The sequence below is a fragment of the Polaromonas sp. genome (assembly GCF_029945895.1).
Classification (GTDB): Bacteria; Pseudomonadota; Gammaproteobacteria; order Burkholderiales; family Burkholderiaceae_C; genus Polaromonas.
The window spans coordinates 1-56043 of record NZ_JAQSDL010000076.1 but is presented as its reverse complement, the minus strand read 5'-3'; the positions used below and the strand labels follow the sequence as shown (position 1 = coordinate 56043).

Annotated in this window: 51 protein-coding genes (1 of these 51 only partly in view); 22 read left to right on the top strand and 29 right to left on the bottom strand. The window is 64.4% G+C overall.

Translation table 11 applies throughout. The features are described from left to right. The 3 genes from PSV33_RS08720 to PSV33_RS08710 all read right to left on the bottom strand — a co-directional run. Positions 1-41: the start of a TIGR03862 family flavoprotein gene (locus tag PSV33_RS08720; protein WP_300560926.1), read on the bottom strand. Its footprint begins 1258 nt before the window's first position; the window shows 41 of its 1299 coding nt (coding positions 1-41); it begins with the start codon at positions 39-41; its stop codon lies off the left edge, out of view. Positions 42-288: 247 nt separating this feature from the next. After that, positions 289-3573: an exodeoxyribonuclease V subunit beta gene (locus tag PSV33_RS08715; protein WP_300560675.1), complete on the bottom strand. Its 3285-nt coding sequence runs from the start codon at positions 3571-3573 to the stop codon at positions 289-291. A gap of 141 nt (positions 3574-3714) precedes the next feature. Beyond that, the gene (locus PSV33_RS08710; RefSeq protein ID WP_300560673.1) at positions 3715-6279 is read right to left on the bottom strand and encodes a PD-(D/E)XK nuclease family protein; all 2565 of its coding nucleotides are present in this window, start codon (positions 6277-6279) and stop codon (positions 3715-3717) included. Positions 6280-6492: 213 nt separating this feature from the next. Between PSV33_RS08710 and trxA the strand changes: the two genes are divergently transcribed. The 6 genes from trxA to PSV33_RS08680 all read left to right on the top strand — a co-directional run bounded on the left by trxA (position 6493) and on the right by PSV33_RS08680 (position 12461). Beyond that, complete coding sequence (gene trxA / locus PSV33_RS08705) at positions 6493-6825, top strand: thioredoxin TrxA (RefSeq protein WP_077594529.1); 333 nt, start codon at positions 6493-6495, stop codon at positions 6823-6825. Between the two features lie 269 nt (positions 6826-7094). Further along, the gene (gene rho / locus PSV33_RS08700) at positions 7095-8357 is read left to right on the top strand and encodes a transcription termination factor Rho (protein WP_096662678.1); all 1263 of its coding nucleotides are present in this window, start codon (positions 7095-7097) and stop codon (positions 8355-8357) included. 218 nt (positions 8358-8575) lie between these two features. Next, the gene (locus PSV33_RS08695) at positions 8576-8857 is read left to right on the top strand and encodes a type B 50S ribosomal protein L31 (protein ID WP_096695864.1); all 282 of its coding nucleotides are present in this window, start codon (positions 8576-8578) and stop codon (positions 8855-8857) included. Between the two features lie 96 nt (positions 8858-8953). After that, positions 8954-10717: a hypothetical protein gene (locus PSV33_RS08690; RefSeq protein WP_300560671.1), complete on the top strand. Its 1764-nt coding sequence runs from the start codon at positions 8954-8956 to the stop codon at positions 10715-10717. A 152-nt stretch (positions 10718-10869) separates the two neighbouring features. Beyond that, a complete protein-coding gene (locus tag PSV33_RS08685) occupies positions 10870-11544 on the top strand; it encodes a GNAT family N-acetyltransferase (RefSeq protein ID WP_300560669.1) in 675 nt (224 codons plus the stop codon). Continuing rightward, on the top strand, positions 11541-12461 hold the full coding sequence (locus PSV33_RS08680; protein WP_300560668.1) for a carbon-nitrogen hydrolase family protein: 921 nt from the start codon (positions 11541-11543) through the stop codon (positions 12459-12461). The genes PSV33_RS08685 and PSV33_RS08680 overlap by 4 nt, the downstream gene beginning before the upstream one ends. Before the next feature lie 33 nt (positions 12462-12494). Here the strand turns inward: PSV33_RS08680 and phoR are convergent, their stop codons facing one another. The 7 genes from phoR to pstS all read right to left on the bottom strand — a co-directional run bounded on the left by phoR (position 12495) and on the right by pstS (position 19136). Beyond that, the gene (gene phoR / locus PSV33_RS08675; RefSeq protein ID WP_300560666.1) at positions 12495-13835 is read right to left on the bottom strand and encodes a phosphate regulon sensor histidine kinase PhoR; all 1341 of its coding nucleotides are present in this window, start codon (positions 13833-13835) and stop codon (positions 12495-12497) included. A gap of 28 nt (positions 13836-13863) precedes the next feature. Next, positions 13864-14562, bottom strand: a complete 699-nt coding sequence (phoB, locus tag PSV33_RS08670; protein ID WP_300560665.1) for a phosphate regulon transcriptional regulator PhoB — start codon at positions 14560-14562, stop codon at positions 13864-13866. A 16-nt stretch (positions 14563-14578) separates the two neighbouring features. Further along, positions 14579-15280 carry a phosphate signaling complex protein PhoU gene (gene phoU / locus PSV33_RS08665; protein WP_300560663.1) on the bottom strand — a complete coding sequence of 234 codons (702 nt, stop codon included), beginning with the start codon at positions 15278-15280 and terminating at the stop codon, positions 14579-14581. Positions 15281-15282: 2 nt separating this feature from the next. Next, on the bottom strand, positions 15283-16068 hold the full coding sequence (gene pstB / locus PSV33_RS08660) for a phosphate ABC transporter ATP-binding protein PstB (protein ID WP_300560661.1): 786 nt from the start codon (positions 16066-16068) through the stop codon (positions 15283-15285). Between the two features lie 54 nt (positions 16069-16122). Continuing rightward, the gene (pstA, locus tag PSV33_RS08655; RefSeq protein WP_300560660.1) at positions 16123-16977 is read right to left on the bottom strand and encodes a phosphate ABC transporter permease PstA; all 855 of its coding nucleotides are present in this window, start codon (positions 16975-16977) and stop codon (positions 16123-16125) included. 34 nt (positions 16978-17011) lie between these two features. Next, a complete protein-coding gene (gene pstC, locus PSV33_RS08650) occupies positions 17012-17992 on the bottom strand; it encodes a phosphate ABC transporter permease subunit PstC (RefSeq protein ID WP_300560658.1) in 981 nt (326 codons plus the stop codon). A 112-nt stretch (positions 17993-18104) separates the two neighbouring features. Beyond that, positions 18105-19136 carry a phosphate ABC transporter substrate-binding protein PstS gene (pstS, locus tag PSV33_RS08645; protein ID WP_300560656.1) on the bottom strand — a complete coding sequence of 344 codons (1032 nt, stop codon included), beginning with the start codon at positions 19134-19136 and terminating at the stop codon, positions 18105-18107. Positions 19137-19451: 315 nt separating this feature from the next. Here pstS and ppx point away from each other — a divergent pair, with 315 nt between their 5' ends. Then, complete coding sequence (gene ppx / locus PSV33_RS08640) at positions 19452-20942, top strand: exopolyphosphatase (RefSeq protein ID WP_300560654.1); 1491 nt, start codon at positions 19452-19454, stop codon at positions 20940-20942. A gap of 167 nt (positions 20943-21109) precedes the next feature. Here the strand turns inward: ppx and PSV33_RS08635 are convergent, their stop codons facing one another. From PSV33_RS08635 to PSV33_RS08595, 9 genes are all read right to left on the bottom strand, one after another. Next, a complete protein-coding gene (locus PSV33_RS08635; protein WP_300560652.1) occupies positions 21110-21580 on the bottom strand; it encodes a histidine phosphatase family protein in 471 nt (156 codons plus the stop codon). A 5-nt stretch (positions 21581-21585) separates the two neighbouring features. Next, positions 21586-23700: a polyphosphate kinase 1 gene (gene ppk1, locus PSV33_RS08630; RefSeq protein WP_300560924.1), complete on the bottom strand. Its 2115-nt coding sequence runs from the start codon at positions 23698-23700 to the stop codon at positions 21586-21588. Positions 23701-23788: 88 nt separating this feature from the next. Further along, positions 23789-24856 carry a glycosyltransferase family 1 protein gene (locus PSV33_RS08625; protein WP_300560651.1) on the bottom strand — a complete coding sequence of 356 codons (1068 nt, stop codon included), beginning with the start codon at positions 24854-24856 and terminating at the stop codon, positions 23789-23791. After that, the gene (locus PSV33_RS08620; RefSeq protein ID WP_300560649.1) at positions 24853-25713 is read right to left on the bottom strand and encodes a UDP-2,3-diacylglucosamine diphosphatase; all 861 of its coding nucleotides are present in this window, start codon (positions 25711-25713) and stop codon (positions 24853-24855) included. Before PSV33_RS08620 ends, PSV33_RS08625 begins: the two co-directional genes overlap by 4 nt. After that, positions 25713-26567, bottom strand: a complete 855-nt coding sequence (locus PSV33_RS08615; protein ID WP_300560648.1) for a GNAT family N-acyltransferase — start codon at positions 26565-26567, stop codon at positions 25713-25715. Before PSV33_RS08615 ends, PSV33_RS08620 begins: the two co-directional genes overlap by 1 nt. A 114-nt stretch (positions 26568-26681) precedes the next feature. After that, on the bottom strand, positions 26682-28634 hold the full coding sequence (locus PSV33_RS08610) for a PhoX family phosphatase (protein ID WP_300560647.1): 1953 nt from the start codon (positions 28632-28634) through the stop codon (positions 26682-26684). Between the two features lie 234 nt (positions 28635-28868). Then, positions 28869-29687, bottom strand: a complete 819-nt coding sequence (locus PSV33_RS08605) for an iron dicitrate transport regulator FecR (protein ID WP_300560645.1) — start codon at positions 29685-29687, stop codon at positions 28869-28871. Positions 29688-29699: 12 nt separating this feature from the next. After that, on the bottom strand, positions 29700-32252 hold the full coding sequence (locus tag PSV33_RS08600) for a filamentous hemagglutinin N-terminal domain-containing protein (protein WP_300560643.1): 2553 nt from the start codon (positions 32250-32252) through the stop codon (positions 29700-29702). 19 nt (positions 32253-32271) lie between these two features. Continuing rightward, complete coding sequence (locus PSV33_RS08595) at positions 32272-33891, bottom strand: ShlB/FhaC/HecB family hemolysin secretion/activation protein (RefSeq protein ID WP_300560641.1); 1620 nt, start codon at positions 33889-33891, stop codon at positions 32272-32274. A gap of 442 nt (positions 33892-34333) precedes the next feature. Between PSV33_RS08595 and PSV33_RS08590 the strand changes: the two genes are divergently transcribed. The 3 genes from PSV33_RS08590 (at position 34334) to PSV33_RS08580 (ending at position 36488) form a co-directional block, all read left to right on the top strand. After that, entirely contained in the window at positions 34334-34543 is a 210-nt protein-coding gene (locus tag PSV33_RS08590; RefSeq protein WP_300560639.1) for a thioredoxin family protein, read from the top strand. 198 nt (positions 34544-34741) lie between these two features. Further along, on the top strand, positions 34742-35650 hold the full coding sequence (locus tag PSV33_RS08585) for a cation diffusion facilitator family transporter (RefSeq protein WP_300560637.1): 909 nt from the start codon (positions 34742-34744) through the stop codon (positions 35648-35650). Continuing rightward, entirely contained in the window at positions 35643-36488 is an 846-nt protein-coding gene (locus tag PSV33_RS08580) for a class II glutamine amidotransferase (RefSeq protein ID WP_300560635.1), read from the top strand. Before PSV33_RS08585 ends, PSV33_RS08580 begins: the two co-directional genes overlap by 8 nt. 242 nt (positions 36489-36730) lie before the next feature. On the opposite strand, the gene PSV33_RS08575 is transcribed toward PSV33_RS08580, so the two are convergent. Continuing rightward, on the bottom strand, positions 36731-37162 hold the full coding sequence (locus tag PSV33_RS08575) for a helix-turn-helix domain-containing protein (protein ID WP_300560633.1): 432 nt from the start codon (positions 37160-37162) through the stop codon (positions 36731-36733). Between the two features lie 77 nt (positions 37163-37239). Here PSV33_RS08575 and PSV33_RS08570 point away from each other — a divergent pair, with 77 nt between their 5' ends. Genes PSV33_RS08570 through PSV33_RS08560 form a run of 3 tightly spaced genes read left to right on the top strand, consistent with a single transcriptional unit; the run spans position 37240 to position 38611 of the window. Further along, positions 37240-37737 carry a DUF2938 domain-containing protein gene (locus PSV33_RS08570; protein WP_300560631.1) on the top strand — a complete coding sequence of 166 codons (498 nt, stop codon included), beginning with the start codon at positions 37240-37242 and terminating at the stop codon, positions 37735-37737. Positions 37738-37787: 50 nt separating this feature from the next. After that, positions 37788-38381, top strand: coding sequence for a flavodoxin family protein (locus tag PSV33_RS08565; protein WP_300560629.1), 594 nt, complete (start codon positions 37788-37790; stop codon positions 38379-38381). Continuing rightward, positions 38378-38611 carry a DUF2798 domain-containing protein gene (locus PSV33_RS08560; protein ID WP_300560627.1) on the top strand — a complete coding sequence of 78 codons (234 nt, stop codon included), beginning with the start codon at positions 38378-38380 and terminating at the stop codon, positions 38609-38611. Before PSV33_RS08565 ends, PSV33_RS08560 begins: the two co-directional genes overlap by 4 nt. A gap of 168 nt (positions 38612-38779) precedes the next feature. Here the strand turns inward: PSV33_RS08560 and PSV33_RS08555 are convergent, their stop codons facing one another. The 4 genes from PSV33_RS08555 to PSV33_RS08540 form a co-directional block, all read right to left on the bottom strand. After that, a complete protein-coding gene (locus tag PSV33_RS08555; protein WP_300560626.1) occupies positions 38780-39019 on the bottom strand; it encodes a hypothetical protein in 240 nt (79 codons plus the stop codon). Between the two features lie 37 nt (positions 39020-39056). Further along, a complete protein-coding gene (locus tag PSV33_RS08550; RefSeq protein ID WP_300560624.1) occupies positions 39057-39710 on the bottom strand; it encodes a DsbA family protein in 654 nt (217 codons plus the stop codon). Between the two features lie 14 nt (positions 39711-39724). After that, positions 39725-40114, bottom strand: coding sequence for a nuclear transport factor 2 family protein (locus PSV33_RS08545; protein WP_300560623.1), 390 nt, complete (start codon positions 40112-40114; stop codon positions 39725-39727). 107 nt (positions 40115-40221) lie between these two features. After that, complete coding sequence (locus tag PSV33_RS08540) at positions 40222-41088, bottom strand: MBL fold metallo-hydrolase (protein ID WP_300560622.1); 867 nt, start codon at positions 41086-41088, stop codon at positions 40222-40224. A 116-nt stretch (positions 41089-41204) separates the two neighbouring features. Here PSV33_RS08540 and PSV33_RS08535 point away from each other — a divergent pair, with 116 nt between their 5' ends. Then, positions 41205-42107, top strand: a complete 903-nt coding sequence (locus PSV33_RS08535; RefSeq protein WP_300560621.1) for a LysR family transcriptional regulator — start codon at positions 41205-41207, stop codon at positions 42105-42107. 87 nt (positions 42108-42194) lie between these two features. Here the strand turns inward: PSV33_RS08535 and arsH are convergent, their stop codons facing one another. Next, the gene (arsH, locus tag PSV33_RS08530; RefSeq protein ID WP_300560620.1) at positions 42195-42929 is read right to left on the bottom strand and encodes an arsenical resistance protein ArsH; all 735 of its coding nucleotides are present in this window, start codon (positions 42927-42929) and stop codon (positions 42195-42197) included. After that, positions 42898-43329, bottom strand: coding sequence for an arsenate reductase (glutaredoxin) (gene arsC, locus PSV33_RS08525; protein WP_300560619.1), 432 nt, complete (start codon positions 43327-43329; stop codon positions 42898-42900). Before arsC ends, arsH begins: the two co-directional genes overlap by 32 nt. 53 nt (positions 43330-43382) lie before the next feature. Between arsC and PSV33_RS08520 the strand changes: the two genes are divergently transcribed. The 5 genes from PSV33_RS08520 (at position 43383) to PSV33_RS08500 (ending at position 48020) form a co-directional block, all read left to right on the top strand. Beyond that, positions 43383-43724 carry a metalloregulator ArsR/SmtB family transcription factor gene (locus tag PSV33_RS08520; RefSeq protein WP_300560618.1) on the top strand — a complete coding sequence of 114 codons (342 nt, stop codon included), beginning with the start codon at positions 43383-43385 and terminating at the stop codon, positions 43722-43724. Between the two features lie 13 nt (positions 43725-43737). Then, positions 43738-45093 carry a hypothetical protein gene (locus PSV33_RS08515; protein ID WP_300560617.1) on the top strand — a complete coding sequence of 452 codons (1356 nt, stop codon included), beginning with the start codon at positions 43738-43740 and terminating at the stop codon, positions 45091-45093. An 80-nt stretch (positions 45094-45173) separates the two neighbouring features. Then, a complete protein-coding gene (locus PSV33_RS08510) occupies positions 45174-45674 on the top strand; it encodes an arsenate reductase ArsC (RefSeq protein ID WP_300560616.1) in 501 nt (166 codons plus the stop codon). Positions 45675-45706: 32 nt separating this feature from the next. Next, positions 45707-46732 (top strand): ACR3 family arsenite efflux transporter, encoded by a 1026-nt coding sequence (gene arsB, locus PSV33_RS08505; RefSeq protein WP_300560614.1) that lies wholly within the window; start codon positions 45707-45709, stop codon positions 46730-46732. Between the two features lie 100 nt (positions 46733-46832). Then, complete coding sequence (locus PSV33_RS08500) at positions 46833-48020, top strand: MFS transporter (protein ID WP_300560612.1); 1188 nt, start codon at positions 46833-46835, stop codon at positions 48018-48020. A gap of 25 nt (positions 48021-48045) precedes the next feature. Here the strand turns inward: PSV33_RS08500 and PSV33_RS08495 are convergent, their stop codons facing one another. Beyond that, the gene (locus tag PSV33_RS08495; RefSeq protein WP_300560610.1) at positions 48046-48894 is read right to left on the bottom strand and encodes an AraC family transcriptional regulator; all 849 of its coding nucleotides are present in this window, start codon (positions 48892-48894) and stop codon (positions 48046-48048) included. Between the two features lie 79 nt (positions 48895-48973). Here PSV33_RS08495 and PSV33_RS08490 point away from each other — a divergent pair, with 79 nt between their 5' ends. Continuing rightward, positions 48974-49522, top strand: coding sequence for a peroxiredoxin-like family protein (locus PSV33_RS08490; protein ID WP_300560608.1), 549 nt, complete (start codon positions 48974-48976; stop codon positions 49520-49522). On the opposite strand, the gene PSV33_RS08485 is transcribed toward PSV33_RS08490, so the two are convergent. Together PSV33_RS08485 and PSV33_RS08480 are read right to left on the bottom strand one after the other, a co-directional pair. Beyond that, positions 49506-49997, bottom strand: a complete 492-nt coding sequence (locus tag PSV33_RS08485) for a YHS domain-containing (seleno)protein (protein ID WP_300560606.1) — start codon at positions 49995-49997, stop codon at positions 49506-49508. The two genes, PSV33_RS08490 and PSV33_RS08485, sit on opposite strands and share 17 nt — an antisense overlap. A gap of 209 nt (positions 49998-50206) precedes the next feature. Further along, entirely contained in the window at positions 50207-50710 is a 504-nt protein-coding gene (locus PSV33_RS08480) for a GNAT family N-acetyltransferase (protein WP_300560604.1), read from the bottom strand. A gap of 391 nt (positions 50711-51101) precedes the next feature. Here PSV33_RS08480 and PSV33_RS08475 point away from each other — a divergent pair, with 391 nt between their 5' ends. Both PSV33_RS08475 and PSV33_RS08470 read left to right on the top strand, forming a co-directional pair. Beyond that, on the top strand, positions 51102-52688 hold the full coding sequence (locus PSV33_RS08475; protein ID WP_366945589.1) for an efflux RND transporter periplasmic adaptor subunit: 1587 nt from the start codon (positions 51102-51104) through the stop codon (positions 52686-52688). A 22-nt stretch (positions 52689-52710) separates the two neighbouring features. After that, entirely contained in the window at positions 52711-55863 is a 3153-nt protein-coding gene (locus PSV33_RS08470) for an efflux RND transporter permease subunit (RefSeq protein WP_300560602.1), read from the top strand. Positions 55864-56043: the final 180 nt, after the last annotated feature.

Genomic DNA, 56043 nt, shown 5'->3' with positions numbered 1-56043 from the left:
GACAGGGCCGCGCCGGCACCGGCCAGCACTTCGGCGGCCATGAGCCCGGCGGGGCCGCCGCCGATGATGACCACACGCCGTGGCTGGGCAGGAGAAGTTGAATCGTTCAAGGAAATGTCCGTCTGCACGTGATGGCAATGTGAAAGGGCACAGGAAGCAGGGCATCCCGGCGAGGTCGGTTTGCTCTGTTTTTTATAGCTGGCAGCGCGCGTCCCTCAAGGGCTGCAATGCAAAAAGACCTGAAAGCTTGGGAAGCAGCCGCTTCAGGCCGATCTGTCGGTACCCCGATTATTGCAGCACGACGACGGTTCCCCGCCCCGTCAGGAAAGCCGCCTTCACTGGCGCGCCGGGGTAAATCAGTTGCACCGCCGCCCGGTAGGCCTGCAACTGGGCCATCAGCGCCGGCTGCAGCTCCGGCGCCGCTGCCGATTTGTAGTCCAGCACCCACCAGTGGCCTTCGTGGCCCGTATCCTTGCGCTGCACCAGGCGGTCCAGCCGCAATGCCTGGCCGGCGTAGACCAGGTCAACCTCGTTGCCCTGCCAGGCCAACACCTCCGGGCGCCAGGCCCAGGCGCCCTCACCCGCCAGAATGCGCCCGGCCAGACCGGCGGCGTCTGCCGCCTGCGCCGGGCTCAGGCGAAACTCGCGCGCCGCCGCCTTCAGCTGTTCCGCCGACAAAGCACCGCCCCACTCCAGCAGGCGGTGCATGGCCTTGCCGATGCGTGCCTTCAGCGAGTCTTCGTCCACCCGCTCCACGGCAGGCGCAGCGGGCGCCAGACCTTCGGGCAAGGCAGGCAGCTCGGGCAGGTAAAAAACGCCGCCATCCGCCTGGTCCGGCCGCGCTGCGGCGGATTCATCGGCCACCGGTGCAGGCAGCTCGCCCACCAGGGCCTGCAGGCGCTGCCACCAGCTTTCAGTGGTCGCGCGGTGCGGTTCGATGGACGAGATGACCAGGGTGGCGCGCGCGCGCGTCAGCGCCACATACAGGGCGTTGAGCTCTTCGCGCTTGCGGGCGGCCAGCTCGCTGGCCAGCGTGTCGGCGGCGCAGGCCGGCGGCCGGCTTTCGCTGACCAGGAAGACAAACTTGCGCGGCTCGGTCGCTTCGCCGGGCCAGTCGACCAGCACACCCATGCTGTCGGCATTGCGCTCCACGGTGTCGGTGTCCAGCAGCAGCACGGCTTCGGCCTCCAGGCCCTTGGCGCCGTGGATGGTCAACAGGCGGACGGCCTCGCTGCTGACGGCTGCCGGCGCCTGGGTGCCACCGGCCTTGAGCGCGCGCACAAAACCATAAGGCGTGGCATAACGCCCACCGTCGAGTGCCAGCGACACACCGAGCAGCGCGCGCAGGTTGGCCAGCACCGCGCTGCGCTGCGCCACCGGGGCGGCTGCGCCAAAACGCGCCAGTACATCGCCGTCGTCGTAAATGCCCTGCAGCGCATCGTGCGGCGGCAAACCGTCCAGCCAGCCCTTCCACTTGGTCAAAATAGGCCCCAGCCCTTTCAGGACGGGCGCAAGCAGCTCCTCTTTTTGTAGCAAGTTGTACCACGGCAGGTGGTGCTCGCGCTGCAGCAGGGCCAGTTGCACCAGGCTTTCATCGGCCAGACCGAACAGCGGCGAGCGCAGTGCGCGTGCCAGCGACAGGTCATGCTGCGGCGACACCAGCACGTCGAGCAGCGCCACCACATCCAGCACTTCGCAGCAGGCTATGAGTTCGGTTTTCTCGCCCACCTGCGCGGGAATGTGCAAGGCCCGCAATTCGTCCTGCAGCGGCAGCAGGCCGGCGCGTTTTCGCGACAGCACCATCACGTCCTGCGGCCGCAAGCCGGCGGCTATTTGCCCTGATATCCAGGCGGCGGCTTGCCGGGCCTCTCGGGTGCGCAGGGTTTCTTCAGGCAGTTCGCGCGGCGTGCTCAGGCTGTCGCGCCAGCCGGCAGCCAGCGGCGAGGCCTCTTCTTCGTCCTTGTTCCGGGGGACAGGCGGCAGGCGGCCCACGGCGCCGGCCAGGCCCGACGCCGTGGTGTGTTCGCGAAAGCCCTCATAGCCGTCGGTTTCGCGCGCCGTGGCCATGGCCGAGTTGACGGTGTCAATCACCGCTTCGGCGTTGCGCCGGGTGTGGTCGCAGCTGAGCAGATCACCCCCCAGGCCGTGCACCACAAAAGCCTGCGCGGCGCGGAATACCTGCGGCTCGGCACGGCGGAAGCGGTAAATGCTTTGTTTGGGGTCACCCACCAGGAACACGCTGGGTGCGCTGCCCGCACCCGAATAACCAATGAGCCAGGCGTACAGCGCCTGCCACTGCAGCGGGTTGGTGTCCTGGAACTCGTCGATCATCAGGTGCCGAATGCGCGCGTCCAGCCGCTCCTGCACCCAGCCCGACAGCACGGGGTCGGCCAGCATCAGCAGCGCGGCGCGCTCCACGTCATTCATGTCGACCCAACCGCGCTCGCGCTTCAAGGCGGTGAACTGGGCGATCAGCACACGCGTCAGGCGCGCCATGCGCTGCTGGTACAGCCAGGCGTCATGCTGCTGGCGGGCCGCCACCACCCGCAACACCAGGTCCTGGGCCATGCGCACCTGTTCGATACCGACGATTTTTTCGCCGAACTTGCGCGGCGTGCCCTTTTCAGTCAGCAGGGCCGCGATGGCCGCCGGGAAGTCGCCGGCCGTCAGCGCGCGCTCCAACTCCACGCCCTTGGCCGAAAAAGTCGGTGCGCTCGCGCGGCCCAGCGCCACGGCGGCGTCAGCGAGGGTCTGCCGGTGAAAGCGGTTGGTGCTGAGCAGCTCTTCCGGTTCCTCGATGCCCCCAAATTCGTTGAACTGCGCCGCGAAAGACTGCACCGACGCGTCGATCACGCCCTTTTCATCGGCCAGCGTGAATTCGGTGCGCTTGTCGAGCGCGGCCTGCAAAGCCTTGTCGGCCTGAAAACGCCCATGGGCCAGCACCACCGCCTCAAAGTCGGCCTTAAGCGACGCATCAGCCGAGACGGCCGCGTAAAACCGCCGCCACACCAACGCGCGTGCCGGTGCATCGTCTTCCAGCAGCTCGTAGTTCACCGGCAGCTCCAGGCGCTGCAACACCGCCACAGGCGCGCTGCGCAGCAAGGCTGCAAACCAGCTGTGGAAGGTGCGGATCTGCACCGAACGGCCGCCGGCCAGAATGGAGCGATATAAATTTGATAGCTGCTCGCGCACGGCCTGTGCGGACTGCAGGCCTTTTTGGCTTGAAAAATCGACCCGGACGCCGCGTATGTCCAGTTCGCGCTGCAAGGTGGCGTCATCGGCGTGGGCAAAGGCCTTGAGCCAGTCGTCCAGCCGCTCGCGCATTTCGCCCGCGGCTTTTTTGGTGAAGGTGATCGCCAGGATCTCATGCGGCAGCACCTGCTGCCCGGGTGCAGCCGTGGCCCCGTCAAGCAGCGCCCGCACGATGCGCGACACCAGCATCCAGGTTTTTCCCGCGCCGGCACAGGCTTCCACCGCCACACTGCGCCGTGGATCGCAGGCGATGGCGTAAAACGCCTCGGCGGAGACCGATTCGCCGTTGCATTCGTAGGCGGCGGTGTGGGAATTTTTCATCGGCGACCACTCCTTGCAAGCGCACGGATCCCATTCAAGCAGGGGCCGCGGGTCCGGCTCTGCCGGCCCGCAGGCGCAGCGGCCCCCCCGGGGGGCAGCGCATTACACGGAGCCGAAGGCGAAGTGAAAAGCGTGGGAGCTTTATTCATTCCAGAAGTCCTTGCGGCACAGGCCCCGCGCGGCGCAATAGTCGCAGGCTTTGCCTTCGCCCAGCGCCGGCAGTTTGGCGCCGCGTTCAATACGTGCCATGTCGGTCAGGATGCTGTCGATCAATTCGTCGCGCAGACCGACGATCTCGGGCTGTTCATAGGTTTTGGTGGGCTCCTTTTCGCCGAGGTTCACGTAGGCCGCCGCCAGCGTGTCGTCGCTCACCAGGGCGGCATAAAACGCCAGCTGCGTGTCTTCCTGGCCGTTCTTGATGCGCTCGCTCGTGGTGGTGCGCGGCTCGGTCTTGTAGTCAATCACCAGGGCGTGGCCATCAGGCTGGCGGTCGATGCGGTCCAGCTTGCCGAGCAGCGTGAGCGTGCCCACCGGCACTTCGCGCCAGACTTCGGCTTCGTCGAAGACCGCGCCGGTGGCTTCGTGGTCGGTCAGCCACTTCAGATAGCCCTCGCGCACGCCGGGCCAGGCCGCGGCAAAGGGCAGGAACTCGCTGTCGCTGAGCGCCAGCTCCCGGGTGGCGCGTTCGGCCGCCGCATTGATCATGACGGTGCGGCCTGCTGCGTCGGGGGTGGGCGCCGCTTTCAGTGCCTCGTGAAAATACCGCAGCAGGCTGTGCAGCCAGTTGCCGAAGTCGCGCTTGCCCAGTTCGCTTTCGAGCTCTTCGGACTCCTGCAGCCTGAGCTGGCGCAGCGCAAAAAAGCGGTAGGGGCAACGGCGCAGGTCTTCATACGCGCTGGCCGAAAGCCGGGTGACGGGCAAGGCCTCGCCGGTGGGAAACGGGTGCGGCGTGGGCAGCGTCGCGACGCTGCGCAGGCGGCGGGGGTCGCCGGCCATGACCGGCTCCGAAGCCGGGTCCTGGTCCAGCAGCAGCTCCTGCACGAATCCGCTGGGCATCAGGTGTTCGCCGGACTCACTGGTGCGCCACAGCACATCGAGATGCGGCATTTGCAGGGCATAGTGCCAGGCCTGGCGCTGGGCGGCTGCGAGCACGTCGCGCGAGGGCAAACCCAGCAGATCACGCTGGCCGGGCGTCCAGGGGCCGGCGGGTTCCGGCGACACCGGCAGCCGGATCTCGTCGCAGCCGGGCAGCACCACGGCCTGCACCGACCGGCCAAGCAGCTGCGCCAGGGGCAGGATGATCACCTGCTCCACCGGCGGATGCAGCGGCGAGAACTTGCCCCCCTCGAGCGCATGGTTGGCCCATTGTGTGAACTCGTGCTGCCGCGTCATCGGCGACACCTCGAACTCGGCCTCTGCGCCTTCGTGCAGACGCAGGACATCAAGCACCGTCTGTCCGGCGTCGTCCTGTGCCAGCGCGTCCCACTGTCCGGCCGAGCGCAGGGCGGACCGGAGGTCGCGCAGCCACACCGGCAGGAGACGGGCACGGCCGAAAAGGGCCCGCAGCGCATTCACCCTGCGCGCCAGAGGCGCCGTCGCCGCAAATGCAGGGGGTACCAGGCCCTCCTCAGGGAAGTCCGGCAGGTCGCGCCATGCACGCACACCGGCCTTGCGCAGTTCGATCTCGGCGGCGGTCACCATGGCAGCGTCAAAGGCCGGAGCGTTTTTCAGCCAGTCCAGCACGGCGTCGCTGGATGCGTCCCAAGGCAGGACACGGAGCAGGCTCATGAGGCTCGCGGCAGCGCGGGTGGTCGAAAGCTTCCAGCCGGTTTCATCCCGCATGGCAATCCCGCGCCCGGCCAGCATGGCGCCTGCCCGGCGCGTGAGTTGCCTGTCCTGCGCGATCAGGGCCACGGGACTCAAGCCTTGCGCAAGATGCGCAAGAACACAGGCCGCCGCGCGGCCGGCTTCGTCTTCAGCGTCCTGCGCGGCGTGCAATGCAGGCGGCGTGGGCGACGCCTGCAGGGCAAGACAAAGCGGGATGGAAACCGACCGGTCGCCGAAATGCAGTTTGAGCGACTCGGTGAGCGGGTCAGCCTGAAAACCCTCCAGCACGACGAACAGCTGGGGGCTTGCCTGAAAAAGGCAGTCCGTGGGATAGGCTGATGCCGCCGCCCAGGCGAGCGCAATACGTCCCACGGCAAGCTCCAGCGCCAGCACCGGCGACTCCTGCCCCGCGCCCAGCGCCAACGCAAGGCGCTCACTCCAGGCCGGGCGCGCGCTCGGCAGCACGGCGGCGGCAACGCCGGCAAGACTCCAGGCTGCGTCCACCAGCCGGCCGGCAAGCGCGTCCTGCTGGCCGCTCAGCCCTGACCGGTCGAGCAGGGAAGCCGCCGTCAGCATGTCCAGCGCCATATCCATGCGCAGATCATCAGCCGAAGGGACATACAGACCCAGGGTGCCGCCCAGCCCGCCGACCCAGTTCATGGTGGTCTCGAAACGGGGCACGAAAAAGGTGTCGCCCGCCTGCGCGGCCCAGGCACGGCGCGCCTGTTGAATCAACTGCGCGTACGGCAGCAACACCACCGCCTCCGCGGGGTGGATGCGGCGGGTCTGCATGACACCCGCCAGTTGCCCCATGGCCTGTTCCCAGCAAAGCGCATCGGGCGCAGGCCATGCAGATTCAGAGGCGGAAAGGGGTGTCATGCAGGTTTGAGGGATGGTAGTCGCGGGGAAAGGCAGTGGAGCATGGGTCTGTGGATGAATCAGTGCAAGGAGGGCCGGAACGCCGTAAATCGAATTATTGCTATCGGGCCGATAGCCCCTGCGCGCCTGACCCGGCCACTTGCTTTCTGCCACAATGGCTGCAACTTCTGCCGTACCTCATCGTAATCATCCTAACCAGACAAAGGAGCCGCCATGGCGAGCGAACTGATCAAACATACCACCGATGCCACCTTCGAAGCCGATGTGCTGCAGGCCTCCAAACCCGTGCTGGTCGACTACTGGGCCGAGTGGTGCGGCCCCTGCAAGATGATTGCCCCGATTCTGGACGAAGTCGCCACCGGTTACGACGGCCGCCTGCAGATTGCCAAGATGAACGTGGACGAAAACCGCGACATTCCCGCCAAGTTCGGCATCCGCGGAATCCCGACGCTGATGCTGTTCAAGGACGGCCAGCTGGCTGCCACCAAGGTTGGCGCCATGAGCAAGGCGCAGCTGACCGCCTTCATCGACCAGCAACTGGCCTGACCGGCCTTGTTCCCGGCCGCCGGCAAGCTGTCCCTGCACAGCCTGCCGGTGCCCCCTCCGGCCTGAAGCGGATCGCCAGGACCGGCTCCCGCACCTCCCCCGCCCCCATAGACACCCCCAATTTCCTGTCATAATGTCCCTGTTCGCTGACCGGCTGCTGCCGGCCGGTTCGAGTTCCCGGTTTGTGAAGCGCCTCTAGCTTCCTTTCAGACCTCCCCCGTTTTTTTATCTGAACTCCGCGAGGAGTTGACTTCACGCAAGGTTTCCCCATGCACTTAAACGAACTCAAGGCACTGCACGTGTCTGAAGTCCTCAAGCAGGCCGAAGAGCTTGAGATCGAAAACACTGGCCGCATGCGCAAGCAGGAGCTGATGTTCGCGATCATCAAGAAGCGCTCCAAAACGGGGGAAACCATCGTCGCCGACGGCGTGCTCGAAGTGCTGCCCGACGGTTTCGGCTTCCTGCGGGCGCCGGACTCCAGCTACACCGCGTCCACCGACGACATCTACATCAGCCCGAGCCAGATCCGCCGCTTCAACCTGCACACCGGCGACATGATCGAAGGCGAAGTGCGCACCCCGAAAGACGGCGAGCGCTACTTTGCCCTGAACAAGCTCGACAAGGTCAACGACGGTGCGCCGGAAGCCAACAAGCACAAGGTGATGTTCGAGAACCTGACGCCGCTGTTCCCGCGCGAGCAGTTCAAGCTCGAACGCGACATCAAGGGCGAGGAAAACCTCACCAGCCGGATCATCGACATCATCGCCCCCATCGGCAAGGGCCAGCGCGCCCTGCTGGTGGCGCCGCCCAAGTCCGGCAAGACCGTGATGATGCAGAACATCGCCCACGCCATCACCGCCAACTACCCCGAAGTGGTCATGATGGTGCTGCTGGTGGACGAGCGCCCTGAAGAGGTGACCGAGATGCAGCGCAGCGTGCGCGGCGAAGTGATCTCCTCCACTTTTGACGAGCCTGCCGCGCGCCACGTGCATGTGGCCGAAATGGTGATCGAGCGCGCCAAGCGCCTGGTCGAGCTCGGCAAGGACGTGGTGATCCTGCTGGACTCGATCACCCGCCTGGCCCGCGCCTACAACAATGTGCTGCCCTCTTCCGGCAAGGTGCTGACCGGCGGCGTCGATGCCAACGCCCTGCAGCGGCCGAAACGTTTCTTCGGCGCCGCGCGCAAGATCGAGGAAGGCGGCAGTCTGACCATCATCGGCACTGCGCTGGTCGATACCGGCAGCCGCATGGACGAGGTGATTTTTGAAGAGTTCAAGGGCACCGGCAACTGCGAGATCCACCTGGACCGCCGCCTGTACGAAAAACGCGTGTTCCCGGCGATTCACCTGAACCGCAGCGGCACCCGCAAGGAAGAGCTGCTGCTGGCCCCCGAAATCCTGCAAAAATCGCGGATTCTGCGCCAGTTCATGTACAACATGGATGAGATCGAGTCCATGGAGCTGATGCTCAAGAACATGAAAGCCACCAAGAACAACCACGAGTTCTTTGACATGATGAGGCGCGGCGGCTAGATATAGCCCCCACGGTTGCTCGCTTCGCGTAGCGCCCTGCCCCCCGAGGGGGCGCTGCGCCTGCGGCCCGGCAAAGCCGGTTCCGCGGCCCCGGCTGGCCTAAATACTTCCACACGCCCTGCATTCGCCAAATACTCCGAATCACGCTATAATGCGAGGCTTCACGGAAAGTGCTCAGAACGGTTTTGAGTGGCTCCCGAAACGAACAAGGAAAGATCATGAAAGAAGGCATTCACCCCAACTACCGCGAAGTTTGTTTCCTGGACATGTCCAACAACTTCAAGTTTGTGACCCGTTCCTGCGCCAACACCAAAGAAATGGTGAAGATGGAAGACGGCCGCGAACTGCCGCTGTACAAGCTTGATACGTCGAGCGAATCGCATCCGTTTTACACCGGCACACAGAAATCCGTGGACAACATGGGTGGCCGCGTCGAGAAATTCCGCAACCGTTTTGGCAAGACCGCTGCCAAAGACGCTGCAGCACCTGCTGCCGAGTAAGCTGCAAAACTGCTCCGGCCCCACGAAAAAGCAGCCTGAACGTCAGGCTGCTTTTTTTTGCTCCAAAATCAGGACTTTCGCCCAGCCTGACCTCCCTTGAACAAACCCTCACCCGCCATCATTGCCCAGTCCGCGGTTCGCCGGTTGCCCCGGCTCGCGTTGCTGCTGTTCTGCCTGGCCTATGTCTTGCCAGGCTTCCTGGGACGTGGTCCCTGGAAAAACGCCGACATTGCGGCCTTTGGCACGATGCGCGAACTGGCCGCCGGCAACACCAGCTGGCTGCATCCGCTGCTGTTGGGGCAGGTCGGCGAGTTTGAGGCGCTCGCGCCCTACTGGATGGGCGCATTGGCCATCAAGGCCCTGCCCTTTCTCGACCCTGCTTATGCCGCGCGGGTACCGTTCGGCCTGCTGCTGGCGCTGACGCTGCTGTGCACCTGGTACGCCGTCTATTACCTGGCGCGCAGCCCGCAGGCCCAGCCCGTGGCGTTTGCCTTTGGCGGGGAAGCCAGCCCGGTCGATTACGCCCGGGCCATTGCCGATGCCGCCTTGCTGGCCCTGATCGCCAGCCTGGGCCTGGCCCAGCTCTCGCACGAAACCACGCCCGCCCTGGCGCAGCTCGGTTTCACGGCGCTGGTTTTTTATGCCGTGGCAGCCAGTGCCTACCGCAACGCCTGGAAAGTGATGGGACCGGCCCTCGGGTTGGGAGTCGGCCTGGCCGGCCTGGCCCTGAGCGGCGCCCCCACGGTGGCAGCCCTCCTGGGCGCCGGCAGCACGCTGGTGGCATGGGGCAACGCACAGAGCGCCCGGCCCGATAACAACCCGGCCCACGCCTGGCGCTGGGTGCTGCTGACCGCGGGATTGACCCTCGCGGTGGCCGCCTTGTCCTGGGGGCTGGATCTCTGGCGCTGGCGGATCGAAATTCCTGGCCTGGAAAGTCCGGCAGACCGCAAGGAATGGCGCAGCCTGGCGCGTCTGCTGGTCTGGTTCACCTGGCCCGCCTGGCCGCTGGCCGCCTGGACCCTGTGGCGTTGGCGCCGGCAACTGACCAGCCGGCATGTTGCTCTTCCGCTGTGGTTTGCATTGGTCGCGCTCGCCGCCACGGTCACCACCACCGCCACGGACCGCAGCCTGCTGCTGAGCCTGCCGCCGCTGGCGGCTTTGGCCGCCTTTGCCCTGCCCACGCTCAAGCGCAGCGTGGCCTCGCTGATTGACTGGTTCACGCTGCTGTTCTTCACCGGCTGCGCCATCATCATCTGGGTGATCTGGATTGCCATGCAGACCGGCATGCCCAGGCAGCCGGCCGCCAACGTCGCCAAGCTGGCGCCTGGTTTTGAGCCCAGTTTTTCCTGGCTCGCCTTTCTGGCCGCGGCGCTGGCCACCCTGGCCTGGGCCTGGCTGGTCAGGTGGCGGGCCGGCCGCCAGCGCGCGGCGGTGTGGAAATCCATGGTGCTGCCCGCCGGCGGCGCCACACTGTGCTGGCTGCTGCTGATGACGCTGTGGCTGCCGCTGCTCGACTACGCGCGCAGCTACGCGCCGCTGTCGCGACAGGTCGCAGCACGCGTTGAGCCCGGAGCCTGCGTCGAGGTGTATGGTCTGAATTCAGCCCAGGTCGCCGCTTTTCAATACCATGGGCAACTCCAGCTGCGTCGGGCCGGCGCGAAGGCGGTCTGCCCTTACCTGGTGGTCGATGCCGACGCCCAGGACACACTCAGCCAAACCGTGGACATGCCCGAGTGGGCCTATCTGGCCACCCTGCGTCGACCCACCGACAAAAACGAAAACGTGGCGCTGTATAAACGAGTCAGCGTGGCGGCCTCCGGCCAGGCTGCGAACCCGGGCCAGGCACCAGGCCGCCAGTAACCGTAGACGGTCAGTCGCGCTGCGGCGGAAAGACGGGCGCGAGACGGGGGCGAGACGGGCCCGAGACACGACGCGGGCAATGCCGCTCTTCTCCTACGGCCGTTTGCGGCAACACGCTCTGGCAAAGCTTGGCCCCAGAAGGAGAATGACGTATGACCAAATTATCCGTTCGTCCGACCTCCCGCGCAGACATCGACGCCTTGCTGAAGCTGCAGGCCCATGTCTACCCCACCATCGCTCCCTGGCGGCGCGACCAGCTTGTCCATCAACTGGACCTGTTCCCCGAAGGTCAGCTGGTCGCCACGCTGGACCAGCGCATTGTGGGCTGCGCCAGCTCGCTGGTGATTGCATGGGACGAATGGGCAGACGAACACACCTGGTCCCAGATCACGGCCGCAGGCACCTTCGACACACACAACCCGGCAGGGTTCACCCTGTACGGTGCGGAGGTTTTCGTCGACCCGCGCCTGCGTGGCAAACGGGTAGGCCACGCCCTGTATGAAGGCCGGCGCCGCATTTGTCGGCAACTCAACCTCCGGCGAATCATTGCCTGCGGCAGGCTGCCGGGGTACAGCGTTGTCGCACAGCAGATGTCTATAGAACTCTATGCAAAAAAGACGCTGTGGGGTGACTTTGTGGACCCTGTCCTGAGCTTTCAGCTGCGTGAAGGATTCCGCTACTGCGGCATCATGGAAAACTACCTGCCCGAAGACAGCGAATCCCTCGGTCATGCCGCATTGATCGCCTGGGTCAACCCGGACTACGACCCCACAAGAAAACCCACCCTGCAGTTGGCCGCGGCCCTGCAGGAGGAGGCAACAGCATGAGCAGCACCGACCTCGCGCGCGAACCCGCGCACAAGCCCCAGCAGACCACGGTACGCATCGCCGCCGTTCAGTACCTGCTGCGCGCCATCAGCGACTGGGACGGTTTTGAGAACCAGGTCCGCTTCGTGATGAAGGCCGCCGGTGATTACAAACCGCAGTTCGTGATGTTTCCCGAAATTTTCACCACGCAGCTGCTGTCTTTCATGGACACGAGTGACCTGCGTCGTGCCGTGCGGGAAATGGACAGCTACACCGACCGCTACATTGCATTGTTCACCGAACTCGCCGCCCATTGGGGTGTCCACATCATCGGCGGTAGCCACCCGACCATCACCAATGGGCGCCTGCTCAACACCGCCTACCTTTTCACGCCCGGCGGCAAGGTGTTCACCCAGGACAAGATTCATCTGACGCGCTGGGAGAAGGAAAAATGGAAGGGTGACCCGGGCAATGAGCTGAAGGTGTTTGAAACGCCGTACGGGCGCATCAGCATCCTGATCTGCTACGACATCGAATTTCCCGAACTCTCCAGAAAGGTGTGCGAACAGGGGGCTGACATTATTTTTGTGCCTTCCTGCACCGATGACAGGCAGGGCTTCTGGCGGGTTCGCTACTGCTGCCATGCCCGCGCCATCGAAAACCAGGTGTACGTTGCCGTCACCGGCACCGTGGGAAATCTCGCCGTCGAAGGGCTGGGCCTTCATTTCGGGCAGGCCGCCATCATCACCCCCTCCGACTTTCCCTTCGCGCGTGACGGCATCGCTGCCGAGGGTGTGCCCAACATGGAACAGATCGTGATTGCCGACGTGGACCTGGGCAAGCTGGTGAGCAACCGGGTCAACGGCACCACCATTCCCCTGTACGACAAGCGGATCGACGTCTATGCCAACGATGTCGAGATCATCTCCACGGTCTGACGCAGCCAGTCAGGGCAGCACCAGCCCGGGAAATCAGACGGGTTGAAGCTGGCGCACCCGGGCGGCAGGAAAAGCGATGGAAAAGCGTGAACCCTGGCCCGGCTGGCTTTCGATGCGCAGTTCGGCTCCATGGCGCTGCGTCACGTGTTTGACAATCGCCAGGCCCAGCCCGGTGCCGCCGGTTTCGCGTGAGCGGCTGCTGTCAACGCGGTAGAAACGCTCGGTCAGCCGCGGAATGTGCTCAAGCGCGATGCCAGGCCCGGAATCGCGGACGGAAAATTCGGAACGACCATCCGGCAGTCTCTGCCACATGACCTCGATGCGGCCGCCCGCAGGCGTGTAGCGAACCGCGTTGTTGAGCAGGTTGGACATCGCGCTGAGCAATTCCGCCTGCGAGCCGGCGATCTGCTCATCGGCAGCCTCCTCCACCCGCAACTCATGCTTTTTCCCGCTTCCTTCGGTGAGCAGCGCCGACAAGGAACGTCCCTCCTGTTCACACAGGACCAACAGGGAACGCACGGACACCCATTCGCTGCTCCCCGGCGGCGGGCTGCCCTCCAGACGTGAAAGTGTCAGCAGGTCGTTGACCAGCGTCTGCATGCGCTCAGCCTGCCTGGCCATCAGGGCAAGGTAATGGGCGCGTTCCTCGTCATTGAGCGGAAGGGTCTGCAGTGTTTCCACAAAACCCGTGAGCACGGTCAGCGGTGTGCGGATCTCGTGCGACACATTGGCCACAAAATCGCGGCGCATGGTTTCAGCCTGCTCCATTGCCGTGACGTCACGCGACAGCAACAACTTGCGTCCTTCGCCGTAAAGATGCAAATGCACTGCCAGCCTGACAGGGCGGCTGGCCGTGCTGCGTGGACCAATGATCACGACCTCGTGCAGATAGTCGTCGCCTGCCAGATAGCCCGCAAAATGGGGATCGCGCAGCAGATTGCCGATATGCTGCATGATGTCCTTTTTCGGGTCAAAGCCGAAATGGCCCGTCGCGGTCTCGTTGCACCATTCGATGCGGTTGTTTTTGTCGAGCAGGATCACCCCGTTCGGAGAGGCCTGAATGGCAGCCAGGAACTCCTGCAGCCTGGTTTCGCTGTCAGCCACCTTGAGTTCAAGCGCCCTCAGCAAGCGCCAGATCCGGTCGGCCACTTCGCCCCACAGGCCACCCACCCTGGCCGGAGCAGCAGTCTCGCCACGCTTGAGCCAGAGCAGCAGGCGGGCGCCTCGCCGCAGATCAATCAGCACCCACAATGCACTCGCCGCCAGCAGCCCCAGGATGGCGCCCTGCGCGGGACTGCCGCCGTCAAGCAAGAGCCTGCCCAACAGTGCGCCCGCCAGCTGGAACAGGAAAAATCGGAAAAGGCGCCAGATCATGCGCGCATTGTGAAGGAAAAACCCTCCCTCACTGGCTTCGGGGATGGGCTGTCAGCCGATAACCCGCGCCACGCACCGTCTCCACCAGGGCGCCCGCGGGGCCCAGGGCTTCCCTCAGACGTTTGACATGGACATCCACAGTGCGTTCCTCAATGAACACGTGATCGCCCCAGACCTTGTCGAGCAACTGGCCCCGACTGTGGACCCGCTCTACATGTTTCATCAGGTAGTGCAGCAGCTTGAACTCCGTCGGTCCCAGTTTGAGCTCCTGGTTCTGGAACGAAATGCGGTGGGTCGCCGCGTCGAGCACCAGTCCACCGACCGCCACACTGTCATTCACCGCCTCGGGCGCGCGCCGCCTGAGCACCGCGCGAATGCGAGCCAGCAATTCCTGGGTGGAAAAGGGTTTGGTGATGTAGTCGTCCGCCCCGGCATCGAGCCCGGCAATCTTGTCCGGCTCGTCGCCCCTGGCCGTGATCATGAGGATGGGGATGGCCTTGGTGCGCGCGCTGGAACGCCATTTCTTGGCCAGTTGCAGACCACTGTGGCCAGGCAGCATCCAGTCCAGCAGGATGACATCCGGCAACACGGCATCGAGCTCGCGCTGGGCAGCATCGCCGTCGGCCGCCCAGATGGGCTGAAAGCCGTTGTGCCTGAGGTTGACGGCAACAAGCTCGGCGATCGCCGGCTCGTCTTCCACCACCAATACGCGGGGTACAGTCTTCATAAGCAGCGGTGCATGGTCAGCGGACCACGGACTCTATCGCCTCCATGGAGGTGTGGCGCACGTCGGCGCCCTTGACCACGTAAATGATGAATTCCGCGATATTTTTCGCGTGATCGCCGATGCGTTCTATGGCCTTGGCCACGAACAGCAGATCCAGGCTGGAGGAAATGGTTCGGGGATCTTCCATCATGTAGGTAATCAGCTTGCGCACGAAACCGTCAAACTCCTTGTCGATGGCATCGTCTTCCTTGAGGATGGAAACCGCCGCATTGACATCGAGCCGGGCAAAGGCGTCGAGCGCCTTGCGAAGCAGGCCGGAGGCCAGGTCGGCAGCGATGCGCAGCTCGGACGACGGCAAGGTGCGCGTGGCGCCACTGTCGATGATGGAGCGCACCATGCGTGCAATCTTTTCCGCCTCATCACCGGCACGCTCGAGATTCGCGGTGGTTTTTGAGATGGCGATCAACAGACGCAGGTCGCGGGCCGTGGGCTGGCGGCGCGCAATGATGGACGACAGCTCCCGGTCAATGTCCACCTCCATGGCATTCACGCGAGACTCCATGTCGGTGACTTCAGTGGCAGCTTCGGCACTGAACTGGGCGAGCGCATACACCGCAGTGCGAATCTGGGACTCAACCAGCCCGCCCATTTCCATGACTCGGGTGGAGACGCTGGTCAGTTCGCTGTCGAACTGGCTGGACAGATGTTTGTCACTCATGATCAACCAAACCTTCCTGTAATGTAATCTTCAGTTTCCTGCCGTTTTGGCTTGAGGAATATCTGGTCGGTCTCGCCAAACTCGATGAGTTCGCCAAGGTACATGTAGGCGGTGTAGTCGCTGCAACGCGCCGCCTGCTGCATGTTGTGGGTGACGATGGCGATGGTGTAATCCTGCTTCAGCTCATGCACCAGCTCCTCCACCTTGCCCGTGGAAATCGGGTCCAGCGCGGATGTGGGTTCGTCGAGCAGGAGCACCGAAGGCTTGACCGCCACACTGCGGGCGATGCAAAGTCGCTGCTGCTGGCCGCCCGACAGGGACAGGCCGCTCTGGCTGAGCTTGTCCTTGACCTCGTTCCAAAGCGCCGCCTTGGACAAGGCCCATTCGACGCGGTCGTCCATTTCACCCTTGCTCAGGTTCTCATACAGCTTCACACCGAAAGCGATGTTGTCGTAAATCGACATCGGAAAAGGGGTGGGCTTCTGGAAGACCATGCCGATGCGGGCCCGCAGCAGGTTGATGTCCTGCTTGGCATCGAGGATGTTCTGTCCATAAAAATTGATCTGGCCTTCGGCGCGCTGGCCAGGATAGAGGCTGTACATGCGATTGAGCGTACGCAGCAGCGTGGACTTGCCGCAACCCGACGGACCGATGAAAGCCGTCACCTTGCGCTCCTCGATATTCAGGTTGACGTCCTTGAGACCCTGAAATTTGCCGTAGAAGAAATAGAGATTGCGCAGCTCAAGAGCGTTTTTTTTCGCTTGCACGGCGGCTGGGGTATCTGGCATGGTTGATTCCGGGTCTTGAAAAAGTCAGATGTTTTGAACGAGGAGACGGCGGCCTTAACCCGGCGCCTTTTCACGAAGGAACACGCGGGCCACGATGTTGAGCACCAGTACCGACAGCGTGATCAGCAAGGCGCCTCCCCAGGCCAGACGTATCCAGTTGTCGTAGGGGCTGAGCGCGAACTGGAAGATCACGACCGGCAGATTGGCCATGGGCGCGCCCATGTCGGTGCTGAAGAACTGGTTGTTGAGCGCGGTAAAAAGCAGCGGTGCTGTCTCCCCGCTCATGCGCGCCACCGCCAGCAGCAGGCCTGTCATGACCCCGCTCTTGGCCGCCCGCAAGGTGACCAGCGTAGCCACTTTCCAGCGGGGGGCACCCAGCGCGAAGGCCGCTTCACGCAAACTGCCGGGCACCAGGCGCATCATGTTTTCAGTCGTGCGCACAACGACTGGCACAGCGATCAGCGACAGTGCCAGACTGCCAGCCCACCCCGAAAAATTTCCCACCGTGGCCACTGCGATGGCATACACAAACAGGCCCAGCACGATCGAGGGGGCCGAAAGCATGATGTCCGTGACGAAACGCGTCAGTTCGGCTGTCTTGCTCTCATCACCGTACTCGGCGAGGTACACGCCGGCGAAAACGCCGATGGGCGTGGACACCAGTACCGCGAAACCGACCATCATCAGGCTGCCAACGATCGCGTTGGCCAGCCCGCCGCCTTCGCTGCCGGGTGCGGGCGTGGAATGGGTGAACATGTTCCAGTCCAGCGCAGCAAAGCCGTTGGCAAAAAGCACGCTCAGGATCCACAGCAACACGACCAGACCGAGCACCATGGCGCCCATGGAAAGCGTCAGGCCGATGGCGTTGGAGCGCCTGCGGCGTGCGTAGAGTTGTTGGTTGAATTTCATCAGGGCTTCCCGATTTGTTTGAAGTGAGGCAGGCTCAGAGGCCCTTGGCCTTTTCGGCGCGCAACATCAGTATCTTGGCAAGCGAAAGCACGATGAAGGTGATGACGAAGAGCAGAAAACCCAGCGCAAACAGTGTGGAGAGGTGAAAATCGGCTGCTTCTCCGAATTCGTTGGCCAGCGTGGATGCAATCGACGTGCCCGGCGAAAACAGCGAGGTGGGCATGCGGTTGGCATTGCCGATCACAAATGTCACCGCCATGGTTTCACCCAGGGCCCGGCCCAGGCCAAGCATGATCCCGCCGATCACGCCCTTCTGGGTGTAGGGCAGGACTACCCGCCTGACCACTTCCCAAGTGGTGCATCCCAGACCATAGGCTGACTCGCGCAGGATGGGTGGCACGATCTCGAACACGTCGCGCATCACCGCAGCCACGAACGGCAGAACCATGAAGGCAAGCACAATGCCGGCAGCCAGGATGCCGAAACCGTTGGTGCTGCCGCCGAACAGAAAACCGATCAGCGGCATGCCACCCAGCAGTTTTTGCACCGGCATCTGGAAATAGTCGGCAAACAACGGCGCAAACACAAACAGGCCAAACATGCCGTAAATGATGGAAGGCACAGCAGCCAGCAGTTCAACCGCCGTACCGAGCGGGCGGCGCAGCCAGACCGGGCAGGTCTCCGTGAGGAACAGCGCGATACCGAAGGCCAGCGGGACCGCAATCAGCATGGCCAGCCCGGCACTGGCAATGGTGCCAACGATGGCAATCGCGGCACCGAATTCTTCGTTGATGATGTCCCATTCAACACGCCAGATGAAGTTGAAGCCGAACTTATGGAAGGTGGGCCAGGCGTTGATGAACAGGGAAACAATGATGCCCACCAGGGCGATCAGCACCAGCAGCGAGAAGCTCTGGGTCACCCGGTGAAACAGGATGTCCTCGAACCGTTGCCGTCTGGCGATCGACGCCATGTTGGAATTGGCGGTTTCCACAGGCGCGTTTAGCGGATTCATGGTGATTTCCACGCTCATTTTGACTCCCAGGTGAGATCGTCCAATCCGATAAACCGACATCCGCTGGCCCGACCTTGCCGGGCTGCGGATGTCATTTCAGGATCGGTTCAACTCACTTCGCGATCTGCGACCACACCTTGGTGCGGATCTGGGCTGTCAGCGCGTCGGGGAGCGGCACGTAGTCGAGCTCGGAAGCCATGCCTTTGCCGTTCTTGAAAGCCCAGTCAAAGAACTTTAACACCTCGGCGGACTGGGCCTTGTCGGCGGGGTCCTTGTACATCAGGATGAATGACGCCGTGCTCACCGGCCAGCTCTTTGCGCCCTTGGCGTTGACCATGGAAATGCCCATGCCGGGAACGCTGAACCAGTCGGCGCCCGCTGCAGCGGAAGCAAAGGCGTCATCATCCGGGCTCACATACTTGCCCTCGGCGTTCTGCAGCTGCAGGAAGTTCATGTTGTTTTTCTTCACATAGGCGTATTCCACATAGCCCACTGCCCCCTTGACGCGGTTCACGTTGGCGGCCACGCCCTCGTTGCCTTTGCCGCCGACAGAGGACGGTGCAGGCCACTTCACGGCAGCGCCCTTACCCACGGTGTCAGCCCACTCCTTGCTGACCACGGTCAGGTAGTCGGTCCAGTTGTAGGTGGTTCCCGAGCCGTCGGCGCGGTGCACCACGGTGATGTTCTGGTCAGGCAGTGTCTTGCCGGGGTTCAGGGCCACCAGTTTGGCGTCGTTCCACTTGACGATCTTGCCCAGGAACATCTCGGCGAGTACAGGACCAGTGACACGCAGCTCGCCAGGCTTGAAGCCCTCGAGGTTGATGACGGGCACGGTGCCGCCAATGATCGCGGGAAACTGGACCATGCCGTCCTTGTCCAGGTCGGCGCCTGGCACCGGTGCATCAGACGCGCCGAAAGCAACCGTCTTGGCACGAATCTGGCGGATGCCGCCGGACGAACCGATGGACTGGTAGTTCAGGCCTACTCCGGTCGCCTTCTTGTAGGCTTCAGCCCACTTGGCATAAATGGGAAATGGGAAGGTCGCGCCGGCGCCGGTGATGTCGGCTGCCATGGCGGAACCCATGCCCAAGGTGGCAAAGGCCGCGACGGCCATTGCTTTGAGGAAAGTGCGCTTGTGTTTCATGTGGCTCCTTACGGTTGGATAAACGGGTAACAGCCTGTACTGTAGAAGCGCAATGTGACAGGTACGTGACAAATGCATGAATAAATGGGGCAGGATTTTGCCAATCGGACATGCGTTGCGCCCACCACCGGGCCCTGACCACAGTCCCGGATTGAGCCGGGTTTCACAGCCCGGTCACAGGGGCCAGGCATTCTGCCTGCCTGGAAGGCATCCCCGGCGGCAGGCAGCCCTTCCTGGGCCCTGCCGTCGTGCCTGTCCAGGCACCAGCCTTCCGCGTGAATGCTATGCTGGCTGCGCCCCAACACTCACTCACACATGCAAAATGGAACCCGCCTGGCTGCCGTGGACCTTGGGTCCAACAGCTACCGCCTCGAAATAGGCCGTCTCGATCACGGCCAGATCCACCGTACCGAATACCTCAAGGAAACCGTGCGTCAAGGCAACGGCCTGGATGAGGAGCGCAACCTCACGCAGGAAGCCATGCAGCGCGGCTGGGATTGTCTGGCCCGGTTCGGCGAGCGACTCGCCGGCTTCAAAAAGGGGGAAGTGCACGCCGTCGCGACCCAGACCCTGCGCGAAGCCCGTAACCGCGACGTCTTTCTGCAGCGCGCCCACAAGGTGCTGGGTTTTCCCATCGATGTGATCTCCGGGCGCGAGGAAGCGCGCCTGATCTACCAGGGCGTGGCGCACCTGCTGCCCCAGTCCGGCGAACGCCGCCTGGTCGTGGACATCGGCGGCCGATCCACCGAAATGATCCTGGGCAAGGGCCTTGACGCGGTGACCATGGAGTCCTACCGCGTTGGCAGCGTGGGCTGGTCCATGAAGTATTTCCCCGATGGCCAGTTCAGTGCGAGGTCTTTCCAGGCGGCCGAGGTGGCCGCCAAGGCGGTGCTGGACGAAGCCATCAACCTTTACCGTGGCGGCTGGGATGTGGCCTACGGCTCGTCGGGCACCGTGGGTGCTGTCAGCGATGTGCTGGTGGCTGCGGGCTGGCCTGCGGGTCTGGTGACTCGCGAGGGACTGGACTGGCTGCTGGACCGCCTGCTCAAGGCCCAAAGTGCGGAGCGCCTCAAGCTTGAAGGCATGAAGGACGACCGGCGCGCCGTGATAGGCGGAGGCGTCAGCGTGCTGCGCGCGGTGTTTGAGCTGATGGGCATCACGCAGATGCAGACCGCCCAAGGCGCCCTGCGCCACGGCGTGTTGTATGACCTGCTGGAGCGCGAAGGGGAAACGACCGACCTGCGCTCGACCAGCGTGCAGCGGCTGACCAGCAAATTCGACATCGACACGGTGCAGGCCGAGCGCGTGAGCCGGGTGGCCCGCGCCCTCTTTGCACAGGCCTGCACCGGCCTGTCCGTGGCCGAGCTGGGCCGCGTCCAGCGCAAACTCGACTGGGCCGCCCTGCTGCATGAAATCGGCAGCCACATCTCGCACAGCGACTACCACAAGCACGGCGCCTACATCCTGGACAACGCCGACGCCCCGGGCTTCACGCTGCAGGAACTGCACCGCCTGAGCCTGCTGGTGCTGGGCCACCGCGGCAAGCTGCGCAAGCTGGAAGCCGATTTCGATGACGAGGTCTTCGTACTGCAGCTGCTGTGCCTGCGGCTGGCGGTGATCCTCTGCCATGCGCGCCGCGACCCCGACGTCAGGGGCATGCAGATCGCCGGCGCCGGTCAGCGCCAGTTTTCCCTGGCCTGCCGGCCAGGTTGGGCCGAGGCCTTCCCCCAGTCAGCGCATCTGTTGCGCGAAGAAGTCCTGGCCTGGCAGAAAACACCCTGGACGCTGGCGCTGGCGGGCGCCTAGTGTCCTGTCCCGTAAATAAGGTCAAGCAATGAAATTGTTCAGTCAGTCGTCAGGCAAGGACGAGCAACGCCGCCTGCCCGCTGACGGGACGATTTCACATCGCCTTTATTTGCGGGACAGGACACCGGTTTTTCGGGCCGGTGCTGTGCGGGTTCAACCGGTTCCATTCAAAGAAGTTCCGGCGACTGCACGGTAACCAGCACGGTCTGCAAGCCTCCTTCGCGCTCACGCGTGCGCAGCCACCAGAGCGCCCCCTTCTTCACCGGGCATTCGCTTTCCTGCAAGCCCAGCAACTGGGCGATGGTTTGCCCCAGCGTCGGCTGATGGCCGATCACCAGAATAGGCAGCTTGTTTCCCGGCCACTGCACCAGTTCGAGCAGTTGCGATGGCGGTGCATCGGGCCCGAGTTCCGCACGGATTTTGTACTTGCGCCCCAGCGCCAGCGCCGTCTGCTCGCAGCGGCGCGCCGGACTCACCAGGATGCGCGCCCGCTCCGGCAACTGCCGGTCCAGCCAGCCTGCCATGCGTGCCGCCTGCTTCTCGCCTCTCGGCGTCAGTGAACGTTCGAGGTCGTTCCCGCTTTGCACGTCGGCAGGCAACTCTTCAGCCTCTGCATGACGCCACAGGATCAGGTCCATCGCGTCTAGCCTTGCAACGCAGCGCCGCCGGCCGAATAACGGGCCATCAGCGCGGCCTGCGCACCGTGCTGCATGCCCTGAGGCGAAGCACCGGCCCGCAGGTAAGTTCCATCGGGCTGCAAGTCCCAGGCGTCCTGGCTGTCATGCAGGTAGGCAACCAGGCATTCGTCGATGATGCGCTGGCGCATCACGGGATCGGTCACCGACCAGGCCAGCTCCACACGTCGCAGCATGTTGCGGTTCATCCAGTCGGCACTGGACAGGTACAGGGTCTCCTCCCCGTCACAACGGAAATAGAAGACGCGTGAATGCTCCAGAAAGCGGCCGATGATGGAACGCACGCGAATGTTGTCCGTCACCCCGGGCACGCCGGCAGGCAGCATGCAGGCGCCGCGCACCACCAGGTCAATTTTCACGCCGCGCTGCCCTGCCCGGACCAGGGCCAGCATCAGGCCCTCGTCGGTCAGGGCGTTCATCTTGGCCACCAGGCGCGTGTCCTTGCCGAGCGTTGCGGCCTCCGCCAGGGCGTCGATTTTTTCGATCAGTTTGCGGTGCAACTGAAACGGCGCCACCAGAAGGCGCTGCAACCGGGGCAATTTGCTCTGGCTTGCCAGATGCCCGAAGACGCTGTCAATTTCTGCGGTCAGCGCCGGGTCGCCAGTCAGGTAGCTCACATCGGTGTACAGGCGCGCGGTGTTCGGGTTGTAGTTGCCGGTGGACAAATGGGCGTAACGCACCAGCTGCCGCCCTTCTCGCCGCGTCACCAGCAGCATTTTGGCGTGGGTCTTCAGCCCGACCACGCCATACACCACCTGCGCCCCGATCGACTCCAGCATCTCGGCCCAGTTGATGTTGGCTTCCTCGTCGAAGCGCGCCTTGAGCTCCAGCACCACCGTGACTTCCTTGCCGCGACGCACAGCCTCGCGCAGCAGGACCATGAGTTCGGAGTCCGGACCGGTGCGGTAAATGGTCTGCCGGATGGCCAGCACCTGTGGATCGTTCACCGCCTCGCGCAGGAAATCGAGCACGCCATTGAAACTCTCGAAGGGCTGGTGGATGGATACGTCGCCCTGTTTGAGGCGTTCAAAAAACGACTGCCCCGGTACCAGCTGCGTCGGATAACAGGCCTTGTACGGCGGAAAAAGCAGTTTCGGATCATTGACCAGGTCCACCAGCTGGGTCAGGCGCACCAGATTGACCGGACCATGCACCCGGTACAGCGCCTCCGTCGGCAGGTTGAACTGGCTACGCAGGAAATCCGACAGGTGTTTGGAGCAACCCGCCGACACCTCCAGGCGCACTGCCAGCCCGTAGTGCCTTTGCTCCAGCCCGAGCCGCAAGGCGGTACGCAGGTTTTTCACGTCGTCTTCATCAACCGCCAGGTCAGAGTGCCGTGTCACGCGAAACTGCGAAAACTCACCCACCTCGCGGCCAGGAAACAGGTCGGCCAGATGCGCGCGGATGATGCTCGACAGCGAGACAAACAGCAGCTTTTTCTGCGAACCCTTGTCGGGCATGTGGATCAGGCGCGGCAGTACGCGCGGCACCTTGACGATCGCAATGTCATTTTCGCGGCCGAAGGCGTCACGCCCGCCCAGCCGCACAATGAAATTGAGTGACTTGTTGGCGACCTGAGGAAACGGGTGCGAAGGATCCAGCCCGACAGGAATCAACAACGGCTGCACCTCGCGTTCGAAGTAGGCCTTGACCCAGCGGCGCTGGGCCGCGCTGCGGTCGCCGTGCGAAACAATCCGTATGCCCTGCTTCGCAAATTCCGGCATCAACTCGTCGTTGTACAACGCGTACTGGCGCGCCACCATGTCGTGGGCAGCGGCAGACAGGGTCTTGAAAGACTCGGCCGAGTAAGGCGCCTTTTGCTCCTGGTTGAGCGCGGCCGTCAGGTGCAAGGCGGCGCGCACCTCGAAAAACTCGTCCAGGTTGGACGAAACAATACACAGGAAGCGCAGCCGCTCCAGCAGCGGCACGTCGGGCCGTTTGGCCCAGTCCAGCACCCGCTCGTTGAACGCCAGGATGCTGTGGTCCCGGTCCAGAAACTGGACCGCTGCAGGCGCGGCGATCAGGCCCGCAGCCAAGGGTGAAGTGGCAGAAGTTTGCAACATGCCGTCCGAACTGGTAATTGTCATGAATCTGACTTGTCAGTGTGAATGGATTTGATGACAAAAGCGTGACAACATCATGACAAATGTTTCAAACCAGGGCCTGGGTCGTCACCAACGTACTTTTGGCCTTGCTGCGAACCGGCACCAGGTGGCCTTCGAACAGTTTTGCAGCATGCGCCCAGCTGAAGTCCAGCGAACGGGCGCGGGCCTCGTGACGTGGGACCGCCATCGCCTTGTAACAGGCGCGTTTCAGGTCCTCATCCAGAACACCGCCATGGTGGCTGCCGTCTGGTTTCCCCAGCACCTCAAGCGGGCCGTCGACCGGGTAAGCCGCGACGGGCGTACCGCTGGCCATGGCTTCGAGCATCACCAGGCCGAAAGTTTCGGAACGGCTGGGGAAAACAAACACATCGGCGGCAGCGTAGACCCTGGCCAGTTCGTCGCGCGGCAGCACACCCAGCCAGCGCACCTGCGGATAACGCTCCTTGAGCGAAGCCTCCAGCGGCCCGACGCCGCAGACCACCTTGGTCCCCGGAATGTCCAGCGCCAGGAAGGCCTCGATGTTTTTCTCATACGACACACGACCGACAAACAGGGACACCGGCCGCACGAGGGTGCCCATGGGCGGGTAAAGCCGCGCACCGGGATGAAACGGAAACAGCGTGGTGTCCACCCCGTGCGTCCAGCTGCGCAGCTGGCGAAAACCGCGTTTCTCCAGCATGCGCAACACACCGTGGGTCGGCACCATGACGCCTGACGAAGCCTTGTGGAAATAGCGGAACAGCGCATAACCCCAGGACAGCGGGATTTTCAATGCGGCGTGGAGGATCTCCGGAAACTTGGTGTGAAAGGCGGTGGTGAAACGCAGGTCGCGCTTGCCGCAATAGCTGCGTGCCGCCCAGCCCAGCGGGCCTTCGGTGGCAATGTGGATGGCTTCAGGCGCGAAAGCATCCAGTCTGGCGGTCAGCAAGGCTTTGGGACGCACGGCCAGGTCGATGCCGGCGTAACCCGGACAAGGCCGCGTTTTGAAAAGACCGGGATGGACCACTTCCACCGTGTGGCCCAAGGTCTGCAGTTCACGCACCAGTTCCACCAGCGTGGTGACCACGCCATTGACCTGCGGCTGCCAGGCGTCAGTAACAAGGGCGACCCTCATGCGGCCACCGTGCCCGCCATGTGGCCCCGGCCCTGCGTTTCATGGGACGGCGCCCAGTGCAGCAGCTCGAGCTTGCCGTCGTAGTGTTCCACCAGCGCGGTACGGCTTTCAACCCAGTCGCCGTCATTGCAATAGAGCACGCCGTTGATGTCGCGCATTTCGGCGCGGTGGATGTGGCCGCAGACCACCCCCTGGTGGCCGCGCCGGCGCGCCTCGTTGGCTACTGCGACTTCAAAGTCGGTGACGTAGTTCAGCGCACTCTTGACCTTGTGTTTGAGGTAGGCCGAGAGCGACCAGTAGGGCAGCCCCATGCGCGCGCGCAGGCTGTTGAGGTGGCGGTTGAGCTTGAGCGTGAATTCATAGAGGTTGTCGCCCACGTAGGCCAGCCATTTGGCACATTGAACCACCGCGTCGAAATAGTCACCGTGAACAACCCACAACTGACGGCCGTCGGCGGTGGTGTGCACGGCTTCCTCGACCACCTCGATACCACCGAACTGATGACCGATAAACTCACGCGCAAACTCATCATGGTTGCCAGGCACATAGACGATCCGGCAGCCTTTGCGTGCACGACGCAGCAGCTTTTGCACCACGTCATTGTGCGACTGCGGCCAGTACCATTTGCGCCGCAGCTGCCAGCCGTCCACGATATCGCCCACCAGGTAGAGGTGGTCGCTGGGGTGGGCCCTCAGAAAGTCCAGTAGCGCCGCAGCCTGGCAGCCAGGTGTGCCGAGGTGCAGGTCGGAAATGAAGATGCTGCGGTAGCGTTGGCGCAATGCCGCGTCATCATGGTCATCGTCGGGCGGCGTACCCCCATGGTTGAGCGCGCCGAGCTTGTCGAACAGCGTGCGCATCAGGTCGCCTTGCTGGAGAAATGCTTGCGATAACGCGGCGGCAGATCGGCAATGCGCATCATCATGGGCAGGTCGGCAGAGTTGAAGTCCGGGTCCCAGGCCGGTGCACCCAGGACCTTGGCGCCCAGGCGCAGGTAGCCCTTGATCAGCGCTGGCGGCTCGACGTCCAGCGAGTCATCGAGCTGCTCGACCGGCAGGGCCAGGCGCGGCGTCACGTGGTATTCAATGGCGGCAAGGTGGCTTTGCCGCACCTGCCGCCAGATGCTGGCCGCGGCATGGCCGCTGCCATATTCCGGATGAGCGCTGTGCTGCATCGGGATGCTGGCACAGCCAATCATGGTGTCGAGCTGGTTGCGCGCCATGAACTCGGCCAGCGCACCCCACAAAGCCAGGATGACCCCGCCGTGGCGGTGCTCGGCATGCACACAACTGCGCCCCAGCTCGACCATGCGTTCGCGCAGGGCGCGCAGGCGCGTGAGGTCGAACTCGGTGTCGCTGTAGGTGCTGCCCACGCGTTTGGCCTGGGTCGGCGTGAGCACGCGGTAGGTGCCTATGACTTCCTGGCTGGCTTCGTCGCGCACCAGCAGGTGTTCGCAGAAATCATCGAACAGGTCGATGTCGTGGCCCGGCACCGTGCTGGGCAGCGTCGCCCCCATCTCCAGCGCAAAGACCTGGTACCTCAGCCGCTGCGCTTGCCGGACCTCGTCCTGGTGCCTGGCCCAGCCTACCTGGATTTTCCCCGGCGCAGTCCCTTGAACAGCGACCGGATCGGCAGCATGAGAGCTTTGATGAAGTGACCCCCGTGGCATTGCGACTGGCGACAATGCAAAGGTGGGATTGGGCAGTTCTTTCATGATGGACTCCTGGTTGTCTTCTCGCAAATGACACTTGACTCTCGACTCTCGACTCTCGACTCTCGAAGCTCAAAAATTTCCGTAAAAAAGCCCCGTTGCAGGGGCTTTGACTTTCTAGGTTCCGACAACGCCGCCATCCTTGCGCCGGATGACGACAGTGGCCGAGCGCGGCCGTCCGCCCGCCGGGCCGTCCGGCCAATGGCTCACCGCCTTCGGCTGGGCCGGATCGCTGCGTTCGCTGGCGGTCTCGCCTGGGTGCTGGATGTTGATGAAGACAGCGCGGCGGTCCGGCGTGAAACTGACCCCGGTGATCTCGCAGCCGGCCGGACCGGTCAGGAAACGTTTGGTCTCGCCGGTCGCCGGGTCGGCGCACAGCATCATGTTGTTGCCGATGCCCTTGTAAGCACCCTTGTGCATGGCCGAGGTCGAAATGTCGGTCTGTATCCAGAGCAGGCCGCCCGCGTCGAACTGCAGACCGTCGGGACTGCCGTACATGTCGCCCTTGATGGTGCCGCGGTATTCGGCCTTGTCGGCGTTCGGGTCGCCGGCCAGCGCAAAGTGCATCCAGCGGAACTCGGTGGCACTGGCATCGCCGTCGAGCCGGCTGACAGCGTTGCCCTGCCGGCTTTTGCCTTCGCGCCAGCGGATGATGTGGCCCATGATGTTGTCGTTGCGCGGGTTGGCCGCGTCAACCATGCGGCCGTCCTTGCCGCGGCTGCTGTTGTTCGTCAGCGTGACAAACACCTCGCCGGTGTTGGGGTGCACCGCCACCCATTCAGGGCGGTCCATCCTGGTGGCGCCCACCACGTCGGCGGCCTGGCGGCACTTCACCACCACCTCGGCCTGGCTGGCAAAGCCGCTGGCGGCATTCAGGCCGCCCTCGCCAAACACCAGCGGCAGCCAGCGGCCGTAACCCTGCGCATCGAACCGCGCCACATACAGCGTGCCGTGGTCCAGGATGTCCTTGTTGGCGCGGTAGCCACCGGGCTTGACCTTGTCGCGGCTGACAAACTTGTAGATGTATTCAAAACGCTCGTCGTCGCCCATGTAAACCACCGCGCGGCCGTCGCGGCTCAAGGTCGTCGTCGCCCCCTCGTGTTTGATGCGGCCCAGCGCGGTGCGCTTGATCGGAGTCTGTGTCGGGTCCTGCGGATCGATCTCGACCACCCAGCCAAAGCGTTGCGGCTCGTTGGGGTGTTTGGCCACGTCAAAACGTTCGTCAAACTCGTGCCAGCGGTAGCCAAAACCCTTGGCGCGCAGGCCGTAACGCGCCTCGTCCGGGTTTGGCTTGTCCTGCGCGGAGAAATAGCCGTTCCAGTTTTCCTCGCAGGTCAGAAAGGTGCCCCAGGGCGTCTGCCCGGCGGCGCAATTGTTCAGCGTGCCCAGCGGCCGCATGCCCTCGGGATCGGCAGCGGTTTTCAGCAGCGCGTGCCCTGCGGCCGGTCCGCTGAACAGCATGGGCGTGTTGCCGGTGATGCGGCGCGCATACCGTGAATTGGGCATCACGCGCCAGACACCGGCGCGTTCCACCACCTCGATCACGCTGACGCCGTGTGCCGCCTGCGACTTGCGCACCTTGTCAGCGGTCCAGGTCTTCATGCCGTCGCTGTGCAACAGGCCATCGTCGGTGTATTCGTGGTTGATGGCCAGCAGGCCGTGGCGCGGGTTCTTGTCGAGCGGGAAAAATTCCATGCCGTCGTGGTGCATGCCCGACTGCAACAGTTGCTCCTGCCAGCTGTTGGATGCGTCGGCGCTGAAGGCCGGCGCCGCCGACCCTGCCATACCGGTCGCGTCACCCCAGCGGTAAAGCACCTGTGCCTCGTATTCGGGCGGCACCACCAGCGCATCGGCGCTGGACACCGGCACACCGGTAAAACCCAGGGGTTTGCCTTTGGCAACGCCGGCAGCACTGGCGGTGAGCGTGTGCGACCCCATCAGCAGCGCCACCGCCGCCGTCGTGCAGCGCAGCACATGGCGACGCTCGCCGTCTACTTCATGAATAAAGGGATTGGACGTCGTGTTGACGCCTTCACCCTGCTCGTAATCCTTGCCGAATCCCTGACCCATGACTCACTCTCCATCGTGTTTTTGACTGATGGAGAGATTCTGGAAGTTGAGGGTGACGTGTTCATGTCGGTTTGATGGCAGTTTGATGACATCCGTTTGCCTCTGTGGCTGGCCGTCGCCTCAGCCGCAGGCTCCACTGACCCGTCGGTGGTTCCGCGGGGACGGGTACGGGGTTGCCTGTCGTGCGAGAAGGTCTGGCGCAGTTGGGGCAAGCTGCAGATACGATCCCTGGCGTCAGCGCACTTCGCAGTCGACGGCGGCGCTTTTGTTGCTCCCGGCCGACGAGCCACTGCTGCCCGGGCTGGGAGTCGAAGACGAAAATGCCGGGGGCGGCGTGAATCTGATGCCGGGATTGATGGGAATGGTCACCGGCGGCGACCTGACGGAAGACGTGTATCCAAACTGCCCGGCCGAAAAGTTTGACGTTCCCGCAGGGTTAGTGACAGTGATGAGCCCATCGAGCACCTGCACATACAGGCCCGGTGCCCGGCCGCCTCCCGGGACCGGCGGCACAGGACCTTGTGCAAGCTTTTCCCACACCGGCAGGACGCTGCCGGCATCACTTCGCACCGAAGGGGTGACCGCCGCCAGGCTGGCCCGTGCATAGGCGCGCTGCGCGATGGCGGTCGCCGGGTCCGGGCTGTAAAAGAGATTGAAGCTGGCCTCACCGGCATCGACGGTGGTTTCCCCCGCCTCGATGCTCAGGCGGCCGGTGCCGGGCTGCGCAGGAGCGAGAACCTGAAGCTGCCCCGTCGCCAGACTCACCGTGGTGGCGCTGGCAATTGTCATCCGGGTCTGGGGGCCCAGCACGGCTTGGCGGCCGTCGGCCAGGTCAATGCGAACGTAGGTGTTCTCCTCGCTCACCAGGGTGTCACCCGTTTCAACCACGGATTGTGTAGCAAGCACTTTGAGGGCGCCATTGGCCTTGAACGCCATGACGAATCCGCTGAGCTGGGTCACCTTGCCGGCTGGCGTGCCGGCGTGGGCCGCCTGGTTGCCAAAGAGCGACAGCGTGAACAGGAAGGAAGCAATGACAGTGAAATGAATTTTCATGGTGTGCGCCGCTTAGTTGCAATACGTTTTTTTGGCCACGTCACTTTTTGTACCGGAATCACTGCCGGCGACGTTCGTCTTGTCCACTGCCTTCGCGTCGCCCGGCTTCGCAGCGCTGCTGGTATTGCCGGTGACACTGGTGTTGATGAGGTCGACCGTCGAATTCAATGCGATGGTCAGGGACGAATTCGTGCCAGCCGTAAACGGCAGCACGATGCTGCACCCTTGCGTCGCAGGAGCCGCCGCGCACTTGGCCAGCGTCGGCAATACGGCACTGCAACCCTGCAAGCCCGGCGAAGCCGTGCACTGCGCCAGCGTCGGCAGCACGGCACCGCACCCCTGCAAGGTGGGATTGGCGGAGCACTGCGCCAGCGATGGCAACACGACATTGCAACCCTGCAAGGCGGGATTGGCGGAACACTGCGCCAGCGACGGCAGCACAGCCGCGCAGCCCGCCAGGGTGGGTGTACCAATGCACTGGGTAAAGGTCGGCAGCACGCTGACGCAACCCGCGGTGACGGGCGCGGCGACGCAGGTGGCGAGCGAGGGCAACACCACCGAGCAGCCTGCGGTCGTCGGAGCGTTGATACATTGCGACAGTGTCGGCAGCACCGCCGAGCAGCCGCTGGTGGATGGGGATGCGATGCAGCTGGCCAGCGAGGGCCGTAGCACGACGCCCTGCACCGTCACGCCGCCGCTGGTGGAGCTCACGGTGGACTGGTTGTCCAGCGTGTTGCCGGCCAGCACGATGTCGCCCGAGCGCGAGGTGACAGGACTGAGCAGCGTGAGGCTGCCGGCCACATTCACGTTGATCGGACCGCTGCCCCCGGACGTGATGCCGGTTTGCGGGCCGGCCACGCCAATCGTCAGCGGCGTGCCGTTGTTGCGGAAATTGAAGCCGCCGGCACCATTGGCAAAACCGGCCACCCGCTGTACCTGGTTGCCCGGATTGGTGAGGTTGACCGACCCGGCGCTTGCGGTGGCCGACAGCGCCACCACGGTGATGGCGGCGGTCTGGTTGATGTTGCCGGTGGCGCTGTTGAGCGCGAGCCGGCTGCCTGCACCACCGGTGATGGTGGCATTGAGCTTGATGTCTGCGGTGGCATTGAGCGTCAGGCTCGTGTCACTGGTCCAGCTCACGGCGTCCACCACCTGGATGTTGCCGGCGCCGGTGCCGGCCGCGTTGTCGGTGGTGACGACCACCTGGGTGTTGGCAAGTGCTGCCTGCAGGGTCGCCACGGTCAGCAGCGAGTCGCCCACGGCGCCGACGGCGACGAAGGTGTCGGCGTCGGCCGAGGTGTCGCCGCCCACCATGCCCGCCTCCGTGGCGCTGGCCTGGTTGGTCGCGATGAAGATGTTGGTCGGGTCCAGCAACAAGGTGCCGACGCGGCCATTCGCTGCCCGGGTGTCTACCCGCCCCTGCATGTCCAGCACGTGGCCCGACGTTTCGACGAAGCCACCGTCACCCGACTGCGCGCCGCCGCGGGCACTGATGCTGCCGTAGACACGCGTGGTGCCGTCGGACCAGGCAATCACCTTGCCGCCGTTACCGGCGCTCAGGGCGTCGGCGCTGATGAAGGCGTCGCCGGCCATGTAGACCTGCTTCGCGTTGAGAATGTCCGGGTTCTGGCCGCGGTAGTCGCCGCCGACGAGCACCGTGCCGCCACCAGTCTCGCCGCTGGCGTCCACCCGCGCGTTGCCGGTCAGGGCGACGCGCTCGCCCAGCAGATGGATGGTGCCGCCCGTGCCCACCCCGGCGCCGCTCGCGCTGGTCAGGCTGCCGGCCTCCAGCAGCAAGTCCCCGTTGGCCTTGAACACGATCTGCCCGGCGGCGCCGACCGCGGCCCGGTCGGCGCTGACCAGACCGCGCTGGCTGACCAGGTTGCCGTAGATGCCGACGCGTCCGCTTTGCGCCACGATCTGGCCCAGGTTGATGGCCTGGTCCTGCGGCGCGCTGACCACCACATGCAGGGCCGGGCTGCCGCTGTCGGCCAGTTTCACGCTGCGGCCCGCGGCCAGCATCACATCGCCGCCCGGCGCATGGATGAGGCCGCTGTTTTCCACCTGCGGCCCGATCAGAAGCACCTGGCCGCCTTCCGGCGTGCCGATGCTGCCCTGGTTGGCGACGCGGCCGGCCACGGCGCCGGCGCTGAAATTCATCTTTCCGGACAGGAAGTCGGCGTTGGACAGGGCCAGGGTGGAGGCCACCAGCCCGTTCACGTTCACCTGCGCACCAGCGCCGAACAGAATGCCGTTGGGGTTGATCAGAAAGACACGGCCGTTCGATTGCAGTGCGCCCAGGATCACCGACGGGTCCTGTCCTGTGATGCGGTTGAGCACCGCGCTTGCGGCGCTTTGCTGGACGAAGCGTGTGGCCTCGCCCGCGGCGATAGAGAAGGCGGGCCACTCGATGATGGTGCCGGGCGTGTTGGTGACCGTGCGGACACTGCCCAGTTGCTGGAAGCTGGCCTGGCCGTTGACGACGGTCTGGGCGCCGACGCCGCCGGTGAACAGGATCGCCGCTGCCAGCAAGGCCCTGGCAGTGTGTGCGGGGTTGGGTTTCATCTGCATTCTTTCGGCTCGGTCAATAGGAAAGGGCCAGGGCGACATGCACCCGGCTGTCGCCGGCCGCGCGGGTGCCGCCACCGTCGATCACGCGGCCGTAGTCCACCTGCAGGCTGGCGCTGCGATCCAGCACAAAACGCAGTCCCAGGCCGGCGCTGGAGAGGGAGGTGCGCTGCACCTCGCCCGGCAGCGCCTTGTTGCGGGACACGCTGGCGGCATCCACAAAAGCCAGTGCCCGGCACTGCACCGCGAACGCCGCACTGGCCGCGCACCAGTTGGGCGTCTGGATTTCCGCGCCGGCGAAATGACCCTGGTCGCCGGCCGCTTCACGCTCCCGGAAGCCGCGCACCGAACCCGCGCCGCCGGCGCCGAACTGTTCGCCGGGCACCAGGGCATCACGCGTGGCCTGGCCATTGAACTGCAGGCGCAACTGCCAGTCCTGGGCCAGCTGGTGGTTGTAGCCCGCGCCGTAACGCAGAATGCGGTAGCTGGCCGAGGCCCCCACGCGCTGGCGACTGAAGTCCGCCGCGCGGCCATTCTGTCCGCCCTGGATGTTCTGCAGGGCGGTCAGTTGCACGCCCAGCGTGGCCGAGGGCAGCGCCAGCTGGCCGGAATAGCTGAGCGACAGCGGATGGACCGTGATCTCATCGCCCAGCTTGAACCCGGCGAGATCAATGTTGTTGACGTAGGCGCGCCAGTCGGCGCCGTAGGTCAGCGTGGAGACCAGGTCGCCCCATTGCGGCAGCGAATGGTTGTAGCGCGCGCCAAACACCTTGCCCTTGCCGCTGACCTGCAGATTCAGCACGCCGGCCGTCAGCGTGCCGGAGTCCACGTTGGATTGGCTGGCGAAAAAATCCATCGAGTCGCCCAGCGCGTACAGCGGCACGTGGTACCCCACGCCGTAGACGCTCACGTTCGACGGCTTTTCTGCCGAGGTGGTGTATTGCAGCGTCATCACATGGTCCAGGTCCCAGAGGTTGGCATGCTGGAAGAGCACGCCCAGGCGGGTGCGGCCGGTTTCCGTGCTGCCGCTGTTGTCGGCATTCAGGCCCAGGCGCCAGGGCTTTTTGTCCTCGGTCACGCTGATCACCGCGTCCACCGTCTCGGGCTGGTCGCCTGTCTGCAGCGCCAGCGTGAGCTGCTTGGCCGGGTTGGTGTTGGCCACCTTCAGGCTGGCCGAAATGTCACGGATGTTGGGCGTGGCGCCTTCGCGCAGCGCGGGCAGGCTGGCGCGAATGTTCCCGGTCGAGAACTGCTGGTTGCCTTCCACGCGCGCGCTGCCGATGCGCGGCTCGATGACCTTGAGGCGAACCACGCCCTGGGCCAGCTCCTGCTCCGGCAACTGCACCAGAACCACGCTGTAGCCGTGCTGAAGATAGGCCTGCTGCAATGCTTGCACCGCGCGGCGCACGTCGCCGAAGCTGCGCTGCGGGCCGATGAAGGGCGCAAGCACCCCGTCCACCTCGGCGCCGGCCAGCAGGCTGTTGCCGTCTACAGCAAAACCCGAGATGGCAAAACGCGGCCCGCTGCTGGCCTCTTCATTGGCCGCCTGTGCTGTGAGCCCGGTTGCTGCCAGGGCAGCGAATACGCAGAACGCGCGGGTACGGCCGAGCCGCGCCCCAACTTTTGTTTTTTTCAAGGCTTGATCAGGTTGAGTCTTCGGATGCCCGTGTATTGCCAAAGGGCCTCGTGAAGGCCTGCATCGAAAACCAGTGGAGCGCAGAACAGAGTGTTACTGTCTGTGGGCATCCTAACCCAAGAACCGGTAGGGACGGCCAAGGCATTCAGGCAAGTTCCGTCGGCGCAACCCCGATGTCGCCCGCGTCTTGCGCCGCCCTGTTCCCGCGCCGCGCGCCGTGCACGCCATTGCTGAGGGTCACGTGAGCGAAGCCGGTACGCTATCAATTACATAGCTGCTTGCGCTTACAGGGTAAAGGCTGGAGGCCACAATGACTGAATTTTTTACCGGCGTCAGTTTGCATCCCGGCTGACCGCCTGGGAATCGCGATCCGCTGTGGGAGAAAATAAAGCGACTGGCCATCAGTGCCTGAGGAACCCATGTTGAATGGCGCCGCACCAAATTGTCTGACCACGGCCTGGGCTTCCCGCGCGCCCAGGTGGCCAAAGCCAGAGGCATCGCCGTCAAGCTGGAAAAAGTGGAGGAAGTGCGCGATATCATGGCCTACGGCGTCATGAACACACCCGGTGTTGTCATCAATGGCAAGGTCGTTCATGCGGCCGGCGTGCCCAGCCGCGACAAGATCGAGCAATGGTTCACTGACACCTGTTGAGCAGCGAAAGTGCTCCCCGCCACAAACCGGGTGCCCGCTCATCGGCAGGCGCCTTGAGCCTTGTCCTGCGGCGACGCGCAAGCGCAGGCTACATCGATATCACAACAACAGGACAAGCGACATGTGCATGGGATACGCAGGAGAAATCAGGGACTGGGTGGAGGGCAGTTCCCCGGTGATGCCAGAGAACCTCGCCGGATGAGCGCAGATCACGACCATGGCCACGCCCCGGCCAACTTCAATCGGGCTTTTGCCATTGGCATCGTGCTCAATATCGTCTTTGTGGCGATCGAGGCGTTTTACGGCTGGAAGATCAACTCGCTGGCCCTGCTGGCCGATGCGGCGCACAACCTGAGTGATGTGGCCGGTCTCGTGCTGGCATGGGGCGGCGCACTGGCCAGCAAGCTGCGGCCCAACCCGCGCCACACCTACGGCTGGAAGCGCGGCACCATTCTGGCGGCTTTTGCCAACGCGCTGCTGCTCCTGATGGCGATGGGCGCTCTGGCCTGGGAAGCGGTGGGCCGGCTCTTCTCGCCCGAGCCGCTGGCCGGTGCCGAAGGTGTGACCATCATGGTGGTGGCCGGCATCGGCATTGTGATCAACACGGCGACTGCCCTGTTGTTCATGCGCGGGCGCGAGCGCGACCTCAACATCCGCGGCGCCTTCCTGCACATGGCCGCCGATGCCCTGGTGTCCGCCGGGGTGGTGATCGCCGGGGCGCTGACCTTGTGGATGGGCTGGGTGTGGCTGGACCCGGTGGTCAGCCTGCTGATTGCCGCGGTGATCCTGGTGGGGACGTGGAGTCTTTTCAAAGAGTCGCTGCACATGCTGTTTGACGGCGTGCCCGACAGCGTGGACCCGCAGGCGGTTCAGGACTGTCTGGCTGCGCTTCCGGGCGTGACGCGGGTGCATGACCTGCACATCTGGTCCATGGGCACCTCGCATATCGCACTGACGGCGCATCTGGTGATGCCGCAGGGGCACGCTGACGATGTTTTCCTGAAACACGCCACCGACCAGTTGCACGAGCGTTTCGACATCACCCACGTGACGCTGCAGGTCATGCAGCAAGCCTTCACCGCGCCTTGCGCCCCACCTGATGTGTGAGCTCCTGGCCCTCTCGACTTCCGGGCCGACCCGGCTGACATTTTCGCTCCACACCCTGGCTTCGCGCGGCGGCGCAACCGGCAGCTCGCGCGACGGCTGGGGCGTTGCGTTCTACCAGGGCGAAGACGTGGCGCTGTTCCGCGAACCGCTGGCCGCCGGGGACAGCCCACTGGTTCGCTACCTGGAAACCCAGGGGCCGAGCACCCAACTGGCCATCTCGCACATCCGCCATGCCACGCGTGGCGCGGTGAGCTTTTCGAACACGCAGCCCTTTGTTCGGGAACTGGGCGGCCGCGCCCATGTGTTTGCCCACAACGGCGACCTGCCCGGCATCGAACGCTGCGAAACGCTGACGCTCGGCGCGTATCGGCCCGTGGGACAGACTGATTCGGAACATGCTTTCTGCGCCCTGATGGAACGCCTTCGGCCCCTGTGGAGCGGGGCCGCCCCGCCCACGCTGGACGCGCGGCTGGCACTGCTGGCAAGCTTCGCCGCCGAGCTGCGGGCGATCGGCCCGGCCAACTTTATTTACGCCGACGGCGACACCCTGTTTGCCCACGGCCACAAGCGCCTGCAAGCCGACATCGGCCATGCCGGACCGCCGGGCCTGTGGATGCTGCAACGGCATTGCCCGCCCGAGGAGCAGGCGACGGCCCACGAAGCCGGCGTCGCGATAGCCCAGGAGGAACGCATCGTCCTGTTCATCGCAAGCGTGCCGCTCACCGACGAGGCCTGGCAACCTCTGGCCGAAGGGGATCTGATCGCGGTGCGCCAGGGCACCCTGCTCGCTACGCGTGGCGCTGTCATGGTTGCAGGGACTCCATTTGCTACCAAATAGATAGCTATCTGCGCTTTCTGAGTAAAGGCTGGAGGCGGATTTTCCTCACAGAATCCGCGCCGGACTGAAAGCCCAGGAGTGGCTGCGGTGAGACAGGCTGCCGCCGCCGCGCATAAGGGCTGGACACTTGCTCCGCAAGCGGCTGTACGCTGATTCACCCGCCTGGCCAGCGCCTTCGCACTCCCCTTGCGCTCGCAATATCAGTCCACAAGGCAAGCCCGCGTCCAGCCCGTCCAGAACCTTCACGCTTTTGAACGGACACGCAAGGGCTTCCTGACGCGCGGCGTCAGCTCGCCGGCCGCTGCGGAGCGAAGCAGCCGCTGAAAGGTCGGGCACTCGGCGTGGCTGGGCGCGGGACACACCGCTGCATGCCTCAGCCCGTTGCGCATCGCCTTCAGGCGCTTGATCGTCTGGTCCAGTTCGTCGGCCTTGGCGCTGAGCGACTTTCTGTCGATGCTGGCCCGGCCGTCCGGCGAGAACATGGCGCTGATGTCGTCGAGCGAAAAACCGGCGGCCTGCCCGAGCGCAATCAGCGCCAGCTGGTCCAGCACGCCCGGTGCAAAAGTGCGGCGCAAGCCCTGCCGGCCGACCGAGCTGATCAGCCCTTTTTCCTCGTAATAACGCAGCGCTGAGGCGGGAAAACCTGATTTTCTGGCGACTTCGGCGATGTCCATGAAAAAACCCCTTGACTTCAAGTTGACTTGAACTTGTAGAGTGACACCAACTTCACTTTTCGTCAACAAGGAATCCCATGAACACCTTCATTTCAGGCGCTGCACACATCCTGCTCATCGGGGTGGGTGCCACTGCAGTCATGGACGCCTGGCTGCTGCTTCTCCAGCGCCTGGGCGTGCCCACGCTCAACTTCGCGATGATCGGCCGCTGGGCCGGCCACTGGCGCCGCGGCACGTGGAAACACGACGCCATCGCCAAGGCGGCGCCCGTGCGGGGCGAGCTTGCTTTGGGGTGGCTGGTCCACTACGCAACCGGCATCGCCTTCGCCGCCCTGCTGGCCGGCATGGCGGGCATGCCATGGGTGCACCAGCCCACGCTGCTGCCGGCCTTTTGCCTGGGCATCGGCACCGTCGCCGCGCCCTGGCTCGTGATGCAACCCGCCATGGGCGCGGGCATCGCCTCGTCGCGCACACCGGCACCGGCCAAAAACCGGCTCCGGAGCCTGGCCAACCACAGCATTTTCGGACTCGGCCTCTACCTGGCCGCCGTCGTCAGCGCCTGGATCTCGCGATGAAGACTTGTTTTCTGAGATTCATTCACTCAACTTGAAAAGGACAACACACCATGAAGAACAAACAACTCGCCGTCATCTATCACAGCGCACACGGCCACACGGCCCATATCGCCGGGCACATCCTGGCGGGTGCGCGCGCGGTTCCCGGCATCACCGCGCATCTGCTGAAAGCCGAAGACCTGACCCGCACACCCGAGCATCTGCTGGACTATGACGGCTTTGTCTTCGGCTCGCCCACCTACCTGGGCGGGGTCTCCGGCACCTTCAAGACCTTCATGGACGCCACAGGTCGGCTCTGGAAAAGCCACGCCCTCAAGGGCAAGCTGGCATCGGCCTTCACCGTGTCGTCGCTGCCGGCCGGCGACAAGCAATCGACCCTGCTGTCGATGTTTGTCTTCGCCATGCAGCACGGCATGGTCTGGGTCGGCAACGCCATCCTGCCGGAGCAGCACGCAGGGGTGCCTTACGAGGAAGCCGCCAACCGGCTCGGCTCGTGGTCGGGAATGATGGCGCAGGCCGGGCATTCGGAGGCGGCAGACTCGTTTGCCCCCGGAGATGTCAAGACGGCGCGGATGTTCGGCACCAATGTGGCCGAGGCTTTGCAGCGCATGGCAGCCGATGTCGACGCCGAGGTGACCCCATGATTCCCAGGAAATTCGAGCCCGTCCTGTTCGGCTTCTTTCTCTCGGGCCTGATGTCGCTGTTGGTCGCTGGAATAGCCACGCTGCGCGCCGCGGGGATGGGGCCGGGCTTTCTGTCGCTGTGGGCCGGTTCCTGGCTCACGGCGTGGTTGTTCGCGTTTCCTGCCGTGCTGCTCGTCTCGCCCGTTGCGCGCCGAATCGTTCGGGGACTCACCAGCCGGGACACGGGATGAAGTGCTACCAAATTAGTAGCTGCTTGGGTATGCCAAGCAAGGATTGGCGGCCAATTTCTATAATTTTTGAGGCTTCCCGCATAGGTCATGGCGGACAACCTGCTGGCGCGCAGGACAGGCTTCGACAGGCTCAGCCCGAACAGTGTGATGTCGTGACTTGAGCCAGTCTCAATGATTTTCCAATTCCGCCTCAAGGCGCGCCAGCTCTTCGTCAAGTGTCCCGCGGCTGCGGAAATGGCGGTCGGCCTTGCCGTACCAGTATTCGGCATCCTCCAGATCACCTTCCTGGATGTGCAGGATGCCGTGCAGCCATGCGGCCAGCAGGGAGTCATCGCTTTGCACCAGGTTGTGGGCCTCGCGCCAGTCGCCCGCGCGCATGTGAACCAGCACCTGCTGGAGTGTGTTCATGGGGGTATCTCCTTCTGCAGCTTTGTACCCGAACCGCTCAGGCTGAACCGATCTGGCTGAGCAGGCTGTCAAAACTTCCATAGAGCACATTGCCGCGCAGCAGGCGGCTGCCCTGGCCATTCGTGATCACCAGCGCCGGAATCCCCTGCGCGCCAAGAGTCTGCATCAGCCCTTGCGCCTTGCGGATGCGCGCAGCATTGGCGGCCAGCAGCTCGGCGTCGCCAGCGGCCAAGCGGCCTGCGGCAGCACGCAGCCCGGCGTCGCGCAACAGTTTCTCCACCACCGGCACAGCGCTGGTATCCAGTCCATGTACATAGCGGGCTTCCTGCAAGACCTTCAGGGTGTCCAGTTCATGCTGCGGCTCGGTCAGGTCGACGGCCGTCAGCGCCAGCGTGGTGGCGGCGGAGTCAAAACGGCTGCCGGGCCTGCCCAGCACCTGGCTGCGGTAGGCCTCGGTGAAGCGCTGGCCAGTGAGCTTTTCAATCCGCATGTCGTTGGACCAGGCGTAGTCTGCAAAAGCCGCGTCCAGGCTGCGTCCGCCCGCGCCGGCAAACAGGCCGGTGGGGGCCAGCGCCAGGTGGACATCGCCCTGCTGACCCAGGCGCTGGATCACGGGTGATGCGCCGTAGCACCAGCCGCACAGCGGGTCGAACAAATAGGTGACGATGGTTTTTTGAGAGCTGTCCTGCATGATTCCTTTGCCTTTCAAGTCATCGCCTGCGCGACCAGCAGGGTGTCGGTGAACTGCTCGAACTGCACCATTTTTCCGTTCTCCAACCGCCAGACATGCGCCACGCGCGCCTGCATGGATTTGCCCGTCTTGCCGTAAGTGCCGTGGTACACGCCCAGCGCGATGACCCGGTCACCGGCATCTATCAGTTCCTGCAGTTCAAACCGGTAACTGGTCCATGCGGCACCCAGGGCTTGGAAGACCTGTTCGATGACCTGTTCCGGCCCGACCCATGTGCCCGCACACGGAAAGCCGGCCATCTCGGTCCACCGCACGTCCGGGGCCACATCGGCCATCATGGCGGCCGTGTCCTGGCGCGTTGATGCGGCGTAGTGGTCGGCGATGATATTCAGGTGAGTACGCATGTTCTGTTCTCTTTCAATCAATGACTCTGCATCCGGCAGGTTGACCGGATGCAGAGGGGTGCTGACGGGCCGCCCAGGCTTTGCGGGGCTTGATCAGGCTTTATGAATTACCACTTCATTTCGCCCTTGTTGACCTTGGCGCCCATGTCCAGCGACATGGCGCCGTCCGTCACCTGCGGGTAGGCCTGCTTCATGGCATCAATCAATTCCGCGCTGTTTTTGCTGGCTGCCAGGTTTTTCTCGAAAGTCTGCAGGTAGCCCTTGGTGAAAGCCAGGGCGCTGGCGTCCAGCGGTGTGCCGGATGCCATGTGGCCGGGAATCACCAGCTCGGGCTTCAGCGCGGCCATCTCGTCGAGCTGCGCCACCCAGGCGGCACGCTCAGCAGCGGTTTGGGTGTCTGCCGTCCACACATGCATATTGCCGAACACACCAATATTGCCGACGATGGCCTTGATCGACGGAATCCATGCGTACGGACGGTGCGCGAGCAGGCCCTGGGTGCCGCGGATCTCGATGGTCTGGCCGTCCAGCTTCAGGGTGTTGCCCTCCAGGGCGCGCGGGGTCACCGGCTTGCGCGGTGCGTTCGCGCCCATCTTGGGGCCCCAGAACGTGACTTTCCCCGCCATCTTGGCCGTCAGTTTTTCCAGCACGGCGGCGCTGCTCACCACCTCCGCCTGGGGAAAGATTTCTTTCAGCGTTTCGACGCCAAAGTAGTAGTCGGGGTCAGCCTGGCTTACATAAATGGTGGTCAGCTGTTTGCCGCTGTCCAGCACGTTGGCGGCAATGCGCAAGGCGTCGGCACGGGTAAAGCCGGCGTCAATCACCATGGCCTCCTTCTCGCCATAGACCAGGGTCGAGTTGACCTTGAAGCTGTTGCCGTCGGCGTTATAGACCTTGACGGTCAGGGGCTGGGCGGCCTGGGCGCCGGTGAAGGCAATGGCCAGGGAAGCGGCGATAACGGTGGTGCGGATCATGGTGAACTCCTGTGGGTTGTAGAACACGCTTTGCAGCGCTGAATGAACTGTAGTTTCAATATTCGGACAGATAAACCGCATAATTCGCCCATTACTGTTTCAATAATCGAGCAGATATGGACCGACTGACCGCAATGCAGGTGTTTGCCGAGGTCGCCGTGAGCGGCAGCTTCAGCGCCACCGCCGACAAACTGGACATGTCCCGCGCCATGGTCACGCGGTATGTGGCCGAGCTCGAACAATGGCTGGGCACACGCCTGCTGCAGCGCACCACCCGCAGCGTCACCCTGACCGACGCGGGCGAGAACTGCCTGCGGCGCAGCCAGCAAATGCTGGCGCTGATGGAAAACGTGGAAGAAGAAACCAGCAGCCAGGGCGGCGCCCTGCGCGGGCAGTTGCGCATCACCTGCAGCATGTCGTTTGCCTATGCGCAGATGGCTGCGGCCGTCACCGACTTCCTGAAGTTGCACCCGCAGCTCAAGATCGACCTGAATGCCAGCGAAGGTGCGCTGAACCTGGTGGAGGCGCGCATCGACCTGGCCATACGCATCAGTGCGCAGCCTGACCCTGCGCTCATAGGCCGTGTGCTGGCCCCCTGCGCCTCGGTGCTGGTCGCGTCACCCGCCTACACCGCCGAGCATGGCATGCCACAGGTACCGGCCGACCTGGCCACACACCGCTGCCTGAGCCATGCCAACTTCGGCAAAAGCGTGTGGAGCTTCAGTCGCGGCAACGAACATGCAGAGGTCAGCGTCGGCAGCCACTTCAGCGCCAACGAAGCCACCGCCCTGCTGCAGGCCGCGCTGGCCGGCGGCGGCATCGCGCTGCAGCCGACCTACCTGGCCAACCCGCATTTGCGGGACGGCAGCCTGCAAGGGCTGCTGCCCGACTGGAAGCTGCCCGACATGGCGATTTATGCGCTCTACCCCTCGCGCAAGCATCTGTCGCCCGCCGTGCGTGCTTTTCTGGATTTTGTGGTGGAGCGGTTTGCGGGGGTACCGTGGGAAGGCGCAAGGTGATGCGCTGCCGGGGTACGCGGCACTATCAATTTAATAGCTGCCTGCGCTTGTCCGCTATGGGCCAGAGGCCGATTTGACTCACAAAACTCAAAGACTGCGCTGGTTCACCCGCTTCGACAACGCTTCGGCACTTTCCTTGCGTTCGCTGTAGCGGTCCACCAGGTAAGGCGACACATCGCGCGTGAGCAGCGTGAACTTGACGAGTTCTTCCATCACGTCGACCACGCGGTCGTAATAGGCCGAGGGCTTCATGCGCCCGGCTTCGTCGAACTCCAGAAACGCCTTGGCGACCGAAGACTGGTTCGGAATCGTCAGCATGCGCATCCAGCGGCCCAGCACGCGCAACTGGCTCACCGCGTTGAAAGACTGCGAACCACCGCTGACCTGCATCACGGCCAGCGTTTTTCCCTGAGTCGGGCGCACCGCGCCATCGGCCAGCGGGATCCAGTCGATCTGTGATTTCATGATGCCGGTCATGGCGCCGTGGCGCTCGGGCGATGTCCAGACCATGCCTTCGGCCCACAACGCGAGTTGTCGCAGCTCCTGCACCCTGGGGTGGCTGTCGGGCGCGTCGTCGGGCAGCGGCAGGCCACTCGGATCGAAGGTTCTGGTTTCGGCGCCCATGGCCTGCAGCAGGCGTGCGGCCTCCTCGCTCAGCAGCCGGCTGTAGGAGCGCTCGCGCACAGAACCGTAGAGCAGCAAAATGCGCGGCGGGTGGGCCGATGGGCGGAAGGCCTGCAGCGTCGCGGTGGAAGGCGGCACGAACAGCGCCGGATCGATGTTGGGAAGATCAGTTGCCGGCAACACGTTCTCCCTTGGCATTGATGACCTGCTCTCCGTCTTCCTTGGTGAAAGCGCCCTGCTGTGGCGCCGGCAGGATGTCGAGCACGGCTTCGGACGGCCGGCACAGGCGGGTGCCCAGCGGCGTCACAACGATGGGGCGATTCATCAAAATCGGGTGGGCCAGCATGACGTCCAGCAGTTGTTCATCCGTCAGCGCGGGGTTGTCGAGCTGGAGTTCGGCAAATATCTTTTCCTTGCTGCGGATCAGTGCACGCAAGGGCTGCCCGGTGCGGGCCGCCAGTTGCTGGAGGGTCTCGCGGCTGGGCGGGGTTTGCAGGTATTCAATGACTTCGGGCTCGGCCCCGCTGTTACGGATCAGCGCCAGCGTGTTGCGCGAGGTGCCGCACTGGGGGTTGTGGTAAATCGTGATGTCGGCCATGAATTTTTCCTTGCTCGCTTGTTTTACTTCAACAATTCAATTATATTTGAATTATGAAAACAAAAGCCCTCGACGAAGTTTCAGCGGTCCGCGCGCTGGCCGCCCTGGCCCAGGCCCAGCGCCTGCGCACCTTCCGCGCGCTGGTGGTGGCCGGGCCCGACGGGCTGACGCCGGGCGCCATTGCCGAGCAGCTGGAAGTGGCGCCCAGCGCGCTGTCCTTCCACCTGAAAGAACTCGCGCACTCGGGCCTGGTCAGCAGCGAGCCGCGTGGCCGCAACCTGATCTACCGCGCCAACTTCGAACAGATGAACGCCCTGCTCGGCTACATGACTGAACATTGCTGCCAGGGCGAAGCCTGCGCAGCCGCCGACACCGCCTCGTGCGCGGCGTGCTGACCCGGACGCCGCCATGAATCTCGCCGAGGCCCTGAACCTGGGGTGCCTGTGCCGCACCCTGAACCCCGAGCGCTTGCGCCAGCAGCTGGAAACTGACGCCAGCCTGCAAGGCATGCTGGCCGCTCTGGCCACGACACACCCACACCTGTTTTCAGAGACAGCGGTGTTTCTGGACCCGGCCATCCGCGCGACGCTGGGCCAGGCGATTGCGGCCATCGAAGGCGTGATCGCCCTGCCCGCCTACCAGCAAACGGCACTGGCCAGCGCGCCCGAGATTGCGCGCCATGACTTCGGGCCCGCCGGCGTCTTCATGGCCTATGACTTTCACCTGGGTGTGGATGGCCCACGCCTGATCGAGATCAACACCAACGCCGGCGGCGCGCTGCTCAACGCTGCGCTGGCACGTGCGCACCGCGACTGCTGCGAACCCATGCAGGGGCTGATGGATGCGTCGAGCGACCTGACGCAGATCAACCAGACCTTTGTGGCCATGTTCCGCGCCGAGTGGCAGGCCCAGCGTGGCACGCAGCCGCTGCGCAGCATCCTGATCACCGACGACGCGCCGGAGGCGCAATACCTGGCGCCTGAATTTGCACTGGCGCGGCAACTGTTCCTGGCGCACGGCATCACGGCTGCGGTAGGCGACGCGCGTGAGCTGCAGTGGAAAGACGGCGCGCTGTGGCACCCGGCCCTGCCAGGCATGGCAGTCGATCTGGTTTACAACCGCCTGACCGACTTCAGCCTGTCCGAGCCGGCCCATGAAGCCCTGCGCAGCGCCTATGTGGCCGGCGCAACCGTGGTCACGCCGCACCCGCGTGCGCACGCGCTGTACGCCGACAAGCGCAACCTCATCACCCTGGGCGACGATGCACTGCTGGCCTCCTGGGGGGTGTCGGCTGAAGACCGGCGCCTGCTGCAGGCCGTGGTACCGCACACTGAGCTGGTCACCGCCGGGCATGCCGACGACCTGTGGGCCCGTCGCCGCCAGCTCTTCTTCAAGCCCGTGGCAGGTTACGGCGCCAAAGCCGCCTACCGCGGCGACAAACTCACACGCGGCGTGTGGAGCAACATCCTGGCCGGCGGCTTTATCGCGCAAGCCCTGGTGCCGCCCAGTGAACGCCTGGTCAATGTGGATGGGGTGGCCACCCGGCTCAAGCTGGACCTGCGCGCCTACACCTTCCGCGGCCAGGTGCAGTTGCTGGCGGCCCGCACCTACACCGGCCAGACCACCAACTTCCGCACCGCTGGCGGCGGTTTTTCGCCGGTGGTGGTGCTGCCGCCTGCCATGGCGCTGGTTGCGAACGCCAGCCACACGCCCGATGGCTCTGCGCTGTCCAGTAAAGAAAAAATTGAATCAAATACGACCTGAGCCCTTGTCTGCTCTGCGCCAGAAGCTACAAAAAGTGTAGCAATTTCACCTTCTCAACGCTGTTGCTGAAAGCCCCTCTCATGACTGACCGCGTGATCAATGTCCTTTTTCTCTGTACCCACAACTCGGCCCGCAGCATCCTGGCCGAAGCCACGTTGAACCACATGAGCAAAGGCCGCTTCAGGGCCTTCTCCGCTGGCAGCAGCCCGCGCGACAACCAGCAGCCGAACCCGCTGGCGCTGAAGGTTCTGCAAAACGCCGGCATCGCCATCGACGGCCTGCGCAGCAAAAGCTGGGACGAATTCGGCAAGCCGGAATCTGCCCCCATGGACCTTGTGATCACGGTGTGCGACAACGCCGCCGGCGAGGTCTGCCCCTACTGGCCCGGCCAGCCGGCCACCGCGCACTGGGGCTACCCCGATCCGTCCGAGGCGCCGGGTGACGAGGCACAGAAGCAGGACGCTTTCCACCAGACCTTGCTGGCGATTCGCCGCCGGCTGGAGCTGCTGGTCAACCTGCCGCCCGACAAGCTGGAGCGGGCCATGGTGCAGCAGGCCGCGCGCGATCTGTCCCGTGCCTGAGCCCCACATTCACAAGAAAAAAAGGAAGTCCCATGGGATTGTTTGAACGTTACCTGACCGTCTGGGTGGCACTGGGCATTGCGGCCGGCGTGGGCCTGGGCCTGCTGGCACCAGCGGCCTTTCAGGGCATCGCCGCGCTGGAAATTGCGCACGTGAACCTGGTGGTGGCGGTGTTCATCTGGGTGATGATTTACCCGATGATGATCCAGATTGACTGGACCGCCGTGAAAGACGTGGGCAAAAAGCCGCGCGGTCTGATGCTCACGCTGGTGGTCAACTGGCTGATCAAGCCCTTCACCATGGCCGCGCTGGGCGTGCTGTTTTTTCAGTACATTTTTGCGCCCTGGGTCGACCCCCTGTCGGCCAGCGAATACATCGCCGGCATGATCCTGCTGGGCGTTGCGCCCTGCACCGCCATGGTGTTTGTCTGGAGCCAGCTGGTCAAGGGCGACGCCAACTACACGCTGGTTCAGGTCTCGGTCAACGACCTGATCATGGTGGTGGCCTTCGCGCCGATTGCGGCTTTTCTCCTGGGCGTGACCAACATCACCGTGCCCTGGCAAACGCTGGTGCTGTCCACCGTGCTGTATGTGGTGCTGCCGCTGGCGGCGGGCGTGGCAACGCGGCACGTGCTGCAGCGCCGCTCGACGCACGCCGTGGCCGGCTTCGTGGCCCAACTCAAACCCTGGTCGGTGATCGGGCTGATTGCCACCGTGGTGCTGCTGTTCGGCTTTCAGGCCGAAACGATTGTGGCCAAGCCGCTGGTGATTGCCATGATCGCCGTGCCGCTGATCCTCCAGAGCTACGGCATTTTCGTCATCAGTTACGTCGCGGCCAAAGCCTTGAGCCTGCCGCACAACGTGGCCGGCCCGGCCTGCCTGATCGGCACCTCCAACTTCTTCGAACTGGCCGTCGCGGTGGCGATCTCGCTGTTCGGCCTGCAATCGGGCGCGGCACTGGCCACGGTGGTCGGCGTGCTGGTCGAGGTGCCGGTCATGCTGTCGCTGGTAGCCATCATCAACCGCACGCAGCACTGGTTTGCGCCGCGTCATGCATGAAATCGGCCGCCAGCCCTTTATCCACTTGCGCCAGCAGCTACGATTTTCATAGCATAGCGGCTCCCCTGCCGCGTACTTGTTGCGCTGCTAAGCTGCGGCCATGAACCAGCGCCACGCCCTGACCGTTACCAGCCTCGGCATCGCCCAGACCCTGGCCTGGGCGTCGAGCTACTACCTGCCGGCCATGCTGGCAACTTCCATGGCGCGCGACCTGGGCATCAGCACACCGACGGTGTTTCTCGGTTTTTCGCTGGCGCTGGTGGTGTCGGCGCTGCTCGGCCCGCTGGCCGGCAAACTCATTGACCGTTACGGCGGCCGGCCGGTGCTGGCCGCCAACAGCTTTGTGTTTGCCGCCGGGCTGGCGGGACTCGCCCTGGCGCAGGGACCGGTCGGCATGATGCTGGCCTGGGCCTTGCTCGGCGTGGCCATGGCGGCTGGCCTCTATGAAGCCGCCTTTGCCGCGCTGGTGCATCTCTACGGCAAGGATGCACGCGGCGCCATCACCGGCATCACCTTGTTCGCCGGTTTTGCGAGCACCGTCGGCTGGCCGCTGTCAGCCTGGCTGGAACTCGAATGGGGCTGGCGCGCCGCCTGTTTCGTCTGGGCCGGTTTGCACTTGCTGGTGGCCTTGCCACTGAATCTGACGCTGCCCCGTTCACCCGTCGGGCAAGTCGTACAGGCTGCCTCCGCTGCAGATCCCGCGACTGACATCACCCCCGCATCGGCCGGCACGCAGAACACGACCCGCACCGCGGTGCTGCTGGCTTTTGTGTTCGCCGTGACCTGGTTCATCAGCACCGCCATGGCGGCGCATTTGCCGCGCCTGCTGCAGGTCCAGGGCGTACCGCTGGCCACCGCGCTGATTTTTGCCGGGCTGGTCGGGCCGGCGCAGGTGGCTGGCCGGCTGCTCGAATACGGCCTGCTGCGCAATGTGCATCCGCTGCTGTCAGCCCGCGTCGCCGGTGCGATGCACAGTGTCGGCGCGCTGGCCTTTCTGGCGGTGGGTGTGCCGGCCGGCGCGGTCTTTACTGTGCTGCACGGCGCCGGCAACGGTGTGTTGACGATTGCCAAGGGCACGCTGCCGCTGGTGTTGTTCGGCGTGAAGGACTATGGGGCCCGCCAGGGCCTGCTGATGGTGCCGGCGCGTTTCGCACAGGCGCTCTCGCCCTGGCTGTTCGGCCTGGCGCTGGACCGCTTCGGCGGCGCGGCGCTGTGGTTCTCCGCGGCGCTGGGCGCGCTGGCGTTTGCGGCCCTTATGCTGCTCCGGGATGCCGGGTCAAGGCCCTAGCAACCGAGGCGCAGAAGACGCCAACTCAGGTGTCCCGTGCTCTGGACAGCGCTCTGGACAGCGCTGACACATTGGCGTAACCCGAGGCGCTGGCCGCCGCTTTGAGACCCTGGCCCGAATGCACCGCACGCTGGGCAATGTGCAGACGCAGCGTGCTCAGGTACTTGCCCGGCGGGCTGTCCATGGTGTCCCGAAAACGCACCGCAAATGCGGTGCGCGACATGCCTGCATGTTGCGCCAGCGACTCCAGCGTCCAGTCGTTCTGCGGCGCATCATGTATGGCCACCAGCGCACGGGCAATGCGCGGGTCTGCCAGCCCCTCCAACAGCCCGCCGTGCCCGACCGGGTGCGCTATCAGGTGGCGCAGCAAGCCGATAAAGATGATGTCCCCGGCGCGATTGAGCAGCGCCGGTTGGCCGCAGCGCGGTTCGCTCAACTCGCTGCGCAGCAGCGCAAGCACGTGCTGCAGCAAGGACTCCTCTTCGGCCAGCGGCACCACCCGAGGTTGCACAAACCCGGCCAGCAGCAAGGGCGCCACCGGGCCCTCCAGAAACGCACGGGCCGACACCAGCGAGTCGTGCGTCGTCCCGTCCATTGGCGTGACAGCGTGTGCGTGGTCAGCGCGGCAGATCAGGAAGGCCGGCCCACTGGCCAGCAAGACCGCACCCGGCCCCATGTCCGGCGTTTGCAGTTGCACGGAGCCACTGCTGAGCACGTGCAGATGCAGCATCGGTTCGGCGCTGGCGGCAAAGTGCAGCGTGGCTGCGCCACGCCCTTCCGGCATGCGGGGCGGCATCTCGACGCGCGGTGCCAGGCCGCGCAACAGGGCGGACAGGCGATCCGGCTTGACTGAAACAGGCAACTTTGTACGCAATGCAAGTTTTTATGAATTAATGATTGCAGAGAGTACATCAAAATAGCCATTCACCAACAAATCACCCAAGGAAGCCGCCATGCGCCATTCAGCCCTCATGCCCCGTTACCCCGTGCCCGCCCTCAACGTCGCCCTCACTGCAGGAGGTCGTTTTGTTTTGGGTGCGCGACCCGGCGAGAAGTTTGACCTGCTGGTGTTCTACCGCGGCCTGCACTGCCCCATTTGTGCCAAATATCTGCTGGAGCTGGAGCGACTGGCGCCCGAGTTCGCCGCGCGCGGCGTGCAGGTGGTGGCCGTCAGCAGCGACGACGAAGATCGTGCCGGACAAATGGCTACCAAGGTCAGCGCCAGTGGTTTGCAGTTTGGTTACGGTCTGAGCCTGCGGGCCGCCCGGGAGTGGGGTTTGTACATCAGCACCTCACGCGGCAAAACGTCCATTGGTATTGACGAGCCTGCCTTGTTCAGCGAACCCGGCGTGTTCATCGTGCGTCCGGATGGCACGCTGTATTACAGCGCCGTGCAGACCATGCCCTTTGCCCGACCACAGTTTCAGGACTTGTTGGGTGCGATTGACTTTGCCATCAGCAAGGAGTATCCCGCACGCGGCGAATTCACTGGCGAAGTTTGAGCCTCGACTGCAGGATGCCTTTCCATGCGGCATCGGCCTCTTTACTGAAGGCCTGCCAGTCGCCCTGGAGCCAGCGCTGGCGCCCGCGTTCGGCATAAAACAGATACAGCTTGTCGCCGAAAAACTCCCAAACGGTGCCATTGGTGGTGATCAGCCCCTCGTCACTGGCCAGCGCGTTGGCGCAGTAACCGTTGTATTGGGGGACGTAAGCCTGCGGGCTGGCTGCAAATTTGTCCGCGCTGGCCTGCGAAGCAAACCGCCAGGCGTGCCCCAGGTACTGCACGGTAAAAGCCGCGCGGCCATCTGTCGCCTTGTGAGCGTCCCGGTTGGCACGGTCGTGGTACGCCACTGCGTCCTTCCCACCCAGCGGTGCACCATCGCGGGTGCTCACGGGTTCAACGGCATTGGCAAAGACCAGGCTGGACACAGAGAGCAGCAAGATGGAGAACAGGCGTTGAACAACGAGATGAAGCATGGGCGTGACGGGCATTCGCATGCCGGCAGGGTGAGGGTCAGGGTTCGGAAAATAGCCGCACGCAGTGTGCGAACTGCAAACGACCCGCAGCGGGTTTCTCGGGATTCGAGTGAGCCTGTGGAATAAAGTTCGGGGAACCGGCTGATCAACTTTTCCATGGTCTACCCTGGCGCTGCCAGAAAAACCCAGGTCCTTGAGCTGTTTCGGCCTCAACCCAGCCACTTCTGCAAAAACTGCGCGCTGCCCAGCGCCGGGTCGAGCTGGTAGCCGGCAAAACCGATGCGCTCATATAACTTGATGGCCGGCGCATTGCCCTGCAGCACTTCCAGCGTCAGTTTGCAGGCGCCGCGCTCGCGCGCGATGGTCTCGACCGCGGCCAGCATCAGCTCGCCGACGCGGCGGCCGCGGTGGCTGGCCAGCACCACCACGTCGTGCACATTGACCAGCGGCCGGCAGGCAAAGGTGGAAAAACCCTCGATGCAGTTGACCAGCCCGACCGGCAACGCACTATCGAAGGCCAGCACACTGAAGGCCTGCGGCCGACCAGCCAATGCCTGCACCAGATGGGTTTTGGCAAAGTCACTGAGCGGCTGGCCGCCGCCGGCCGGGTCGCGTGCGTAGGCGTCGAGCAGGAAGACCAGCGCGTCGGCGTGTGCGGGGTTGCGGTAGTCAACGCGGCTGATGCGCAGGCCGGAAGTGGCGATAGCTGTCATGCGGGGAGCTCTGTGGAACTGTGGATGTGGTGATTCTAAGCAGCGAATCCACGCGCCCGGCGCGGCACCACCGCCTGAAACAGGCATCCAATCGACCTCCAGCCCAGACCAGGAAAGCGCCGGCAGCTATCGAAAACAGAGCAATGTGCGCTGGCAGACAGTCGCCGCCAGCACCTTCCGCCATGGTGCGTGCCGGGCCGCCGCTCTTTACCGGACATTTACGAAGCCCTTTCCGGCGCTACATCTGCCTGCGCAGCCTTGCAGTGATAATTCTTTGGCAGGCTGAAAAATACACGCTGGCAGCGCCAAGGCGCCGCTGGTGACAACACCCATCAAACACAAAAAAAGTGCCGCGCCAGACCGCTGGCGTGGTGGGCAACAAGGACAGCTGATGGACCCGAAATATGAGGCGCCGACCGCCGGCACCGAGCCCCCTCCCCGCAAACGCCTGAGCCGCCGCGCAGTCCTGATTGGCAGCCTGATCGCGGTGATCACGCTGGCCGGCACCGGCTGGCTCGCCTGGCGCCTGACCCATCCCGCGGACGACACCAGCACCACCGCCCCCGGCGCGGCACGCCGCGGCCCGCCGGCCACCACGGTCGGCGTCGCCACCGCTGAGCGGGCCAGCATTCCCATTCTTCTGGACGCCCTGGGCACGGTCACGCCGCAAGCCAGCGTGAGGGTGCGTCCGCAGGTCTCCGGCGTGCTGCAGAAAGTGCTGTTCAAGGAAGGCCAGATGTTGCGTGCCGGTGAACTAATGGCCACCATCGACCCGCGCCAGTTTGAACTGGCCCTGCAGCAGGCCGCCGGTCAGCGCCAGCGCGACGAGGCCCAACTGGCCAGCGCGCGTGTCACCCTGCAGCGTTTCAGCACCCTGCTGGACCAGGACTCGATTGCCCGCCAGGAAGTCGACTCCCAGGCCGCACTGGTCAAGCAGCTCGAGGGCACGGTGGTGATCGACAAGGCCAACGAAGGCGCCGCCCGCCTGAACCTGGGCTACACCCGGGTGGTGGCACCGGTCAGCGGCCGTGTCGGCCTGCGCGCGGTGGACGTCGGCAATGTGGTCAACCCAAGCGATGCCAACGGCATTGCCCTGATCACCCAGGTCACACCGATTGACGTGGTGTTTTCCATCCCGCAGGACCAGGTCGGCGAATTGCAGCAGGCCGTCAGCGCCGGCACCGTGATGAAGGTCACCGCGCTCGACCGTACCCGCTCGGGCACGCTGGACACCGGTGTGTTCGCCTCGCTCGACAACCAGATCGACACCACCACCGGCACCGTCAAGGCCAAGGCGCGTTTTGCCAACAGCAAGCTGACGCTGTTTCCGAGCCAGTTTGTCAATGTGCAGTTGCTGGTGCGCACCATCGAGAACGCCGTGGTGGTGCCGGTGACCGCCGTGCGGCTGGGCAGCAGCGGCGACTATGTGTATGTGCTCAATGCGGCCGAGCGCACCGTGAGCCTGCGCCCCGTCAAACGCGGGCCAGCCACGGTGGACAAGATCGTGATCGCCTCCGGCCTGCAGGTGGGCGAACGCGTCATCACCGAGGGCGCCGACCGGCTCAAGGACGGCGCCCGCGTGGTGCTGCCGGGCGATGCGCCCGGCGCAGGCCGTGCTGGTGGGCGCAGGCCGCAGGGCGCCGCATCGGCACCTCGCGCTGACAACCCGGCGCCCGGCGCCGCACCGGTACCCCGGCCCGCTGGGTCTGCCCCCGGCGCACCGGCTGCTTCTGCACCGGCGACGGCGGGCCCACCGGTTGCGCTGGCCCCGCCGGCACCCCCAGCCGCCAGCGCAGGCGCGCCGCCTGGCGTTGAGCAGCGCAAGCGTTTTCTGGAACAGGTCAAGGACGACCCGGAAGCGCTGGCGCGGCGCACCGGGCTGCTCGCGGCGATAGACCGGGGTGATGCCGCCGCGCTGGCGCGCTGGCACCAGATCATGGAACGGCGGCGCCAGGGCGCCCAGGCGCCGGCCCAATGACGGCCCCCAGGCGCCGGCCCGCATGAGCCCGTCGAGTCCCTTCATCCAGCGGCCGGTAGCCACCGCGCTGCTGATGGTGGCCATCGTGCTGGCCGGCCTGGTCGGTTTCAAGTTTTTGCCGCTGTCGGCCCTGCCCCAGGTGGACTACCCGACCATCCAGGTGCAGACCTTGTACCCCGGCGCCAGCCCCGAGGTCATGGCGCAAACCGTCACCGCGCCGCTGGAGCGCCAGTTCGGCCAGATGGCCGGGCTGCAGCGCCTGAGCTCGACCAGCGCGGCCGGCGTCTCCATCGTCACCCTGCAGTTTGGTCTGGGCCTGGGCCTGGACGTGGCCGAGCAGCAGGTGCAGGCGGCCATCAATGCCGGCGGCTCGCTGCTGCCGGCCGACCTGCCGGCACCACCGGTGTATGCCAAGGTCAACCCCGCCGACGCGCCGGTGCTGACGCTGGCGATCACCTCCGACAGCCTGCCGCTGACCGAGGTGCAGAACATCGTCAACACCCGGCTGGCGCTCAAGATCAGCCAGGTCAGCGGCGTCGGCCTGGTCTCGCTCAGCGGCGGCCAGCGGCCTGCCGTGCGCATCCAGGCGGACACGCGCGCGCTGGCGTCTTACGGTCTCGGGCTCGATTCGCTGCGCACGGCGATTGCGGCGGCCAATGCCAACGGTGCCAAGGGCAGCATCGACGGGCCGACACGTTCGTATTCCATCAACGCCAACGACCAGTTGCTGGCAGCGGCGGAGTACAAGAACCTGATCATTGCCTTTCGCAATGGCGCTGCTGTGCGTGTCGCCGATGTGGCGCAGGTGGTGGACAGCGCTGAAAACGTCAAGCTCGGCGCCTGGAGTGGCGGAGATTGCCCCCCCCTGACGGCTTCGCCGCCTCCCCCCGCGGGGGACAACTGCCTAGGGGCGGCCCGTCGGCAGTTAAAGCCCGCCATCATCCTGAACGTGCAGCGCCAGCCCGGCGCCAACGTGATTGCCACCGTGGACGCGATCAAGGCGCGCCTGCCCGAGTTGCAGGCCGGCCTGCCGACGGCCATGAAGGTTGATGTGCTGAGCGACCGCACCACCGGCATACGCGCCTCGGTGCTGCATGTGGAGATCGAACTGCTGCTGGCCGTGGTCATGGTGGTGCTAGTGATTTTTGCCTTCTTGCGCAACCTGCGCGCCACGGTGATCGCCAGCCTGGCCGTGCCGATTTCGCTGATTGGCACCTGCGGGGCGATGTATCTGCTGGGCTACAGCCTGAACAACCTGAGCCTGATGGCGCTGACGATTGCCACCGGTTTTGTGGTCGACGACGCCATCGTGATGATAGAAAACATCTCGCGCTACATTGAAAAAGGCGAGGCGCCCATGGCCGCCGCGCTCAAGGGCGCGCAGCAGATCGGCTTCACCATCATCTCGCTGACGGTCTCGCTGATCGCCGTGCTGATTCCGCTGCTGTTCATGGGCGACGTGGTCGGCCGGCTGTTCCGCGAGTTCGCCGTCACGCTGGCCATCACCATCCTGATCTCGGCGGTGGTCTCGTTGACCCTTGTGCCCATGATGTCGGCCAGATGGCTCAAGCATGAACCGCACACCGGCAGCAGCCCGACCGGCGCGAAACTGCAGAAGTTTTTCGACGGCGTGATCACGCGTTACGACCAGTCGCTGACCTGGGTGCTGCGGCATCAGGGCGCCACCCTGCTGGTGGCGCTGGCCACCCTGCTGCTGACGGTGCTGCTCTATGTGCTGATTCCCAAGGGCCTGTTCCCGACGCAGGACACCGGCCAGCTGCAGGCGCGCATCGAGACCTCCCAGTCGGTGTCGTATGCGCGCATGGCCGAGTTGCAGCAGGCCGCGGCCAAAGCCATCCTGGAAGACCCCGATGTGGACACGCTGAGTTCCTTCATCGGTGTGGACGCCGCCAACAACACCATGCTGCACACCGGGCGCATGTTGATCAACCTCAAGCGCACGCGCAGCACCAGCCAGCAGGAAACCATGGACCGGCTGCAACGCCGTGCCGGCGCGGTGGCCGGCGTCACCATGTACCTGCAGCCCACACAGGATTTGACGATCGACGCCGAAACCGGCCCCACGCAGTTCCGCGTGTCGCTGGAAGGTTCGGACACGGCCACGGTGGCGCTGTGGGCCAGCAAGCTGGCGCAGCGCATGCAGGAGTTGCCGGCCCTGCGCAACATCGCCTCGGACGCCGGCGCCACCGGTACCTCGGCCTACATCTCGGTGGACCGCGACACCGCTTCGCGTGTGGGCGTGACAACCTCGGCGATTGACGACGCGCTGTACAGCGCCTTTGGCCAGCGCATCGTCTCCACGATTTTCACCGAGACGAACCAGTACCGCGTGATCCTCGAGGCCCTGCCCGACCCCCTGATGACCGCGGCCTCGCTGGGCAGCCTGCCGCTGAGAACCGGCTCGGGCGTCACCACCCCCCTGTCCAGCATCGCCACCATCACCGAGCAGCCCGCACCACTGCAGATCACCCGCGTGGCCCAGTACCCGGCCACCACGCTGGGCTTTGACACGGCGGCGGGCGTGTCGCTCGGCAAGGCGGTAGGCGAGGTCAAACAGGCGGCCAAAGACATCTCCCTGCCCGCCAGCGTGACCCTGACCTTCCTTGGCGCGGCCGGCGCTTACCAGACCTCGCTGTCCAGCCAGTTGTGGCTGATCCTGGCGGCGGTGATCTGCGTCTACATCGTGCTTGGCGTGCTGTACGAAAGCTACATTCACCCGCTGACCATTCTCTCGACCCTGCCTTCGGCCGGTGTCGGTGCGCTGCTGATGCTGATGATCAGCGGCTCCGACCTCGGGGTGATCGGCATCATCGGCATCATCCTGCTGATCGGCATCGTGAAGAAGAACGCGATCATGATGATCGACTTCGCCATCGACGCCGAACGCAGCGAAGGCAAGTCGCCGCAAGAAGCGATTCACCAGGCCGCGCTGCTGCGCTTCCGGCCCATCCTCATGACCACCCTGGCCGCGCTGTTTGCCGCCGTGCCGCTGATGCTGGGCTGGGGCGAAGGGGCAGAGCTGCGCCGGCCCCTGGGCCTGGCCATCTTCGGCGGCCTCATCGTCAGCCAGGTGCTCACGCTGTTCACCACGCCAGTGATTTATCTGGCGTTTGACAGGATGGGGCAGAGGTTTGGGCGGAGGGGTTCGGTGTGAACGCCCTCCTCTTCCGGCGGGGCGTCATCCCGGACTTGATCCGGGATACACGCTTGAAGACCACCACCGTTCTGGCAGAGCCTGTCGAAGCCGTCTTGCCTTCCTGCGTTGGAGGTGCGCCCACTAGCCGGGGGTTGCCCGGCGGCAACTCACTTTTCTTTTGCGTCGCCAAAAGAAAAG

What these genes read in the sequence shown, in the direction of transcription:
- PSV33_RS08535 (WP_300560621.1), top strand. Translation starts at nt 41,205, where the DNA reads ATGGACCGACTGACCGCAATGCAGGTGTTTGCCGAGGTCGCCGTGAGC.
- trxA (WP_077594529.1), top strand. Translation starts at nt 6,493, where the DNA reads ATGGCGAGCGAACTGATCAAACATACCACCGATGCCACCTTCGAAGCC.
- PSV33_RS08600 (WP_300560643.1), bottom strand. Translation starts at nt 32,252, where the DNA reads ATGAAACCCAACCCCGCACACACTGCCAGGGCCTTGCTGGCAGCGGCG.
- arsB (WP_300560614.1), top strand. Translation starts at nt 45,707, where the DNA reads ATGGGATTGTTTGAACGTTACCTGACCGTCTGGGTGGCACTGGGCATT.
- PSV33_RS08605 (WP_300560645.1), bottom strand. Translation starts at nt 29,687, where the DNA reads ATGAAAATTCATTTCACTGTCATTGCTTCCTTCCTGTTCACGCTGTCG.
- PSV33_RS08565 (WP_300560629.1), top strand. Translation starts at nt 37,788, where the DNA reads ATGAAGAACAAACAACTCGCCGTCATCTATCACAGCGCACACGGCCAC.
- PSV33_RS08635 (WP_300560652.1), bottom strand. Translation starts at nt 21,580, where the DNA reads ATGGACCTGATCCTGTGGCGTCATGCAGAGGCTGAAGAGTTGCCTGCC.
- PSV33_RS08715 (WP_300560675.1), bottom strand. Translation starts at nt 3,573, where the DNA reads ATGAAAAATTCCCACACCGCCGCCTACGAATGCAACGGCGAATCGGTC.
- arsC (WP_300560619.1), bottom strand. Translation starts at nt 43,329, where the DNA reads ATGGCCGACATCACGATTTACCACAACCCCCAGTGCGGCACCTCGCGC.
- pstS (WP_300560656.1), bottom strand. Translation starts at nt 19,136, where the DNA reads ATGAAACACAAGCGCACTTTCCTCAAAGCAATGGCCGTCGCGGCCTTT.
- PSV33_RS08610 (WP_300560647.1), bottom strand. Translation starts at nt 28,634, where the DNA reads ATGGGTCAGGGATTCGGCAAGGATTACGAGCAGGGTGAAGGCGTCAAC.
- PSV33_RS08620 (WP_300560649.1), bottom strand. Translation starts at nt 25,713, where the DNA reads ATGCGCACGCTGTTCGACAAGCTCGGCGCGCTCAACCATGGGGGTACG.
- pstC (WP_300560658.1), bottom strand. Translation starts at nt 17,992, where the DNA reads ATGAATCCGCTAAACGCGCCTGTGGAAACCGCCAATTCCAACATGGCG.
- PSV33_RS08485 (WP_300560606.1), bottom strand. Translation starts at nt 49,997, where the DNA reads ATGCTTCATCTCGTTGTTCAACGCCTGTTCTCCATCTTGCTGCTCTCT.
- ppk1 (WP_300560924.1), bottom strand. Translation starts at nt 23,700, where the DNA reads ATGTTGCAAACTTCTGCCACTTCACCCTTGGCTGCGGGCCTGATCGCC.
- phoB (WP_300560665.1), bottom strand. Translation starts at nt 14,562, where the DNA reads ATGAAGACTGTACCCCGCGTATTGGTGGTGGAAGACGAGCCGGCGATC.
- PSV33_RS08575 (WP_300560633.1), bottom strand. Translation starts at nt 37,162, where the DNA reads ATGGACATCGCCGAAGTCGCCAGAAAATCAGGTTTTCCCGCCTCAGCG.
- PSV33_RS08475 (WP_366945589.1), top strand. Translation starts at nt 51,102, where the DNA reads ATGGACCCGAAATATGAGGCGCCGACCGCCGGCACCGAGCCCCCTCCC.
- PSV33_RS08585 (WP_300560637.1), top strand. Translation starts at nt 34,742, where the DNA reads ATGAGCGCAGATCACGACCATGGCCACGCCCCGGCCAACTTCAATCGG.
- PSV33_RS08520 (WP_300560618.1), top strand. Translation starts at nt 43,383, where the DNA reads ATGAAAACAAAAGCCCTCGACGAAGTTTCAGCGGTCCGCGCGCTGGCC.
- PSV33_RS08570 (WP_300560631.1), top strand. Translation starts at nt 37,240, where the DNA reads ATGAACACCTTCATTTCAGGCGCTGCACACATCCTGCTCATCGGGGTG.
- PSV33_RS08625 (WP_300560651.1), bottom strand. Translation starts at nt 24,856, where the DNA reads ATGAGGGTCGCCCTTGTTACTGACGCCTGGCAGCCGCAGGTCAATGGC.
- rho (WP_096662678.1), top strand. Translation starts at nt 7,095, where the DNA reads ATGCACTTAAACGAACTCAAGGCACTGCACGTGTCTGAAGTCCTCAAG.
- phoR (WP_300560666.1), bottom strand. Translation starts at nt 13,835, where the DNA reads ATGATCTGGCGCCTTTTCCGATTTTTCCTGTTCCAGCTGGCGGGCGCA.
- arsH (WP_300560620.1), bottom strand. Translation starts at nt 42,929, where the DNA reads ATGCCAAGGGAGAACGTGTTGCCGGCAACTGATCTTCCCAACATCGAT.
- ppx (WP_300560654.1), top strand. Translation starts at nt 19,452, where the DNA reads ATGCAAAATGGAACCCGCCTGGCTGCCGTGGACCTTGGGTCCAACAGC.
- PSV33_RS08555 (WP_300560626.1), bottom strand. Translation starts at nt 39,019, where the DNA reads ATGAACACACTCCAGCAGGTGCTGGTTCACATGCGCGCGGGCGACTGG.
- PSV33_RS08470 (WP_300560602.1), top strand. Translation starts at nt 52,711, where the DNA reads ATGAGCCCGTCGAGTCCCTTCATCCAGCGGCCGGTAGCCACCGCGCTG.
- PSV33_RS08540 (WP_300560622.1), bottom strand. Translation starts at nt 41,088, where the DNA reads ATGATCCGCACCACCGTTATCGCCGCTTCCCTGGCCATTGCCTTCACC.
- PSV33_RS08695 (WP_096695864.1), top strand. Translation starts at nt 8,576, where the DNA reads ATGAAAGAAGGCATTCACCCCAACTACCGCGAAGTTTGTTTCCTGGAC.
- pstA (WP_300560660.1), bottom strand. Translation starts at nt 16,977, where the DNA reads ATGAAATTCAACCAACAACTCTACGCACGCCGCAGGCGCTCCAACGCC.
- PSV33_RS08615 (WP_300560648.1), bottom strand. Translation starts at nt 26,567, where the DNA reads ATGAAAGAACTGCCCAATCCCACCTTTGCATTGTCGCCAGTCGCAATG.
- phoU (WP_300560663.1), bottom strand. Translation starts at nt 15,280, where the DNA reads ATGAGTGACAAACATCTGTCCAGCCAGTTCGACAGCGAACTGACCAGC.
- PSV33_RS08500 (WP_300560612.1), top strand. Translation starts at nt 46,833, where the DNA reads ATGAACCAGCGCCACGCCCTGACCGTTACCAGCCTCGGCATCGCCCAG.
- PSV33_RS08685 (WP_300560669.1), top strand. Translation starts at nt 10,870, where the DNA reads ATGACCAAATTATCCGTTCGTCCGACCTCCCGCGCAGACATCGACGCC.
- PSV33_RS08515 (WP_300560617.1), top strand. Translation starts at nt 43,738, where the DNA reads ATGAATCTCGCCGAGGCCCTGAACCTGGGGTGCCTGTGCCGCACCCTG.
- PSV33_RS08710 (WP_300560673.1), bottom strand. Translation starts at nt 6,279, where the DNA reads ATGACACCCCTTTCCGCCTCTGAATCTGCATGGCCTGCGCCCGATGCG.
- PSV33_RS08680 (WP_300560668.1), top strand. Translation starts at nt 11,541, where the DNA reads ATGAGCAGCACCGACCTCGCGCGCGAACCCGCGCACAAGCCCCAGCAG.
- PSV33_RS08560 (WP_300560627.1), top strand. Translation starts at nt 38,378, where the DNA reads ATGATTCCCAGGAAATTCGAGCCCGTCCTGTTCGGCTTCTTTCTCTCG.
- PSV33_RS08480 (WP_300560604.1), bottom strand. Translation starts at nt 50,710, where the DNA reads ATGACAGCTATCGCCACTTCCGGCCTGCGCATCAGCCGCGTTGACTAC.
- PSV33_RS08510 (WP_300560616.1), top strand. Translation starts at nt 45,174, where the DNA reads ATGACTGACCGCGTGATCAATGTCCTTTTTCTCTGTACCCACAACTCG.
- PSV33_RS08490 (WP_300560608.1), top strand. Translation starts at nt 48,974, where the DNA reads ATGCGCCATTCAGCCCTCATGCCCCGTTACCCCGTGCCCGCCCTCAAC.
- pstB (WP_300560661.1), bottom strand. Translation starts at nt 16,068, where the DNA reads ATGCCAGATACCCCAGCCGCCGTGCAAGCGAAAAAAAACGCTCTTGAG.
- PSV33_RS08545 (WP_300560623.1), bottom strand. Translation starts at nt 40,114, where the DNA reads ATGCGTACTCACCTGAATATCATCGCCGACCACTACGCCGCATCAACG.
- PSV33_RS08580 (WP_300560635.1), top strand. Translation starts at nt 35,643, where the DNA reads ATGTGTGAGCTCCTGGCCCTCTCGACTTCCGGGCCGACCCGGCTGACA.
- PSV33_RS08550 (WP_300560624.1), bottom strand. Translation starts at nt 39,710, where the DNA reads ATGCAGGACAGCTCTCAAAAAACCATCGTCACCTATTTGTTCGACCCG.